Source organism: Streptomyces sp. NPDC001902, assembly GCF_042891295.1.
In the GTDB taxonomy this organism is placed as follows: domain Bacteria; phylum Actinomycetota; class Actinomycetes; order Streptomycetales; family Streptomycetaceae; genus Actinacidiphila.
In genome coordinates, this window is the sequence record NZ_JBIATA010000008.1 from 1 (window position 1) to 57,671 (window position 57,671).

A 57,671-nucleotide genomic window follows, 5' to 3' on the forward strand; every position below is an offset into this window, starting at 1 on the left:
TCGCCCTGCTGCACCAGCAGGTCCAGTCCCTGCAGCGCCTGGACCTCCACGCCCTGGGCGGTGAAGATCCGCACCAGCCGGTCGCAGACGATCAGCGCGTCGTGCCCGTAAGCGGGCCGCTGCCGGCTCTCGGTGACGCGTCGCTCCAGGTCCGCCAGCGTCGCACCGCTCCGTGCCGCCGTCCCCGGTGTGTCCTGACTCATTCCCGTTCCCCCATCCGCAGTTCCGTTCCCTCTCCCCGTCGCCCGGTCAGCCACGCCTGCCCCGCGAGCACCGCGCAGGCCAGCACCACCAGCGCGGCCGAGGGCAGCAGCAGCGACAGCGGGTCCGTGCGCAGCACCGTCCCGGACACGCCGCTCACCGGCGCGGCCGCGGAGAAGGCGAGCGCGGTCAGGTCCACCCCCTGACGCAGCAACGGGACCGTGGCCAGGCTGACCAGGATGCCGCCGAGGGCGCCCAGCAGGACCTGCGGCAGCATCTCCAGCACCGCCAGCCACTGCCGCTGACGGCCCGTCATCCCCATCGTCCGCAGCCGCGCCAGCAACGCCTTGCGCTGCGGCGTGTGCACCATCAGGGAGAGCAGCAGGGCCAGCGCGCTGTAGCCCGCACCCGCCGCCACCGCCGCCAGGTAGACCCGCCGGGCCCCGGTCTGGAGCGCCGAGGAGGTGAACGACGCGCGTTCCTCGGAGCGGAGGACCACCGTCAGGTCCGCCGAGGCGGCGCGCGCCGCGGCGTTCAGCGCCTGCCCGTCCAGTCGCGGCCCCGTCACGTAGAGCGCGGTCGCGGCCTGGACGGGGGAGCGGGCGGTCTCGGGGTGCGTGCGGGCCAGGCCGGCCGCGGAGACGACGACGAACTCGCCGCCCAGGACAGCGGGCGTCACGTCGCGCACCGCGGCCGTGCGCACCGGGGTCGCCCCGGCGAAGGCCTGCACGGACACGGTCGTCCTGCCGAACTCGCGCGCCAGAGCGGGGGAGACGATCGCGGGGAGCGGTCCGCTGCCGTCGCCCTCCAGTGTCGCGGCGGGGAAGGGGGCGCCGACGCCCGTGCTGGCCACCAGGGCGGCGTAGCGTGCCGGATCGACGACGACCAGGTCGTAGGGGGTACCGGCCGGCGCCGTCGACAGACCCGTCTCGATCCTCACGGGCGAGGTGCCGAGCACGCCGTGCACCCGCCGGACCCGCGCGTCCAGGCCGTCCGGGAGCGTGGTGAGGGACTCGATCCGGGCGTCGCCGCCGACCGCGCGCGTGGCGGCGCGGTCGCGGCCGCTCTCGACGCCGGTGAGGACCGAGCCGCCGAACGACGTCACGGCCAGCGCCACCAGCACGGCCACCAGCGGCAGCGCCGTGGCGGAGGGCGTGCGGCCGGCCCGGGCCAGCCCCAGGTACAGCACCGTGCCCCGCATCCGGGCCGCGGGCCGGGACAGCAGCCGCAACGGCAGCGGGTACAGCCTGAGCAGGACCAGCGCCCCGATCACCGCGACCAGCACCGGTGCCGCGGCGGTGAGCAGGTCCGCTCCGCCGTCCGCCGTGCCCCTGCGCCGCAGCGCCACCACCGCACCGGTCACGACGACCGCCACCGTCAGCTCCGCCACCGCCCGGCGGCGTGAGGGCCGGGCCTGCACGAGGTCGTCGCGCCGCTCCGGGCCCACCCGGCGGACGAGCGCCACGGCCCGCAACGGCAGCGCCGGAACGGCGACCGCCGCCACCAGCACCCCGGCGAGCAGGGAGGTGGCGGAGCGTTCGGCCGGCACCAGCAGCAGCGCGAGCAGCACCCCGGCCGCCGTGCACGGGACGACCACGACGGCGCTCTCCGTCAGCAGCCGGGCGCACAGACCTGTCAAGCTGCTCCCGCGCGCCCGCAGCAGCCGCAGTTCGGTACGGCGACGGGTCGCCGACAGGCCGCCCGCCATCAGCAGCACGATCCCTGCCACGGCGCCCACGCCCACCGTCGCGATCAGCACCAGTGGCGCGGCGGCCTCCCGCTCCCGTACGAACGGCCCCAGCAGCGCGGCGAGTCCGTCCTGGCCCACGGTGACCGCCTGGCTTCCGGTCAGTATGCGCAGCTGGGTGGAGTCCGGTCCGCCCGACAGCGACGCCAGCCGGTCGCGCAGCGCGGGCACGTCGTGGGCGCTCAACGCGCCGACGTCGGCGGGGTGGTGCCAGTACAGGCGGGCGCCCTCCGGCAGGTCGAGCACCACGCCGCCGGCGTCCTGGCCGATGAGCGCGGTGAAGTGCCAGTAGTGCTCCGGGTCCTCACCCGGCGGGCCGGGGACGCTCACCAGGGTCGGGGCGAGCAGGTCCTGCTCGGCGTTCCAGAAGGCCTCGCCGGGCGAGTGGGGTTCGACGATCCCGGTGATCCGCACGGTCAGCCCGGCCCCGGTCGTGTCCAGCAGGTGGACCGCGGAACCCGCGCGCAGGCCCATCACCTTCGCGGTCCGTGCGGTGACCACCGCCTCCACCTCACGCTCCCCCGCGGTGGACGCCGGCATGCGCCCGGCGACGAGCCGGGAGCGGGCGGCGAGGCCCGGCTGGGAGACGAGCGTGGCCCGCGGATCGCGGTCCCTGGTCGGCCGGGGCAGGCCGGGATCGGTCGCCGCCGCCGCCTCGGCGTTGCGCACCCCGTACACCGTCTGCGCGGTGTCCAGGGCCAGCGGCGGCCGCACCACACTCCGGAACATGTCCTCGGTCCTGGCGAGTTCCCTCGCCTGGAACGGCGAACCGCCACCGCCTCGCACTCCGGAGAACGACAGGTCCAAGGTGGCGGTGACGCTGCGGTCGGTCAGGGAGGCCCGGCGGAGGGTGTCCCGCAGTGCGGCGTCCTCGTACGCCTCGACGGTGCGGGGCAGCGCCGCCGCGAGGAACGCGGTCACCAGCACCAGGGCGGCCAGCGCCAGCGCCCCACCGGGGGCGGCGCGCAGGCGCGCACCGGTCCACGAGGCCGGCCGGGCGGTACGTACGTCGGTCACGTCACTCCCCTCCCTGCCGGCGCAGCGCGCGGACCGGATCGGCCATACGCAACGCCGCCACCGCCACCGCCAGCAGCGGCAGCACCGCCACCGCGGCCAGCAGTTCCAGCAAGGGCACGGCGGGCAACTCCACCCGCACCTCGGGCACCGGGCTGTCCGCGCGTGCCGTCAGCACGATCAAGGGCACGATCGACCGGGTCAGCGCCCCGCCCAGCAGCGCCCCGACCCCGACCGCCGTCAGCACCAGCAGCCCCTGCTCCGCCGCGATCACCCGGGCCAGCGACTTCCGCGGCGTGCCCAGCGCCCGCAGCAGCGCGAACTCCTCCGAGCGCTCCCGTACCGCTCCTGCCGCCGCGACCGCGAAACCCACCGCCGCCAGCACCGCGGCCGCCACCACCGCAGCCGGCAGGGCCGACAACGGACCCGCGCCCAGCGGGTCCCGCCGCAACTCCGCCCGCGCCTCGTCACGGACCACGATCGTGGCGGCGTCCCCCCGGGCGCGCAGGGCCGAGGCCACACGAGGCGCTCCGGCCGGGCCGGCGGCGAGCCACCACTCGGTGGGCTCCAGCCCGCGCTGGTCCTGGAAGACCAGGGCGCGGTTCAGGCTCGCCAGGTCCAGCAGGACGGCGCCCCCGCCGGTGCCCGTGGAGCCGTCCCGCCCGGTGGTGGGCAGTGCGCGGAGCGACCCCGTGATGCGCAGGGACAGCCGTGTGCCCTCCAGTTCGACCGGGACGGTGCTGCCGGGCCTGGCGTCGACGGCGCTCAGGAAGGCGTCGGTGACGACCGCGGGCAGCACCGTGGGTGGCCACGGCCCCGCCCGCAGGGTGAGGGAGGCGCCGTCGGCGCCGTTGGGGACGCCCTGCTGGAAGGGTTCCTCGCCGGTGTCGTAGCGGACGGTCAGCGGGGTGTCCGCGGCGGAGCGCGGTTCGCCGGTGCGTGAGGGGCGGTAGCCGAGGCCGGGGGCCTCGGGGAAGTCGGGGTTGTCGATCTGCGTGCGGGCGGACCAGGCCGTCGTGGTGGGGGAGGGCACCTCGCGTGTGCCGTCGTCGGCCGTCACCGCGCGGACGTCGGTGACCGTCAGGCTGTGCCGCTCGTTCCGCCGGGGCACGAGGTACTCGGCCCGGAGCCCGGTCAGACGCAGCGGCCCGGCCGGGCCCGCGCCGCGCGCCCGGCCCGTGACGGCCGCGAAGTCGGCCTCCAGCACGTGCCGTTCGCCGTCGGCCCGGACCTCGCCGAGGGAGAGCGTGTACGGGACGCCGTACCGGTCGGTCAGCGTCACGAACAGCTGGTCGGTCACCGTGCCGGCGACGGTGCGGTCCCCGGCCCCCAGCGACCGGAGGCGGACGGTCAGGCGGAGCCGGTCCGTGCCGTCGGGCAGGACGAATCCGGCGCTGCGGGCGGCGGGGCCGCCGTCCGCCCGCAGGGGTCGCACGAGGTCCGCGAGGGGTTCGGCGGACAGGTCGTCACGCAGCCGCAGGACACGGGCGGCAGAGGTGCTGTCCACGGCCAGGACGGTCGCGTCGCGGTCGCGGGGCAGGGACACGGTGGCGCGGCCGGCGGGGGTGACGGCAGCGATGCCGGGTACGTCGTCGTAGACGCCGCCCTGCCCGAACGCGGGCGTGGCGGAACCGGACACGCGCAGGTCGGCGCCGACCGCGAAGTCCGCCTGGTCGTCCTGCGACCGGGTCCAGGTGCCGTTCTCGCCGATCGCGAACATGCTGATCGACACGGCGAAGACCAGCAGCAGGGCGGGCCCCGCCCCGCGGCCCGGGCGGCGTGCCAGCTGCCAGCCCACCAGGGACACCGGCAGCCCGCGGGCCTTCGCCGCGCGGCGCTCGCCGAGCCGGGCCGCCAGCGGCAGCAGCCGCAGCGCCAGCACCGCACCCGCCAGTAGGCACAGCGCGGGCGCCCCCACCAGGACCGGATCCAGACCCAGCCGTCCGGAGGTGTCCGTGCTGAGCGTCCCACTGCCCGCCTCGCGGCGGGACAACTGCCAGAACGCCAGGCCGGCCACGAGCACCAGGCCCGCGTCCGCACCCGCCTGCACGCCGGCGGGCAACGCCCGCCGGCGCCGCCGCGCCGTGTACTCCTGCGTGTACGTCCCCGTGCGCCGCAGTACGGGCCCGACGACGGCGAGACCGCAGGCGAGCGCGGTGAGCGCGGCCACCCACCAGGCGGTCAGCGGCGAGGGCTCCAGCCGTACCCCCGCCCGGGCCAGCGCCCCGTGACCGGCGAGCAGCCGCACCAGCCGGCCGGAGAGCAGCGGGGCCAGCACCACGGCCGGCACGGTCAGCAGCAGGGCCTCGGCCGTGGCGAAACCGGTCATCTGGGCGCGCGAGCCGCCGCGGGCACGCAACTGCGCGGTCTCGGCCGAGCGTTCCTCCGCGAGCAGTCCGGCGACGAGGAGCAGGGAGAGAGCGGCCAGCAGCATCAGCTGCAGAACGCTGATCAGCAGGGTCGACCGGCTCACCAACAGGGTTCTGTGCAACTCCGCCAGCAGATCGGGGAGTTCGCTGCTCGCCACGACGGAGTTCGCGGCCTGCAGGGTGCCCAGCCGCTGCACCGTCCGCTGGACGCTCCCGCTGACGCCGTCGGCGCGGGCCGTGGTCATCGCGGCGAAGTCCCCCTGCGCCTGCCAGGCCATCTCCACGGCGGGGACCCCGCCGGGGCCGAAGGCCCCCGGGGAGGTGACCATCGGCCCGTACGTGGTGAAGGAGAGCGTCCGCACGCCGCGCCCGCCCAGCGGGTCGAGCCGCCAGTACAGGGCATATCGGTCGACCGGCCGGTATGTCCCCGTCACGCGGACCCGCAGCGTGCCGTGGCGCAGCCGGTCGGTCAGGGTGAGCACCTGCCCGGTGCGCACCTTCAGCGCTTCCGCGGCCGCCTCGGGCAGCGCCACCGGGACCGGTCCGCCGGCCGCCGGGGCACCGGGGAAGGTGCCCTCGGCCATGGTCACCCGTGCCCGGTCCAGCGTGGACAGCACCGTCAGGTCCGGGTCGCCGGTGCGCGGGGCACCGCGCGGCCGCAGCGCCATCGGCAGCCCGTACGGGCCGGAACGGGTGACCCCGGTGACGGACACCGGCAGGCCGTCGTAGGCCCCGGCGACCGTGGCGCGCACGGCCCCGTCCGCCACGCCCGGGTCCTTGCCGTCGACGTCGGCGGTGATCCCGACCAGTGTCCGTGCCGCCGACTGCTCCTGCAGCGCGCGCCGCAGACCGGCGTCCCCCACGGCCGAGCTGAACGCGGCGAGCGCGGCGACCGCGCAGGTGGTCAGGAGCACGGAGAGCAGGGCGGCGCCGAGCAGCAGACGGTGCGCGCGCAGACGCAGGAACACGAACCCCGGCACCATGCCCCCCGTTCTCGATGGCCCGTGCAATGAGATTGGCACAGACTACGCCCACCCGGCCCCGGGGCTAAGGGCCCGGCCGTCACCGTTTCCGGTGCAACACACCTGGCCCCGGGCGCCGTTGAGGGGGCAGGCGGGACGGCGCCTCCCGGCCGCGGCCGGGAGGCGCCGGGGTGGGCGTCGCTCAGCGGGCGCTGTGCTGGGCGCGTTGGTAGAGCGGCCAGGTGACGGTGGAGGTGAACTGCGGGCCCACCAGGTGCCGTGTGCAGCCCGGGGCCGGATCCCAGGGGTCGCAGGCGTTGCCCGCGGCGTCGAGCCGGCTGCCCTCGGAGTTGTCGCCGACGACCGTGCCCAGACCGGACTCCGGGTCGAGATCGGCTATCCGCGGGCCCCCGCTGGAGCCACCGCCCATGATGCACTCGGTCCCCCACAGCCCCTTCGCCGCGGGGTACTCGGGGGTGCCGACGACCTGCTCGGCCCGTCCGGTGCAGTAGGCGAGCCGCTCGCCGGTGTACTCGGGAAGGCCCTCACGCTCCGGGTCCGAGACCGCGCGGGGGTATCCGAACTGGTGGACCCTGCGGTCGCCGGGCCGGTCGAAGCCGATCCTCTGCGCCGCGCCGACCGCGGTCCGGACGGTCCGGCCCCGTGCGTCCGTGTTGAGGACCACGAACGCCTGGTCGTAGGCGCCGTAGACCTCACCGTGCTGCTGGTCGTTCTCCAGCCAGGTCGGGGCGACGACCCCCAGCCGGCCGGTGAACTTCCCGTAGGGCGCCCGTCCGTCGCGGTAGCCGGGCACGAACAGCACGTTCCGCGTCCACTGGTTGTCCTCACCGATGAGGTCGGTGTTGTTGACGCAGTGCCCCGCGGTGACCACGGTGCTGCCGTTGGCGCTGTCGACGACGGTGGCGGTGCAACTGGAGTCCTCGCCGTGGTCGGTGAAGAACAGCCGGCCCACCGTACGGCCGAGGGCGCTCCGCCCCGTCCACGGGGCGCCGTCGGGACCGCCCTTGGGCGGGTTGCCCGACGAGGGCTCGGTCAGCGCCGCGATCCGCTCCGGCGTCCAGTAGCCGAGGACCGCCTGCCGCTCGGCCCGGGTGACCGCCTGGTCACGGACGGCCACGGCGGTCGTGGACGGCTGGACGGCGTCGGCGGCCGACGCCTCCGGGCCCGTGACGAGCACGGCCGCGGCGACGAGGGCGGCCGCGGCGACGAGGGCGGCCGCCAGAAGCGGCCGGTGGAGGTGCGCGGAAGGGGGTGCCTGACGTGACGGCATGCTGCTCCTCGGGACGTCGATCGCACTGCCCCGCAGGCCGCGTGCCGGTGACACGGGCCTGCGGGCAGAAGGACGTGCGATACAGACGTCCGGGAGGGGCAGTCGGTTGGGAATGGTCGCGAGCGCCTGCCGGCGGCCGCGGTTCAGGCCTTCGGCTGGGTGAAGCGGATGCTGTTGCCGAAGGGGTCGCGCAGGCCGCAGTCGATCCCGTACGGGCGCTCGGTCGGCTCCTCGGTGAACTCCACGCCCAGGTCCCGGAGCGTCTCGTACGTCTTGCGGCAGTCGTCGGTGCTGAAGATCAGGTGGCCGCCCGTGGCGCCCTTGGCGACCAGCTCGCGGACCTGCTGCGCGGTCTCCTCGGACATCGCCGGCGGGCCCGGCTTCTCCAGCAGGATCTGGCGCTCCGGGTGGCCGGGGACGTTCACCGTGAGCCAGCGCATGAAGCCCAGGTCGACGTCCGCGTTCACCTCCAGGCCGAGCTTGCCGACGTAGAAGTCGAGGGCCTCGTCCTGGTCCAGGACGTAGATCTGCGAGTGCGTGATGGCGTTGAACATGTGCATCACGCTACTGGCCGGGCCGGGCGAAAACTTATCCAAAACTGCTCACCCTGCTCGGCCTGCCCGGCCCGCGATCAGGCACGCGGCCGCATCCACGCCTTCGCGAAGCACGTCGGCACGTCCATGGCGGTCGCCTGCTTGCGGTACGCCCGCGGCGACGTGCCCACGATGTCGCGGAAGGTACGGCTGAAGGTCCCCGGGCTGCCGAAGCCGACCTCGAAGCAGATGTCCGTCACGCTGCGGTCGCTCTCCCGCAGCAGGAACATCGCCCGCTCCACGCGGCGGCGCTGCAGGTAGCGGTGCGGCGTCTCCCCGAAGGTGGCCCGGAAGGTGCGGGTGAAGTGCGCCTGCGACACATGGGCGATCCGGGCCAGCGCCGGCACGTCCAGCGGCTGCGCGTAGGCACGGTCCATCGCGTCCCGTGCCCGGAGCATCCGGCGGTTGGTCTCTTCTGCGGCGCGGCTCACGCCGCCCATGAGACCACAGACCGCCGGCGCCCCGGACCGGGGCGCCGGACGGCGGGTCGGGCAGTGCGGGGAGCCGGGCGGACGACCTTGGCCGTCCCGGCACGGGTCCGTCCCCCAGGCGCAGTCCTCGGCAGGGGTCACCGTGACCGTCGCCATGCCGTGCGAGGCGTAGCAGTTGTCGTTCCCGTTGTACGCGGCCGTGATCGTGTGGGTCCCGGTGGTCGTGAACTTGGCCACGTGGCTGGCAAACCCATTGGCCACCACCGGCTCCGTCGCCAGGGTCGTCCCACCGTCGAAGAACGTCACGCCGAGGCCGTTGCCACCCCTCGGCTCACCGGGGCAGAGCACCTTCGCGGTCAACTGCACGGGTGACCCGGCTTCGGCCGTGAGGGGTGACACCTGGAGCGTCGTCGTCGACTGGTCGGCCGCGGCCGCCGGCGAGGCGAGACCCACGACCGCGGCCATCGCCGCGACGGTGCCGGCCCTCCACGCGGAAAGTCGCCGTTCCGGGACGGCGGGCGGGGTCGTCCAGGGACCCGTGCGGACGCCTCAGTGCCCGCCCGCCGGTGCGCCGCCCATCATCCGCAGCATCCGCCGGCCGCCCGTACCGAGGAAGCGGGCCAGCAGCACGGCCGCCAGCGCGAGGAAGGCGATGTTGAGCCAGGTGGTGTAGTCCCAGTGGACGCCGCCGCCGGGGACGTGGGCGCTCGACCGGTCGGGGATCAGACCGAGCGCGCCGAAGAGCACCTCGACGACGTAGCCGGCGACGGCCATGGCGACGTAGAAGGTCCACAGGACCAGCAGGGCCGTGCGGCGGCCGTAGTACTTCCGGTAGATGGTGAGGATCGGCAGGATCAGCAGGTCGGCGAAGATGAACGACACCACGCCGCCGAAACTGATGCCGCCGGTCCACAGGACCACCGCGAGGGGCACGTTGCCGACCGAGCAGACGAACGAGGCCATGGCGACGAGCGGCCCGATCAGCGGGCCCCACAGCTTCGCGGCGAGCGGATGCCCCTCGAAGAAGAAGGCCTGCCAGAAGGAGTCCGGCACCCAGGCGGCGACGGCGCCGGCGATGAGCAGGCCGAGCACGAGGTCGCGCAGGATCGCCGCCCACTCCATCACGAAGACGTGCGACGTGGCGGTGAAGCCCTCGGGGGACAGCAGGCGCCGCAGGAACGGGCCCTCGCGGCGCACGGACATGTCCATCGCCGCGTGCCCCTCCATGGACCCGGCGAGCCCGCGGTCGGCCTGGGCACGGGCCTCCCGCAGCAGGTCCGGCCGGAGCAGGCGCCGGAAGAGCAGCGCGAGGACGACGATCATGACCGGCCCGCCGACGAACTCCGCCACCGTGAACTGCCAGCCCATGAGCAGGGCCAGCAGGACGCCGAGTTCGACCACGAGGTTGGTGGAGGCGATCTCGAAGGCCATCGCCGCCGTGAAGCTCGCCCCCTTGCGGAAGAGCGAGCGGGCGAGGGCGACGGCGGCGTAGGAGCAGGACGAGGACGCCGCGCCCAGGCCCGCGGCGATCACCAGCGTCCGGGGCCGGTCGTCGCCGAGCAGGCCGACGACGCCCTGCTTGCGGGCCACGGCCTGGACGACCGCGGACAGCGCGAAACCGAGGATCAGCGCCCAGGTGATGTCCCAGGTCATGGCGCCCGTGATGGACAGGGCGTGGAGGACGGCGTCCATGCGGTCAGACCGCGACCGGGGCCGGTTCGCACGCCTCCATCAGGTGCGCCGCGGTGTCCGGGGCGAAGAGCGCGGCGGCGGCCGGGGAGGGGGTGCGGCGCGGGCGGCGTGGACGGGTGAGGCCGTCCAGGACGTCGATCAGCGTCCAGGGATCGGTGGCGAAGCGGGTCAGACCGAGCGCCGCCATCTGGTGCGCCCCGGCCTTGCCGTGGCCCGGGATGGGGCGGTAGCCGACGACGGGCAGTCCCATGGCCAGTGCTTCGAGCGCGGTCTGCCCCGCGGCGTTGTCCACCAGCGCGTCCGCCGCGCTCATCAGCGCGGGCATGTCCCGCTCCCAGCCCAGCGCGAGCGTCCCGGGGACGCGGGAGAGCCGGGCCCGCAGCCGCCGGTTCTCGCCGCACAGCGCCACCGGAAGGAAACCGGCCCGCGCGAGCAGGGCGGCCGTGTCCGCCAGGTGCGTGCCGGCGCCCCAGGCACCCGCGGAGAGCAGGACGACCGGCCGGTCCGGCGCCCGGGAACGGAACACCCGGTGCCAGTGCCCGGCGTCCGGGGCGGGCGCCAGGAAGCGGGACGCGACCAGGGGACCGGTGGCGGCGGCCGGGCGGCCGGTGGCCTCCCGCACCCGGCGGGCGGCGCTTTCGGTGAGGCAGCAGTACAGGTCGTTGCCGGGGTGGAGCCACTGGCTGTGCACGTCGAAGTCCGTGACCACCACCGCGCTGGGCACCGCGAGCGTTCCGCGGGCCCGCATCCCGCCGGTGAGCTGTGCCGCCAGGTGGAACACCGGGACGACCAGCCCGGGCCGCTCGCGCCGGACGAGTTCGGCGAGCCCGCGCTCGGCGAGTCCGGCCAGCCCGGCCGGGCCGGGCGTGCGGCGTGACCCGCCGGGGCGCAGGAACGTCGCGTAGATGCCCGCGTAGAGCACCGGGAGGTGCAGGACCGTGGCGCGGTAGAAGGCGCGCAGCGCCGCGCCGGCGTGCGCGGGGAGGAGTTCCAGCACGTCGGCCCTGCGGGCCTGCCCGCCGCGGGCGGTGAGCCGTGCGACGAGCTCGTCGGCGACGGCGTCGTGACCGGCGCCCATGGCGGCGCTGAGCACGAGGAAGCGCCGGGGCGCACGGCCCGCCCGCCCGGTGTGCGTCACCGCGGCACCACGTCCCGCCGGGAGGGGACGGGCGGCGCTGCTGCGGGCACATCCGGCACGTGATCACCTCGTACACCAGTTGCGGACTACTCGGGTCTAACCGATTTGCCCCGTCTTGAAACGAACCGCCCCGCATCACGGGGCGACCCCCGCCCCCTGCCTCCCGGGAGGGTCGCCCACAGAGCCGGTACGGCGATCGGGCGGTTTACTGAGACCGGAGGGGGACGTGCCCCGGGGGGAGCCGCACCGGCCATCCCGGGCGGCAGCTGCAGCGGCAGGGACGGAAAGCAGCGGCAGGGACAGAAAGCGATGCCATGACCTCTCACCCTCCCCAAGCGGTCTCCGGTGGCAAGGCGGTACGCGGCAAGCCCGTGCGCGGCCCGGCGGACCCGGCCGGTGGACCGGCCCCGGTCGCGCTGGTGACCGGGGCGTCCTCGGGCATCGGGGCCGCGGTCGCCGACCGCCTCGCCGCCGAGGGATGGCGGTTGCTGGTCAGCGGCCGCGACCACCAGCGTCTGCGGGCGGTCGCGGAGCGGACCTCCGGGACCGCGCTCCCCGCGGACCTGGAGGACCCGCAGGGCACCGGGCGGCTGGTGCGCGACGCCGCCCTCGTGACGGGCGGCCGGGTCGACCTGCTGGTGGCAGGGGCGGGCATCGGCTGGGCCGGTCCCTTCGCCTCGATGCCCCAGGGGGTGATCGAGCGGATCTTCATGGTGGACGTCGTCGCGGCGATGGAGCTGGTCCGCCGGGTGCTCCCGGGCATGCTGGCCCGGCGCAGCGGCCACATCGTGCTGATCGGCTCCTTCGCGGGCAGCGTCGGTGTCCGCGACGAGGCCGTGTACTCCGCGGCCAAGGCGGCGCTCGGCGCCTTCGCCGACTCGCTCCGCTACGAGCTGGCCGGCAGCGGGGTGCGCATCACCCATGTCATCCCGGGCGTCGTCGACACCCCGTTCTTCGCGACGCGGGGCGTGGCGTACACCCGCTCCCGGCCCCGCCCGATGCCCGCCGAGCGGGTCGCCCGGGTGGTGACCGACGCGGTCCGCAAGGGACGGGACGAGGTGTACGTCCCCCGCTGGCTGCGGATCCCGGTCGCCGTGCGCGGCGTCCTGCCCTGGGTCTACCGGCGTCTCGCGGGCAAGTACGGATGACGCGGTGCCCGCCCTGACCGTCGTGCTGGCACTGCTGGCGGCCCTCGCCAACGGCGCCGCCTCCGCTTTGCAGCGGCGCGCCGCCCTCCAGCAGCAGGAGGAAGAGGGCGCCGGGCACGGTCTGCGCGGGCGGCTGCGGCACCTGCTGCGACTGGTCCGGCGCCCCTTCTGGGCGGCCGGGATGGCGGCGCTCGTGGTCTCCGGGGTCCTGCAGGCCAGTGCCCTGGGGGTGGGGCAACTGTCGGTGGTGCAGCCGCTCATGGCCACCGAGCTGCTGTTCACCCTGATGGCGGGGAGCCTGGCGTTCTCCCGCCGGCCCGACCCCGGGACCTGGTTGTGGTTCCTGGCGCTGGCCGGGGGACTGGCCCTGTTCCTCGGTGCCGCGACGCCGTCCGGCGGGCAGGCGCAGGCCCTGCCGGGCACCTGGCCGCGCGCCGGTGTGCCGCTGGCGCTGCTGGTGCTCGTCCTGTGGCTCGTCGGGCGGGCGCTGAGCGGCGGTGCGCGGGCCTGCGTCCTGGGGTGCGCCACGGCCTCCTGCTTCGCCTGCACGGCGGCGCTGATCAAGGACGTCACGGGTCGCATCCCCGAGGGCCTGCCGCGGGTGTTCGCCTCCTGGCAGCTGTACGCGGTGGGCGCGGTCGGCCTGCTCAGCCTGCTGCTGCTCCAGGTCACCCTGCGGGCCGGCAGCCTCGCGGCGTCCCAGCCGGCGCTCACCATCGGGGACGCGGTGGTGAGCGTGGCGCTGGGCTGGGTGCTCTTCGGGGAACGGATCGCGCTCGGCGCGCACGTGGTGCCCGAGGCGGCCGGCGTCGCCCTGATGGCCGCCGGAGCCGTCGGCCTGTCGCGCTCGCCCGCCGTGGCCGGCGGCTGGGACGTGCCGCGCGGGAAGCGTCCGGACGCCCCGGAGGGCCGTCACCGTACCGTCCACGGGGGGCCGGGATGAGGCGCGGCGGCGACGTCCGGCGGGCGGCGCTGGCGGGGGGCGTCCTGGTGGCCGGCCACATCGTCCCGGCCGCCACCTGGCTGCCCGGGCTGCGCCGCCGGGCCTTCCCCGCCCTGGCCGGCCTCGGACGCCCCGACCACGTGGCCCTCACCTTCGACGACGGGCCCGATCCGGTCTCCACCCCGCGCTTCCTGGACGCCCTCGACGAACTCTCGGTCCGGGCCACCTTCTTCGTCCTGGGCGCGCGGGTGGGCGGCCACCGCCGGATCGTGCGCGAGGCCGTCCGGCGCGGCCACGAGATCGCCGTCCACGGCTGGACCCACGACCGCCCGTGGCTGCCCGGTCCCGCCCGCGACCGGGCCGACCTGGCCCGCGCCGTCCGGGCGGTCCACGACGCCTGCGGCGCCGCACCGGTCTGGTACCGCCCTCCGTACGGCATCCTCACCGGAGGACGCTGGGCGGCGGCCGCGTGCACCGGCCTGACCCCGGTCCTGTGGAGCGCCTGGGGCCGCGACTGGAGCACCGGCGCCACCGGGGAGTCCGTACTGGCGACCCTCCGGCCCGATCTGCGCGCGGGCGCCACCGTCCTGCTCCACGACAGCGACCACGCCTCCGCCCCGGGTTCCTGGCGCGCCACCCTCGCGGCGCTTCCCGCCCTGGTCACGGCATGCCGGGACGCCGGTCTGACGGTCGGTCCCCTCGTGGAGCACGGCGTCGGCGCGGGCGTTTGACGGTCGACCGGAGCGGACGGACACTCGATTGATAGGTGCCCGATACATATCACCGAGAGTGACAACCGCGCCGCGGAGCCGGCCAGGGCCAACCCGATCCGTGACGTCGCGAACGACGGACGGGCACAGCGATAGCCCGGAGGCATACGCATGTGCGGAATCGCCGGATGGATCTCGTTCCGCAGGGACCTGGGGAACGAGCAGGAAACAGTCGACGCGATGACCGAGACGATGGCCTGCCGTGGGCCTGACGACCGCGGCACGTGGGTCGACGGACCCGCCGCGCTCGGACACCGCAGGCTCGCGATCATCGACCTGCCGGGCGGCCGGCAGCCGATGAGCGCCGAGGCACCCGAGGGCGGCGCGGTGGCGATGGTGTACTCGGGTGAGGCCTACAACTTCACCGAACTGCGCAAGGAACTGACCGTGCGCGGCCACCGCTTCACCACCACCTCCGACACGGAAGTGGTGCTGCGCGGCTACCTGGAGTGGGGGGAGGGCGTGGCGGAACGGCTCAACGGCATGTACGCCTTCGCCATCTGGGACAGCCGCGAGCAGAAGCTCGTCATGATCCGCGACAGGATGGGGATCAAGCCGTTCTACTACTACCCGACCGACGACGGCGTGCTGTTCGGGTCCGAGCCCAAGGCGATCCTGGCCAACCCGCTCGTCCCCCGCCGCGTCACCCTGGACGGGCTGCGGGAGCTCTTCGCCTTCGTCAAGACACCCGGTCACGCGATCTGGGACGGCATGCGCGAGGTCGAGCCCGGCACCGTCGTCACCGTCGGACGGGGCGGCATCCGCACCCACGTCTACTGGGCGCTGCGGACCGAGCCGCACACCGACGACAAGGAGACCTCGATCGCGCGCGTGCGCGAGCTGCTCGAGGACATCGTGCGACGCCAGCTCGTCTCCGACGTGCCGCGCTGCACCCTGCTCTCCGGCGGCCTGGACTCCTCGGCGATGACGGCGATCGCGGCGCGGCAACTCGCCGACCAGGGCGAGAAGGTGCGCAGCTTCGCGGTCGACTTCGTCGGCCAGACCGAGCACTTCGTCCCCGACAGCCTGCGCGGGACGCCCGACACCCCGTTCGTCCACGACGTCGCCGATCTCTGCGGGACCGAGCACCAGGACATCGTCCTCGACTCCGACCAGCTCGCCGATCCGGACGTGCGGGCCAGGGTGATCCGCGCCCGTGACATCCCGGCCGGGCTCGGCGACATGGACTCCTCCCTCTACCTGCTGTTCAAGGCCATCCGGCAGCACTCGACCGTCGCCCTTTCCGGAGAGTCGGCCGACGAGGTCTTCGGCGGCTACCGCCAGTTCTTCGACGAGGAGGCCCGCAGGGCCGACACCTTCCCCTGGCTGGTGCGGTTCACGACGGAGTTCGGCGACGACGGCAACATCCTCACCGAGCAGGTGGCCAAGTCCCTGGACCTGGAGGGCTACGTCCACGACGGCTACCGCCGCGCGGTCGCCGGCGTCGAACGCCTCGACGGCGAGAGCGACTTCGAGTACCGGATGCGCGTCATCAGCCACCTCCACCTCACCCGCTTCGTGCGCATCCTCCTCGACCGCAAGGACCGGGCGAGCATGGCCAACGGCCTGGAGGTCAGGGTCCCGTTCTGCGACCACCGCCTGGTCCAGTACGTCTACAACGCGCCCTGGTCGCTGAAGTCCTTCGACGGCAGGGAGAAGAGCCTGCTGCGCGAGGCCACCGCGGACGTGCTGCCCCGCTCGGTCTACGACCGGGTGAAGAGCCCGTACCCCTCCACCCAGGACCCCAAGTACTTCGTCGCGCTCCAGGAGAACGCCAAGGACCTGCTGGCCAAGCCCACGCACCCGGTGTTCGACCTGGTCAGCCGGACCTGGCTGGAGGACGCGGTCAGGACCGACACCCCGGTCAGCACGCACGCCGCCCGGCACGGCCTGGAACGCGCCCTCGACCTGGCGCTGTGGATGGACCTGTACTCGCCCACGATCGGGATCCCCTGACCCGACGGAGACCACGCGAGGGGGCCGACGATGGCGGCGGTCGGTGAGGAAGACGCCCTGGACTTCGTGGTGTCCCTGCACCGCCTGGTGCGGCTGCTGCGCCGCGCCCGCCCCGAGCCGAGGGTCCAGCCGACCCCGCTCATCGTCCTCGCCCTGCTGAACCAGTACGGTCCCTCGCGCGTCGGCGTCCTCGCCGAGCGGGCCGCCTGCACCCAGCCCACGATCACCGCCGCGGTGACGCAACTGGAGGCGGCCGGGCTGGTCCGCCGCGAACCCGACCCGGCCGACGGCCGTGCCACACGGGTGGTCATGACCGCGCCGGGCCGGCGGGAACTCGTGCGGATGGCCCGCGGCGAGGCCGAGGCCCTCGCCGCGCGCCTGGGCACCCTGCCGCCGGAGGACGTGCGCAAGGTCCTCGAGGCGGGCCGTCTGCTGCGCCGCCTGACGGACCGCGACTGACACCCGGACGGCGCGGACCCCTCCGGACCTGGTTCATCGGCCCTCGCCGACCACAGGGCGTACGCCCCCGTGGTGAGGACCGTCGGCACGCGCCTGCGCGGCGGACGGCAGCGTTCGCCCCGGGCTCGCCCCGCAGGACGTGCTGCTGATGGGCTTCCTCTGGCGCGTCGGCGCCGACACCCGCGGCCACCGCGTCACCGACCTGGTCGTCAACGGCCTTTGCCCCCCACGCACATGGCCGGTCCTTGATCGACCGAGGCTAGTGTGTGCGCGTCCGGATGCCGGGGTGGGGAGCTGGTCGTGGTCGAGATGACGGAGCGTCGCAGACGTGGAGCGGCGGCGGTGTTGGCGGGGGTCGCCGTGGTGCTCGTCCTCGGCGCCTGGGCGGGGCGTCGGGAGAGGCTCCGCTCGGGCGGCCTGCTGGTCGCGGTCCGGCTCCTGGACCAGCCCTTGGTGTTCGGCATCGCGACGGGCGTGGTGCTGACAGCGGCGCTGATCCTCGCGGTGCGCGGCCCCGTCCTGCGCTCCCTGATCCTGGTGGCGGGCGTCTTCGGCACGCTGGCGCTCGGCGCGGCGATCTCCCTGTTCAGTCATGGCGGGGAGGAGACGATGAGCAAGGCGGCGCCCGGCCGCCCCGACCGCGAGCTCGTGGTCGTGGAGGGGGCCGCCATGATCGACCCGCTGTGGTGGGTCTACGTCGACGAGGGGTCGTGGCTCACGGCACGCCGCTGGCGCGTCGGCTTCGTCAACGGCGACAGCTGTGACCTGGTCGCGGTGGAGTGGGACGGGCCGGACCGCGTCCGCGTGACCCTGGACGCCGGCGAGGGCGACGAGGTCCACGTGATCCGGCTCTCCCCGGCCGACGGCAGGCCCGACCGTACGGTGGACCGGGGCTGACGCGCCCGCACCTCAAGCCCGTTGCCGGGTCGCCGTCCCCACGGGGGACAGCGCCGTGCGGAGCTGCCGCCGCCCGGAGACGCCGAGACCTCGTCCACCGCAACCGGCTCCCCGAGGGTGGTCACTTCGCCGCCTGGGAGCAGCCGGAGCTGTTCGTGAACGAGGTCCGCGCGGGCTTCCGCCCGATGCGCCGACCGCGCCCGGGTTGCGGAATCCCACCGTCCTCGCGGACCGTGGGATTCCGGGCCGCACGACCGAGGAGGTGCCGCCATGGACGTCCCGACCCTGGCCGGGCTCCTGCACGAGACCGAGGAGCGCCACGGCGCGTACGAGGCGACCGCCCCGGAGCACCACTGGTGGGACTGGTACGCCGCCTACCTGTTCGCCCGTGAGCAGGGCCGTACCCCCGACGAGGCCGCCCGTGAGGCCGCGGCCCACATGCAGGCGCTGCTGGGCTAGGCCGACTCGCCGGCCGCTCCTCACCGGGCGAGCGCCGCGGCCCAGTCGCGGAACCGCTGCGGGGGCTGCAGTCCGGCGATCCCGTGACGTCGGGAGACCCAGGTGGGTGTGGCGTGGACGCCGTACCGCCAGGCGAGCAACTCCGACGCGGCCAGCGCGTCGGTCATCGCCGCGGAACCCCAGGCCGCGCGCAGCCCCTTCGCGTCGCCCCCGGCCTCCTCGGCGAGGGAGACCAGCAGCTCCCGGGACCCGATGTCGAGGCCGTCGGCGAAGTTGGCCGCGAACACCGCGGCGGCGAAGCGGCCGGCGGCCTCGCGGTCGCTCGCGGCGAGCCATTCGTGAGCCTCCAGCGCGGGGCGCGAGTGGGTGACGCGGTCCGTCCGGCGCAGCGGCAGGCCCGCCGCCTCGGCCTCGTGGGCGAGGAGCGCGTACGCGGGGTCCGTGCGCCGGCCGGGAGGGGTGCCGCTGGGCCCCGTCCAAGGGTGGATCCGCAGCGCGTGCCCGACCACGCGGATGCCGTGCTCGCGGAGGATCCGGGTGCGGTCCTGGGCCACGTAGCAGTAGGGGCAGATGAAGTCGAACCAGTGCTCGGCGGTCGCGGTGCGCGGCGGCGAGCAGGGCCCGGGGGCGGAGGTGACGATCATCTGGGCTCCTCACGGGTTCGCGAGATTCGTTACCACTGATATCTGTAACGTAAGTCGCTTCCGAGGTTCTTCCCGCCCCCGGGCCTCGACCGTTTTCCGGGGCTCAGGAGGCGACGAGTGCCCGCAGGGCCGACGCGACGAGTCCCGGGTCCTCCTCCGCCATGAAGTGGCCGCAACGGACGGTGGTGTGCGTCAGGTCGGGGGCCCAGGCCTGCCAGAGGGCGCGGGCGTCGTAGCCGAGGGCGGCGCCCCAGTCCTGCTGGAGGACCGCGACCGGCATCCGGAGCCGCCGGCCCGCGGCCCGGTCGGCCCGGTCGTGGTCGGCGTCGACGGTCGCCGAGGCACGGTAGTCGGCCACGATCGAGGGGACGGCCGCGCGGCACGCGTCGAGGTAGGCGGCGCGCACGGCGGGCGGGAAGGTCTCCGGGGACCGGTTCCACGCGTCGAGGAAGTGCCCGAAGAAGGCGTCCGGGGCGGCGGCGATCATCTGCTCGGGCAGGCCCGGGGGCTGGGCCATCAGGTACAGGTGGAAGCCCACGGCGGCGTCGGCGCCGCGCAGGACGTCCCACATGTCCAGGGTGGGCAGCACGTCGAGTACGGCCAGCCGGCTGACCGCGTCGGGATGGTCGAGCCCGGCGCGGAAGGCGACCAGCGCACCGCGGTCGTGGCCGGCGAGCGCGAAGCGGTCGTGACCGAGCGCGCGGGCCAGCGCGACGACGTCCGCGGCCATGGTGCGCTTGGCGTACGTGGCGGGTCCCGCGGGGGCCGGTTTGTCGCTGGCACCGTAACCACGCAGGTCGGGGCAGATCACGGTGTGGTCGGCGGCCAGGTCGGCGGCGACGTGGCGCCACATGAGGTGGGTCTGCGGGAAGCCGTGCAGGAGGACGACGGGGCTGCCCGAGCCGCCGACGGCGACGTTGAGGGCGACGTCGTCGGCGACGGGGATGCGGTGGTAGGCGAAGCCGGGGACGACCGGTGTCATGGTGCGCTGCTCTCGTTCGGTGGCGGGGGAGTGACGTGCCCGCCGGTGGCGGACGCCCCGAGCCTCCCGCCCGCGGATCAGCATCCGGTCAGCGCGTACCGTGGCTGCGGGGAGGACGGCCGGAGAGGTGGGCAGGGTGCGGGTCGCTTTCGGTGTGCTCGGGCCGGTCGTCGCCTGGGACGGCGACGGTCGCGCACTGGCGCTCAAGGGCCCCCGGCACCGGGAGGTGCTGGCGCGGCTGGTGGTGGCGCGCCGGCGTGTCGTACCGGTGACCCGCCTGGTGGCGGACCTGTGGGACGAACCCCCGGCCGGCGCCGTCGGGGCCGTGCAGACCTTCGTCGGGGCGCTGCGCCGCGAGCTGGAACCGGAGCGGCCGCCCCGCGCCCCCGCCCGGCTGCTGGTCACCGCGGGCACTGGGTACGCGCTGCGGGCGGACCCGGACAGCGTGGACGCCTGGCGGTTCGAGGCCGCCGTCGACGCCGCCGCGGCACTGCCGCCCGCGGCGGCGCTGACGCGGCTCGAGGAGGCGCTGGACCTGTGGCGCGGTCCCTCGTACGGCGAGTACGCCGACCGGGAGTGGGCCCGCGGCGAGCGTTCCCGCCTCGCCGAACTGCGGCTGCGGGCGGTGGAACGGCGGGCGGAGGCCCGGCTGGAGCTGGGCCTTGCCGCCGAGGCGGTGCCCGACCTGGACGCGCACCTGATCGCGCATCCGTGGCGGGAGGACGCCTGGCGGCTGCTGGCGCTCGCGCTGTACCGGTCGGGCCGTCAGGGGGACGCTCTCGCCGTGCTGCGCCGGGCCCGCGCGATGCTGGCCCGGGGACTGGGGCTCGACCCGGGAGCGGCGCTGCGCCGCCTGGAGGCGGACATGCTCGCCCAGGACCCGCGCCTGGACCCGCCGGCGCCCGCGCCCGCCGGCCCGGGCGACGCGGCCGCCCGGGTGTGGGCCCGGGCGGCCGAGGCGTACGACCGCACGGTCGCCGCCGGGGCCCGCGCACGGCTGGAGTCGACGGTCGGCCTCCTCCGCAATCTCGCGCTGACCGGGGGCGGCGGCCTGGAGGCCACCCGGGAGCACCGCCTGGCGGCCGTCGCCGCGGCGGAGGAGTCCGGCGACCCGGAGCTGACCGCCCGGGTGATCGGTGCCTACGACGTCCCCGCGATCTGGACCCGCAGCGACGACCCGGAGCAGGCCCGCCGTATCGTCGCCGCCGCCGAGCGCACCCTGGCCGCCCTGCCCGCCGACGCCGCGCACGAGACCGCACGCTGCCGCCTGCTGGCCACGATCGCGGTGGAGACGCGCGGCATCCGCTCCGCCCGCGGACCGCTTGCGGCCCGGCAGGCCGAGGAGACGGCCCGCCGGCTCGACGACCCGGCGCTCCTCGCCTTCGCGCTCAACGGGGTGTTCATGCAGACCTGCGCCCGGGCGGGCCTCGCGCCGCGGCGGGACGCGATCGGCGCCGAACTGGTGGCGCTGGCCCGGCGGCACGGGCTGACGACGTACGAGGTGCTCGGTCACCTGATCCGGGTACAGGCCCGCAGCGCGCTCGCCGACCTCCCCGCGGCCGACGTGCACGCCGCCGCGGTCGACGTCCTGGCCGAACGCCACGAACTGCCCCTCGCCGGCGTGTTCACGCAGTGGTACCGGGCCCTGCGGACGGCCGCCTCCGGGGGCGGGCCGCGGGCCGGGGCCGCCTACCGGGCCGCCGCCGCACGCCTGGAGGGCGCCGGGATGCCGGGTGTGGAACGGGGTCTGCTGCCGCTCGCGCTGCTCTGCCTCGACCTGGCCGACGGCAGCGTCCCGGCGGCGCGGATCGCCGAGCGTGTCGACCCCGCGGCGGAGTGGGGGCCGTACCGGCCGTGGGCCGAGCCGTTCGTCCTGCTGCGCGCAAGCCGCCGTGCCGAGGCCCTGGCGGCCCTGCGGGCCCTGCCCGAGCCACCCCCCGACCTGATGTACGAGGCCCTGTGCTGCGTGCAGTCCGTGCTCGCCGTCGAGCTCGGCGACCGCGACGCCCTGGAGGCGCTCCACGCCCGCCTGCTCCCCGCCGCCGGGGAACTCGCGGGCGCGGGCAGCGGTCTGCTCACCGCGGGTCCGGTGGACCGGTACCTGGCCGCCGTCACCGCGGCGCTCGCCCCGTAGACCCGGCGTGCCCGCACGGCCCCGAAAGAGGAAGGGCCGGCACCCCGTGAGGTGCCGGCCCCTTACATCCCCGGTGGGTCAGATGGGGAGGATGTTCTCGGCCTGCGGGCCCTTCTGGCCCTGCGTGACGTCGAAGCTCACCTTCTGGCCCTCCTGGAGCTCACGGAAGCCCTGGGTGGCGATGTTGGAGTAGTGAGCGAAGACGTCGGCGCCGCCGCCGTCCTGCTCGATGAAGCCGAAGCCCTTTTCCGAGTTGAACCACTTCACGGTGCCGGTCGCCATGGGAATCTCCTTCGGGAGCAGTACATGAAGCCCGCACTTTGCGGACCTCCGTCGCCGCAATGACCCCTCCGGGACAACCGGAAAACAAAAAATGCACCTGTCGGTCACATCCCGGCAGGTGCACGTAAAGTTCATGGGTACCAAAACTGCAACGCGATCAACCTAGCACAGGCGTCGTCGGACGACCACGGGGCCGGGTCCGCCACCGGTCGTGGCGGACCCGGCCCCGTAGGTGTCCGGTCAGTAGGTGAACCGCTGGAGGCCGTTGGCCCAGGGGTTCACCAGGAAGACGGTACGAGTGGCGGGGTCGAGGAACAGGCCGCGCCGGCTGGTGAAGTCGAAGTTGGACGTGCTCAGCGTGGAGTTGACGAGGTTGGCGACGGGGTGCCGGGCGAGCACCTTCCCGGTGTCGGGGTCGAGGACGGTGATCTCGCTGAGGGCGTTGTTGTCGCCGGTGGTGGCCTCCTCGTACAGGTGGGCGACGAGGGCGACGTGGTGCCGGGTGTCGAGCACCGGCCACATGACGCCCCGGGTGCCCAGGTCGGCCGGCGCGGAGGTGGCCAGGGACTTCTGGTCGGCCGAACGCCAGGTGCCGGTCGGGAACTCGCCCGTGGTGTAGCTGGGGGTGGCGGGTCCCGCGGCGACGTACACCCGGTCGCCCTTGCCGTCGGGCAGGAGGCCGGCGGTGCAGGCCGGCATGGTGGTCAGCGGCGACACCTCGCGGGTGCCGGGGTCGACCGACACCGCCCAGTAGGGGACGCGCCCGGACAGGCAGGGCCCCATGGTGCCGGTGGTGGCCACGAAGAACGTGCCGGTCGAGGCGTCGACGGAGACGTTGCCGAAGGCCCGCCCCGGGTTGTCCGCGTTGAGCGGGATCGGCGCGGAGACCTTGCCGGTGGCCATGTCGACGGTCCACAGCGAGGCCACGCCCGAGACCCCGTCGAAGGTCGTCACCCCCGCCCGGTGCCGGGCCGGGTCGACGGCTCCGCCCTGGAAGTACACCGACGTCGAGCCGGTGCCCGGGTCGAGGGCGCTGAGCCTCACGCGCGCACCGGTCTTCGTGTCGCGCAGGTCGACCTCGGGGAGCACACCGCCGTCGAACGGCCGGTGGCCGATCAGGGTGTGTCCCGTGCCGGGGTCGGCCCCCAGGACCTCCTGCATCATCGAGGTGCCGGTCTGGCGGGACACCGTGGTGCCGAGGGTTCCCTCGGAGAGCGAGTACGCGGTGGTGGCCGAGCCCTCCAGGTGGATCCAGCCGTCGTCGCCCTCGGCGAAGTCATCGGTGGCGAGCAGCGCCGTGCCCCCGCTGACCTCGATGTTCTCCAGGGTGCCGGAGACCGTGTCGCCGTCGAGGTACTGCACGAACGACGTGGGCGAGGCCTGTCCGACGGGCTTGCCCGCCCGCGTGGGCAGGACCCGGACCGGGTACTGCAGTCCGGTCGGCAGGCCGAGGGCCTTGAGGTCGAGCACGGTCCGGCCCTTCACCGACGGCAGGGCCCGGAAGAGGGTGGAGGCGTGGTCGACGCCGTTGTCGTCGCGGCCGCTGCCGTTCTGGTTGGTGGCGGTGTTGAGAGCCCCGTACAGGGTGGGTGCCGGGGTGAGGAACTCGATGGCCGCGCCGTCGGCGTGCGGAGCCGAGGAGGCGTCCCAGGAGACCGTCAACCGCGGCTCCGCCCGGGTCAGTTCGACGGCGTGCGCCGTGGCGGACTTCCCCTGCCCCAGCAGCGGTGCCTGCGGCCGCTGGTCGGCGCCGGGTCCGACGCGCAGTGCGCGGAAGTCCCCGAAGACCTGGCCGTCGTAGAGCGTGACGCCGATGCCGTAGAGCCCGGCGCCACCCGGTGCGAATGCGGAGGCGGGGATGGTCACCGTGCCCTTGGTGCCGGTGAGCGGGGTGCGCCACTGGGCACGCCACTTGTCGCTGGTGGTGAAGGGCGTCCAGTGGCCGACCGAGGAGAGCACCAGCTCGGGGGCGGTCGCGTCCCGCAGGCCGGTGAGGTCGTAGTGCACGGTGACGGACTTGCCCAGCGGGGACGAGCCGGGCGCGGTCGGAGCCTTCGGCTGCACATAGGTGCCGTCGGCCGCGCCGAAGGTGAGCCGCTGACCGGTCGAGGCCACCACCTTGTGGCCGTCGAGGGCCTCGAACGTCACCTGTACGGTGCGCGCTTCGCCGGAGGCGAGGGGCAGGCCGGCGGCGGCCAGCAGCTCGCGCGGCAGGACGCGCAGGCTCGGGCCGGCGGACGGGATCGTGCCGTGCTCGCCGACGCGTAGACGGTACGTCAGCTTCCGGTGTCCGCCGGTGAGGTCGAGACCGAAGGTGATGGGCGAGACCGCGTTCTGCCCGGACGGGTTGCCCCAGGCGTCGGCGGGGCCCGCCAGGTCGATCGCGGAGGGATCGGTGGCCTCGACGAAGGCGGTGGTCGGGCTCACCGACAGCAGCTGGCGCTCGGCGACGGACAGCCGTACCGCGGCCGGGGTGAGGGAATGGCGCTTGGCGAGCACCTTCTCCACCGCCGCTGTCACGTCCAGCTGCGGGCCCATGCGCAGTTCCCGGTCGGCCTGCGGGGGCTGGGCGATCGGGCGGCCGGTGTCCACCAGCAGCTTCCGGACCTCACGCGGGCTGAGCTGCTGCCCGGTCGCCTCGGCGGCCGCCAGCACGTTGGCCGCCGCAGCGGCGATCATCGGGGCCGAGGCCGAGGTGCCGCCGTTGAGCACCACGCCCGGACCGTCCGGTGTGTGGATCAGCGAGGGCAGGTTGTCGCCGGGCGCCGCCAGGTCGATCCGGGTGCCGAACCCCGAGGAGTAGCCGGCGGAGCCGTTGTAACGGGTGGTCGGGTAGACGGCGGTGCGTACGTCGTCCGAGCTCAGGGTGTCGTCGACGGTGGTGCCGCCGGCGGCGATCACCCCGGTGTCACGGACCAGTGTGGGGGTGGTGGTGGGGGCGACGTCGTCGATCGACGTCTGCGCGCGGCTGCTCGACGTCACGTCGGTCGGGGTGCTGCCGCCGTCGGGGCCGACCGACACCGGCAGGCCCAGGCGGGTGCCGTCGTTGGACGACACGACCACGACGATCCCCGAGTCCACGATGGCGCGCAGGGTGTCCCTGATCTCCGGGTCGTCCTCCAGCCACCGCGAGGGGAAGCCGATCGAGCCGTCCGTGCCGAAGCCGAGGCTCGCGGTGATGACGTCCGGCCGGGGCTTCTGGGCGGCAGCGGCCCGCAGCGCCGCCGCGATGCCGGTGGCCGAGGGCTCCTCGGGGATCACGAGCCGGTACTGCGCGCCGGGCGCGATGCCCAGCAGGTCGGTGGCGCCGCTGCCGGTGGCCTCCGGGCGCTGCCGGTCGTGCGGCAGCGGGGCCATCATCGAGAAGTCGAGCAGCACTTCGGCGAGGTTGGGGTCCTGGCCCTCGATGGCGCCGGCCGGGTCGAGGCGGCCCTTGTTGTCGCTGGTGTAGGTCGGTATGAGCGGCAGGGAGGGGAAGTCGAGGTAGCGCTTGCCGTCGCGGAGCACCGTGGTGGGGCCGTTGAGGCGCACGTACTCGTCGCCCGCGTCGGCCATGCCCTGGTCGGTGAGGTCCCCCAGCGACACGTTGGTGATGACCTGGCCCTGACCGGGCAGCGCGCGGAGGTACGTCGCGGTGTCCCGGAAGGCGCCGACCGCGTTGACGCCGCCCGCGTTGAGGTAGGACTGGAAGGACGTCGTCAGGCCCTCGTTGGTGGGCAGGTCCTTGGCGGCGGAGGGGGCGGCGGTGCGGGCCGCGCTCCGGTCGCCGATGCCGTCGACGGCCTCGCGGACCGCCTTCGGGAGCGGGACGGCGCCTGAGTTCATGGTCCGGGGGCGCACCGCGGAGCCGGCGCCGGTGGCGCCGCCCACGCTGTACGGCGTGAGCGCGGCGGCGTCGGCCCGGCGCTGGAGGATCCCGGCGGACGGCGTCAGGGAGCCGCCGAACGCGCTGCGGCCCTTCGTGCCCGCCACGGGGAAGGCCCGGGTCGTGCCGTCCTTGCGGGTCAGGGTGCCTGACCCGTCGTCGGACCAGTGCAGCACCGAGCCGTCGTCGAGGGTGAGGGTGTGTGCCGCGGGGGCCGCGTGGGCCGCGGCCCGGGACGCCGGGGCGTCCGGATCCGCGGCGTGGGCGACGGAAGGCGCGGCGATCGTGGACAACAGGGCGGCGAGCGCCGTCAAACGCGCTCGTCTGAAGCGGTGGGACATGCAACGCCCTTCGGTGATCGGGTGAGGAACGTGCAGAGGGCCGGCGGGTCTTCGGGACGGGCGGACGGAGCTCACCTTGACGCTGCCACGTCACACCGGACAAGCTCCCGCAGCTGCGGGTTTGTGCAGTTGCCCACATGCGCGGGGTGCGGCACGGCCCGGCGGGACGGTCAGGCGCCCTCGTGCTCCGCGACGCGCACCAGGTGCACCGCCGAACTGGCCCAGTCGCCGGGCGGCAGGTCGAGCACGAGCCCGTACCCGCCGAGCACGGCCGCGTGGTGCACGGTCCCCGTACGCGTGTCGCGGTAGCGGGCCCCGGCGGTGAGGCCGCCCAGCCGCACCGGTCCCCGCGGGCCGCCGTGCCGCTGGACGCGCTGCCAGGCGAGCACCAGCGCCTCGCTGCCGTCGTGCGCGGCGTACTCCACGACGGTGGGGCCGTCGTCCCCGGGACCGCGCAGCCGGTGCAGCGCTCCGTGCTGGACGAGGTGACGGACCCGCTTGTACTCGGCCACCAGCTCCGCCCCGGCGGCCAGTTCCTCCTCGGACCAGCGGGTGAGGTCACCGCCGATGCCGAGCAGCCCGGCCATCGCGACGTGGAAGCGGAAGCGCAGCGGCACCGTGCGGTGCGTGAGCTGGTTCGGGACGTCGGTCACCCAGGCGGCCATGGTGCGCGCGGGGTAGACCTGGCCGTAGCCGTGCTGGATCGCCACGCGGTCGGCGGCGTCGGTGTTGTCGGAGGGCCACGCCTGGTCGGTGCGGGAGAGGATGCCGAGGTCCACCCGGCCGCCGCCGCCGCTGCAGGACTCGATCCGCAACTGCGGATGGTCGGCGCGGAGCCGGTCGATCACGCCGTAGAGGTGGTGCACGTACCGCGTCCACAGCCGGTCCGCGCCGTCGTCGCGGCCGGGCCAGCCGGCCTCGCTGAAGGCGCGGTTCATGTCCCACTTGAGGAAGTCGACGCCGTTCTCCGCGACGAGCCGGGTGAGCCAGCCGTACGCCCAGTCGGCGACGTCCTGCCGTGCGAAGTTGAGGACCAGCTGGTTGCGCAGCTCGGTCCGGTTCCGGTGCGGGACGTGCAGCACCCAGTCGGGGTGCTCGCGGTACAGGTCGCTGTCCGGGTTGACCATCTCCGGTTCCACCCACAGGCCGAAGCGCATCCCGAGCCGGTGCACCCGGTCGGCGAGGGGGGCCAGCCCGGAGGGGAAGCGGTCGGCGGCCGGGGTCCAGTCGCCGAGGCCCGCGCGGTCGTCGCGCCGTGCCCCGAACCACCCGTCGTCGACGACGTACAGTTCCACGCCGAGCGCCGCGGCCCGGGCGGCGAGCGCCGCCTGGCCGGGCTCGTCGACGTCGAAGCCGGTGGCCTCCCAGGAGTTGTAGAGCACCGGAGCCGTCTCCCGCGGGTGCGGCAGGACGTGGGCCAGGGTGTACGCGTGCCAGGCGCGACTGGCCGCGCCGAAGCCCCCACCGGTGTACAGGCCCGCGAAGGTGGGCGTGGTGTACTCCTCGCCCGGGGCCAGCGGCACGTTCGTACCGTCGTGTCCCGCACCCCCCGTGAAGCCGGCGCGCCCGTCCGGGGTGCGCTGCGCGGTGACACGCCAACTGCCGCTCCAGGCCAGGGCGGCGCTCCACACCCGGCCGTGGGTCTCGCCGGCGTCACCCGCGTCGACCATCACCCACGGGTTGGCGTGGTGGCTGGTGATGCCGCGGCGGCTGGTCAGCACGGTCTCGCCGTACGGCAGCCGGTCCCGGCGCAGTTGGCTCTCCGCGGACCACTGGCCGGTGACGTGGCTGAGCCGGTAGTCGGGCAGCGGCGGCAGGCTCCAGGCGGCGGAGTCGGCGCGGAGCACCGTGAGGTCGTGCTCGCCCGCGTTGCGCAGGACGGTGCGCCGCTCGATGACGTCGCTGTCGTCGTGGAGACGGTAGTGGAGGGTGACCTCCAGCGGGTGGACGCGGTCGCGGAACCGCAGCGTCAACTCGTGCACACCGGGCGCGGGTTCCCGCACGTCATGACCCGTCGGCTGCCACTCGAAGCCCCTGCTCCCGTCGGGGAGGCGGACCTGGAGGGACGGTACCCCGAAGCGGGCCCCGCCGTCGACGGGGAGTTCCTCGCCCACCGGCGAACGGCCCTCGAAGCTGCTCGCGTCCGGTCCCGGCGGGACGGCGAGTTCGGCCGCCTCCTGCAGGGTCAGCCGCGGGCCCCACGCGACGTGGCAGGGGGCACCGGTCGCGTCGATGCGCAGCGCGTACGACGTGCGCGGGGTGCTCAGCAGCCAGATCCCGGTGTCCGGGGCATGGGAGATCACGGGCATGGGTCCTCACGTTCGGGTCGCGCCAGGAGACAGGCGGCAGCCAATCCTTACCTTGGATCACATGTCAACACCCACTCTGGTCCGACCTTTTCCAGATGAGGCGCCCTCACTTGGACTACTTCCGAGGAGTCTTGCTTCTTTTATTGACAGCAGAAAAGAACCCACCTAGGTTCCCGGCCATGCCCTCGATCCCGCCGGGGGAGGCGTTCCCGGCCCACACGCCGGCCGCCTCCCAGATCTTCACCACCGTCCTGTGCCACGGTCCGCTCACCCGCACCGAGATCGCCAAGCGTGCCGGGCTGTCAGCGGCCGCGGTCACCAAGGCGGTCCGGCCGCTGATCGAGGCCGGGTACCTGGTCGAGGACGTGGACGAGGAGGCGCGTCCCTCCCTGGGACGGCCGGCCAACCCCGTACGGGTGGACGGCGGCCGGGCGCTGTTCATCGGCCTCAAGATCACCGGCGACGAGATCATCGGTGTGCTCACCGACCTCTGCTGCCGGATCCGCACCTCCCGCCACGTGCCGCTGGCTGCCCCCGACCCCGGGGCCGTCCTGACCTCGGCGGCGGCACTGGTGCACGAACTGCTGGCGGAGGCCGACGGTTTCGGCGTCCCCGTCAGCGGCCTGGGCATCGCGGTCTCCGGTGACGTGGACCGGGCCGGCGGCCTGGTGCGCTACTCGCCCTTCCTCGACTGGCGGGACATCCCGCTGGCCGAGCTGGCGGGGATGACCACCGGCCTGCCCGTCACCGTCGACAACGACGTCAGGGCGCTCACCGTCGCCGAGCAGTGGTTCGGCGCCGGGGTGGGCCTGTCCGACTTCGCCGTGGTGACGGTCGGCGCGGGCATCGGCTGCGGTCTCGTGGTGCACGGGCGGGTGGTCTCGGGCGCGTACGGGGTGGCCGGCGAGATCGGGCACCTGTCCATCGACCCGGAGGGACCGCTGTGCCACTGCGGCAACCGCGGGTGCGTGGAGGCGATCGCCGCGGACCCGGCGATCGTGCGCGCGGTCCGCGAGGCGACGGGAACCCCCGTCGCCGACGCCGCCGAGGCACTGCGACTGGCCCACGGCGGCGACCCGGGGGCCAGGGAGGTGTACGCGCGGGCCGGCGAGGCGATCGGCCGGGCCATCGGCTCGGTGGCCAACCTCTTCGGCCCGGAGCGCGTGATCATCTCGGGCGAGGGCCTGGTGGCCCACGACCTGTTCGCCGACCAGATCCTCGAGGCCTTCGCCGCCTCCGCCTTCGGCACCGCCGGGCAGTGCGACCTGCGGACCCGTCCGCTGCCCTTCGAGGAGTGGGCGCGCGGGGCCGCGGCCACCGCGATCCAGTCCTTCATCAGATCAGACACGTACTAGGAGTAGCGATGACGCTGCAGAGCCGCACCGTCCTGACCGCGCCTCAGCCCAGCCGCCGCACCGTGGTCGGCGGGCTGTTCGGGCTCGGAGCCGCGGCGCTCGCCGCCCCCCTCCTCACCGCCTGCGGCGGGGGAGCGGCGGCCGACCCCAAGACGGTGACCTTCGGGTCCAACGGGGCCGACGCCACGCCCAAGTCCGCCTACGCGGCGGTGACCAAGGCCTTCACCAAGGACAGCGGGCTGACGGTCAAGACCAACACCGTCGACCACGACAGCTTCCAGAAGGGCATCTCCAGCTACCTGCAGGGCACTCCGGACGACGTCTTCACCTGGTTCGCCGGTTACCGCATGCAGTACTTCGCCAAGAAGGGTCTCGCCACCCCCCTCGACGACGTGTGGGAGAAGATAGGCGGCGGCTTCAGCGAGGCCACCAAGCAGCTCTCCCGCGGCGAGGACGGCAAGTTCTACTTCGTCCCGCTCTACAACTACCCCTGGGGCGTCTTCTACCGGAAGAGCCTCTTCCAGGAGCGCGGCTACACCGTCCCGCGCACCTGGTCCGAGTTCACCGCGCTCGCCAAGCGGATGAAGAAGGACGGCCTCTCCCCGATCGCCTCCGGCTACGGGGGCGGCGACGCCTGGAGCATCCTCGGCGCCTTCGACTACCTCAACCTGCGGGCCAACGGCTACGACTTCCACATGTCCCTGATGCGCGGCGAGGTCTCCTGGACCGACAAGCGCGCCGTCGCCACCCTCGACCTGTGGCGCGAGATCAGCCCGTACTACCAGCAGGGCGCCGGCGGACGTTCGTGGCAGGACGCGGCCCAGTCGCTGCTGGACAAGAAGTCCGGCATGGCGGTCATCGGCCTCTTCCTCGGCCAGCAGGTCACCGACGAGGCGCTCCGCTCCGACATCGACTTCTTCCCCTTCCCCGAGATCGACCCGGCCAACGGGCAGGACGCCGTCGAGGCGCCCACGGACGGCTTCATGCTCAGCCGCCGCCCCAAGAACGAGAAGGGCGCCAAGAAGCTCCTGGAGTTCCTCGGCAGCGCCGAGGCCGAGGGCCTCTACATGGGTGTCGACCCCAGCAACGTGGCCGTCCACGCGCAGGCCGACACCGGCTCCTACAACCCGCTGCAGAAGAAGTCCGCCGAACTCATCGCCTCCGCCAAGCACATCACCCAGTTCGCCGACCGCGACAGCGACCCCGGGTTCATCTCCACGGTCGTCCTGCCCGGACTCACCCAGTGGCTCGGCCACCCCGACGACGGCTCGGCCCTGCTGAAGCGCATCGAGTCGCAGCGCTCGCGCTTCTTCACCTCCTGACCGGACCGGGAAGGTTCACCGTGCCCTCCGCGTCCCCCGCCGCACCCCCCGCCCCCACGCCGCAGGCCCCCGCCACCGGGGCGCCCCGTCGCCGCCCCCGCCGGCTCGGCGCCGGTGACCGGCTCTTCCTGGCGGCCGTCGTCGGCGTCCCGCTCCTGGCCCTCCTGGTCTTCGTCTGGCTCCCGGCACTGGCCTCCATGGGCCTGTCCTTCACCAGCTGGGACGGCATCTACCTGTCCGACATCCACTGGGTCGGGCTCGACAACTACCACCAGATCCTCACCAACTACCCGCCGTTCTGGCCCGCGGTGCGGCACAACGTCATCTGGCTGCTCTTCACCGCGCTGCTGCCCACCCCGTTCGGGATCTTCCTCGCCTACCAGCTCGACCGGAAGCTCCGCTTCACCCGGGTCTACCAGACGGCGATCTTCCTGCCGATGGTGCTCTCCCTGGCCGTGGTCGGCCTCATCTGGGAGATCATCTACAACCCCGACACGGGCCTGCTGGACGGCATCCTGGGCGCGGTGGCCCCCGGCCACCACGTCGACTGGCTGGGCGACCCCGACCTCAACCTGTGGGCCGTCCTGGTCGCCTCGGCCTGGCGGCACACCGGCTACATCATGATCCTCTACCTGGCCGGGCTGAAGGGCTTCGACCCGGCCCTGAAGGAGGCCGCCGCGCTCGACGGCGCCAACGGCCGCCAGACCTTCCTGAAGGTGGTCTTCCCCGCCCTCAAGCCGGTCAACGTCATCATCCTGGTCGTCACCGTCATGGAGTCCCTGCGGGCCTTCGACGTCGTCTACGTGCTCGGCGGCGGCGTCGGCAGCAAGCCCGGCATGGAACTGCTGTCGCTGCTGATCACCGACAACATCATCGGCGAGTCCAGCCACATCGGTTACGGCTCCGCCCTCGCGGTCGTCCTGCTCCTGGTCTCCCTCGCCGCCATCGGGACCTTCCTCGTCCAGAACTTCCGCAAGGAGGACCGGTGACCACGACCGCCACCCCGCCCGTCACCCCGGCCCGCCCCCACCGCGAGGCCTCGCGCGGCGGCGGGGCCTCCAAGCCCCCGCGGCAGACCGGCCGGCACCTGATGCTCGCCACGATCGCGCTGCTGTGGCTGCTGCCGCTGCTGTGGGCCGTCTACACCTCGCTGCGCCCCTACGCGGACACCAGCAAGCACGGCTACCTGTCCTGGCCCCGCGGGATCAGCCTGCAGAACTACACCGACGCCTGGAACCAGTCCGGCATGCCGCACTTCTTCTGGAACTCGGTCCTCATCACCGTCCCGTCCGTCCTGGGCACCCTGTTGTTCTCCGCGGCGGTCGCCTTCTTCGTCTCCCGCTTCGACTTCCGCTGGAACATCGCGCTGCTGATGCTCTTCACCGCGGGCAACCTGCTGCCCGCGCAGGTGCTCATCACCCCGCTCTACCGGCTCTACCTGCTGGTACCGCTCCCGGCGTGGATGAGCGACTCGCTGCTGCTGTACAACTCGGCCTGGGGCATCATCGCCATCCACATCGCCTACCAGTGCGGCTTCTGCACCTTCGTGCTGAGCAACTACATGAAGACGATCCCCGGGGAGATCTCCGAGGCCGCCCTCGTCGACGGCGCCCAGGTGTGGCGGCAGTTCTTCCAGATCATCCTGCCGCTGTGCCGGCCGGCCTTCGCCGCGCTCGCCACCCTGGAGTCGATCTGGATCTACAACGACTTCTTCTGGCCGCTCGCCCTCATCGAGACGGGTGACAAGCGCCCCATCACCTCCGCCCTGGCCAACCTGCAGGGCCAGTACTTCACCAACCCCAACCTCATCGCCGCCGGTGCCCTGATGACCGCCGTCCCCAACCTGCTCGTGTACTTCGCGCTCCAGCGGCAGTTCATCAGCGGCCTGACCATCGGCTCCGGCAAGGGCTGACCTCGCCGGGCCCGGCACGCACACCCGCACCGCACCCGCCGTACCCCCCACCCCCAGGAGGCCCGACCCATGCGGTCACCCTCGCGCTCCGCCCTGTCCTCGACCGCCGCCAGGACCCTGCTCGTCCTGGCCCTCACCGCCGGCGTGTCGGCCGCCGTCCCCGCCGCCGGGGCGACCGGCCCCGACGGCGTGCCCGCCGCGACGGCCGGGACCACCGCCGTCACCGCGCACCAGGTCGCCGCCAAGCCCTACATGGGCTGGTCGAGCTGGAGCATGCAGTCCTCGAAGTACCCCGGGCTCAACCCCACGGGCGACTACAGCTACCTGACCGAGGCGAACGTCCTCAAGCAGGCCGACGCCATGGCCGCCAAGCTCAAGAAGTACGGCTACAACTACGTCAACCTCGACGCCGGCTGGTGGCGCGACCAGTCCTGGAAGCCCGAGTTCGACGCGTACGGCCGCCAGACCCCCGACCCCGAGCGCTTCCCGCGCGGCATGAAGGCGGTCGCCGACCACGTCCACGCCAAGGGCCTCAAGGCCGGCATCTACCTGCCGGTCGGCCTGGAGAAGGAGGGGTACGGCGACGGCAAGGTGCCGATCTGGAACACCACCGACTGCACCACCGCCGACATCGTCTACGACGACCTGCGCACCACCAACGGCTGGGACAGCTCCTACAAGATCGACTTCTCGAACCCCTGCGCGCAGAAGTACGTCGACTCCCAGGCGCGGATGATCGCCGACTGGGGATACGACTTCCTGAAGATCGACGGCGTCGGTCCCGGCTCCTTCAAGAGCGGTGACAACTACGACAACCGCGCCGACATCGCCGCCTGGCAGAAGGCCATCGCCGCCACCGGCCGCCCCATCCACCTCGAGCTGTCCTGGTCGCTGGACATCGGCCACGTCGCCGACTGGAAGAAGTACTCCAACGGCTGGCGGATCGACACCGACGTCGAGTGCTACTGCGACACCCTCGTCTCCTGGGAGAACTCCGTCGACGACCGCTTCGCCGACGCGGCCGCCTGGAGCCGGCACGGCGGCCCCGGCGGCTGGAACGACCTCGACTCCCTCGACGTCGGCAACGGCCGGATGGACGGCCTCACCAAGGCCGAGCGGCAGACCTACATGACGCTGTGGGCCATCGCCAAGTCCCCGCTCTACACCGGTGACGACCTCACCCGCCTCGACGACTACGGGCTGTCCCTGCTGACCAACCGCGAGGTCATCGCCCTCGACCAGTCGAGCACCCCGCCGGCCCGCCCGGTCACCCCCGTGGGCGACCAGCAGGTCTGGGCCGCAGAGAACGCCGACGGCAGCTACACCGTCGCCCTGTTCAACCTCGGCGACGCCCCCGCCGCCGTGACCGCCGACTGGACCTCGCTCGGCTTCTCCGGCCGCGCCTCGGTCCGCGACCTGTGGAACCACGAGGACCTCGGCTCCCACCGGGGCAAGGTCACCATGTCCCTTCCCGCGCACGGCTCGCGCCTGTTCACCGTCACCCCGCACGGCCCGGTCCAGCCCATGACCGGCTACGAGGCGGAGGCCCCGGGCAACACCCTGGCCGGCAACGCCTCCCTCGCCGACTGCGGTGCCTGCTCCGGCGGTAGGAAGGCCGGCAACCTCTACCTCGGGGGCTCGCTCCGCTTCAACGACGTCGTGGTGAAGAAGGCCGGCACCTACATGATCAAGGTCGCCTACGTGAGCGGTGACGCCCGCACGGTCCGGGTCTCCGCCAACGGTGGCGGCGCCACCGCCCACACGTTCCCGTCCACGGGCGACTGGGGCACCGTCGAGGCGGTCAGCCTTCCCGTCACGCTGAAGGCGGGCGCCAACACCGTCACCTTCGACAGCGCCGACGGTTACGCCCCGGACATCGACCGGATCGACGTGCCCGAGCTGTCCTGACACCCCGTGGGGCCCGGCACGCGCCGGGCCCCACGGCGGGCCGAAGGCAAGGTGGGCCGGCAGACACGGACGGGGGAGCGCGTATCTGCCGGCCCACGATCACCATAGGGCTCCGAGGGGGGTCGTCGCCCGGGCATCGCCGATGTCCGCCGCTTTCGGCCACGAACCCGGCGCGGAGCGTCCAGCCGCCTTCCGCCGCGCCCCGCGTGCCTCACACGCGGGCGGCGGAGCGCAGGTCGTGGTCGAAGGCGCGGATGTCCTCGGTCGTGAGGGTGGCGCGGGTGCGGGCGACCGCCTGCAGATAGTCCTCGGTGCGGTGCGTCAGGTCCGCCGTGCTGCGCGGGTCCGTCGCCAGGTGCCGTTCGAAGGCGGTCTGCGCGGCGGCCTGCGCCGCGTACTCGATGTCCGCCGGTGTGAAGCGGTCGCTCGCCTCGACCAGCGCGTCCAGGTCGATGCCCGCCACCCGGTCCGGACCGATGTAGCGGATCCAGATCGCCCGGCGGGCGGAGGGGTCGGGCGGGCCGACCGGGATCAGGAAGTCGAAGCGGCCCGGCCGGAGGAAGGCCGGGTCCAGCGAGCGCACGGCGTTGGTCGCGCAGATCAGCAGCCGGCGCTCGCCGCGCCGGAACTGCGGGATGAGCTTGAGGAGCTCGTTGGTCACCCGGTGGGCCAGGGTGGACGGGTCCTGCCGCTCCGAGGCGATCTCCTCCGCCTCGTCGAAGAAGAGCACCACCTGCTCCAGGTGCTCGACCCGGGCGAAGAGCCGCCGCAGCCCGTCGGCCACGCCGTGCGCGTCCTCGGCCAGCTGGTACGGGAGCACCTCGATGAACGGCCACGCCAGCCGGGAGGCCACGGCCTTGGCGAACGTCGTCTTGCCGGTGCCCGGCGGACCGAAGAGGACCACCGCACGCGGCGGCACCAGGTGGTAGCGCTCCGCGACCCCGGGGTTCTCCAGCGGCAGCACCAGCCGCCGCTCGATGAGCGCCTTCTCCGCGGTCATGCCCGCGATGCGGTCCCACAGTCCGTGCTCCGGGACCGCCCCGCCGAGCTGGTCGAGCAGGGTGTCCTGCGCGGAGTCGGCCGACAGCAGCTTCTCGAAGTAACCGAGCCCGGGGCGGAAGGAGTACCCGGAGTTCCGGAACGCCTGCTCACCGACCTCGCCCTCGGGCAGCAGCGCCCCGATCCGGCGCATCCCTGCCTGGCTCAGGCTGTCCTCCAGGGCCGCCAGCAGCGCCGAGCCCATCCCGTGGTGGCGCCACTGCCGGGCGATGGCCAGCCGCAGCACCCAGGCGCGCTCCTGGGCCGTCGAGGACACCGCCGCCCCCACGACCCGTTCACCGACCATCGCCACCACGGCGGGCGCTCCCGCGCGCAGCGCGCCGACCACCTCCGCCAGGGTCACCGCGGGGTCCTCGGTCGTGTCGCGCGACTCCTCCCAGATGCGCACGACCTGGTCCAGGTCGCCTTCCTCCAGATCACGTACCCGCCAAGGCGTCATCGCGCTCACCTCCCGACCATTCTGGCCCAGGTGGCGCCGGAGCGCTCAGCCGGCGGGGTGGCCGACCTGTTCCTGCGCGCGCCCGGGCGGGGCGTCGGCCTGGCGGAGCTCGGCGAGCAGTTCGGTCTGCCCCGCGAGGAGTTCGGTGAGGATGCGGCGGGCCGCGCGCAGGAGTTCGGCGACGTCCCCGCCGGCGAGGGCGTAGCTGACGGTGGAGCCCTCGCGGATCGACACCACGATGCCGGACCGGCGCAGCACCGCGAGCTGCTGGGACAGGTTGGAGGGCTCGATCTCGATCTCGTTCAGCAGGTCCCGTACCGGCACCGGGCCGTTCTGGAGCAGCTCGAGGACCCTGATCCGCACGGGGTGCCCGAGCATGCGGAAGAACTCGGCCTTGGCCTGGTACAGGGGTACCTGCATCGTGTGTCGCTCCTGCCCGGTCTCCGACGGCCCTTCCCGTACGCGCCGGCGGCTGCTCCCGCTGCCGCCGGCGCGACACCACGTCCAATCCTTCCCCTTCCGGGGCCCGTGCACCGCCGTGCTTGTGCGGATCAGGATGTGCCGAATTGAAGGATTCTTCAATTCCCGGGCGCACGGAGCCCCGAGGGAGGAACGGCGGCTACAGCTCGAGGTCGGCCTCGATGCGCCGGAGGCGATGGCGGGCCATCGCGAGGTTCGCGTTGCGACGGTCGAGCACGAGGTAGAGGAACAGGCCGTTGCCGTCGCGGCTCTTGAGCAGCCGGATCAGGTGGTACTGCGTGTTCATGGTGATCAGGACGTCCTCGATCTCCTCCTTGATGCCCAGTTCCTTCATCGTCCGGGCCTTGGCGCGGATCACGTCGGTGTTGCCGGCGGCCGCGACGGTCAGGTCGAGGTCCTTGCCGCCACCGATCGTGCCCAGCGCCATGCCACTGGTGTAGTCGACCAGGGCAGCGCCCACGCTGCCCTCGATCGACGTCATCGTCTCCTTGAGGGAGGTCTCCACATTCGCCATCGGCGTCCGCTCCTTGCCGTCGCTCTCCAGGCGTCCGCGCGTCCGCGCGTCGCCGCCCCGGTTGGTGACGGAGAAGCTACTGAACGTGACGGGCCCCGTGGGGGAATCGGCGATGCCGGGGAGCGGACCGGAGCCCCCGGGTAGGATGCGCCGCCCCCCCCCCCCCCACGTCGACCTCGGCGCGAGCCGCGGCAGCCACTCGTGCCCCTCGTCCACGTCGCTCGCGGTCCCCGCGGTCTGGGCAGCCGTACGACCGTGTCGCTGCCCAGGCGGTACATGACGTCGGAGGTGCCGGCCGACCCGGTGGGGGTGAGCGGGAGGTCCGCCCAGTGGGGGAACCGCGCGTGCAGCAGCCGGCGTACCGGCGCCGCGTCGATCCCGCCCTGGTCGCCGCTCAGGGTGCGCGGGGGCATGTCCGCCTTCCGAAGTGGTCCCGCGTGACCGTGCTCAGCAGCACCGGGGGCGTGCGCGGCACCGGAATTCCGCGGACGCGGGGAGCCCCGGGTGGGGGACGCCGGAGCCATGGGCTTGGATGTGCGCGTGACCGTTCATGACGTTGCCCCCCGACTGCCCTCCATCGCCGAACTGCGCGACCACTGCCGCGCGCTGGCGATGCTCGACGCGATCCTCAGCCCCGAGTGGGAGATGCGGTACCACTCCTTCGACGCCGTGTGGGACACGGGGGAGGAGATGGCCTCCCTGCGCAACGGGTCGGGAGACGAGTACGCGATCGTGTTCTGCGCGGCCGGGGCCTTCATCCGCGGCTTCGACCACGAGTCCCCCGTCAGCCCCTACGGTTCGGAGGACCACGAGCCCTGGCCGGGGGTTGTCGACGAGGTCCCCGAGGCCTTCCGTCCGTACGTCGAGGAGCCGGCGTTCTGCGACGAGGATGGCGTGCCGGTCGCGACCGTCTGCCTGTGGCGCGCAGCCGGGGACGACGCGTGGCGCCACGGGTCCGTCGACCTGCCGGAGGACCGCGAGGACGCCGACGGCGCGTCGTACCTGTTCCGGCTGCTGACCGACCGGTCCCCCGAGGCGTTCCGCGCCTTCGCCGAGGAGTACTACGAGGTGCCGGTCGACCTGGACGCCGTGCGCCATGTCCACGCGCTGCGCCCGCTCACCCCGGAGGTCGTCGCGAGGCTGAACACGGAGGTGACGCTCGACGGTCTGGCCGAGGACATCGCGGGCATCGGCTATCCGCGGGGCGCCGCCTGACGGCAGGTCAAGGGCGCGCGGGCCGGGCAGTGCCCGCCGTGCCCCGGGCGACGTCGCGCAGCGCGTCGAGCAGCCCCCGCAGTGCCGGCTGCCGCAGCGACGTCTCCCGGACCGCGGCGTGGACCGCCCGGACGGGTTCCGGGCCGCGCACCTTCCGTACGACGACCCCGGGGTGGTGGTGCGCCAGCGCGGCCAGCGGCAGCAGGCTCACCCCCAGCCCGGCGGCCACGAACCCCTGCGCGGTGGCGTAGTCCTCGCTCTGCACCACGACGGCGGGGCTGAAGCCGGCCGCGGCGCACGCCCGGAGGATCAGCTCCAGGCACGAGCCGTCCGGGGACTCGCTGCCCACCCACGGCTCACCCGCGAGGTCGGTGAGATCGAGCACCCGCTTCGCGGCGAGGCGGTGGCCCTTGTGGAGGACCGCACGGTAGGGGTCGTCCCGCAGGTGCACCAGGCGCAGCCCCTCACGGCCCTGCCCGCGCGGCCGCACCACGATCGCGAGGTCCGCGCGGCCCTTCTCCACCTCCGGCAGCGGATCGCCGGGGTCGACCAGGCCGAGGTCGATCCGCACCCCGGGGTGCTCGCGGCGCAGCCGCGCGACGGCCGGGGCCACCAGGTCGGCGCCCGCCGTCGGGAAGTAACGCACCGTCAGACTGCCGGTGCGGCCCGCGCGCAGATCGGCCAGCGCCGTCTCGGCCTCGGCCACCTCCCTGCCGATGCGGGCGGCGTACTCGGTGAGCAGCAGCCCGGCGGGCGTCGGCTGCACCCCGCGCCCCACCCGTTCGAGCAGCGGGACCCCGGCCTGCCTCTCCAGGACGGCGATCTGCTGGCTGACGGCCGAGGGTGTGTAACCGAGGTGAGTGGCGGCCGCGGTGACCGACCCGCTGGTCACCACCGCCCGGAGGACCTGCATGCGGCGCACGTCGAGCATGTAGCTCAGCTTAACGGTACGTGCGTGAACCTTCGCTTGTGCCACCAGGACGGGTGGGGGAGCGTCGTGGGTGACGGTGACGCGAGACGACGGGAGGCCGGCGTGTCCGGTGGCGGAGGCGGCGTGAGGGCGCTGCTGCGGATGGCGGTGCTGGCCCTGTTGTGGGGGTCGACCTTCCTGTGGATCAAGATCGCGCTGGAGGGACTGCCGCCCGCCTGGGTCACCTTCCTGCGCTGTGCCTGCGGCGCGGCCCTGCTGCTCGTGCTCTGCCGCCGCGCGGGCCTGCGCCTGCCGCGGGGGAGGCTCCTCTGGAGCCGTCTCACGGTGGCGGCCCTCCTCTGCAACGCGCTGCCGTTCCTCCTCTTCAGCGTCGGCGAGCAGAGCGTCGACTCCGGGGTGGCGGGCGTCCTCAACGCCACGACGCCGCTGTGGTCCCTGCTCATCGGTCTCGCCCTGGGTGCGGGACGACGCGCCGTTCGCGGACCCCGGCTCGGTGGCCTCCTCGCCGGGTTCGCGGGTGTCCTCCTGATCTTCGCCCCCTGGCACCGGTCGGGCCTCGCGAGCTGGGGCGCCCTGGCCCTGCTGGGTGCGGCCGCGAGCTACGCGCTCGCCTTCGCCTACATGGGGCGCAGGCTCATCCCCACGGGTGCGGGCGCACTCCCGCTCGCCGCGGGCCAGTTGACCGCCGCGACCGTGCTGAGTGTGCCGGCCCTGCTCGTCACCGGCACCACCGGGACCGCGGTGACCGTGCGCTCGACCGTCGCGGTGCTCGCCCTCGGCGTCCTGTGCACGGGCGTCACCTTCCACCTGACGGTGCGCATCATCGCCGACGAGGGCGCGACGGACGCGGCAACCGTCGGCTACCTCCTCCCCGTCGTGTCGGTGGGGCTCGGCGCGCTCGTCCTCGACGAGCCGGTGGGCGCCCGGGTGGTGGCCGGCATGCTGGTCGTCCTCGTCGGGGTCGGGCTCACGCGGTCGCGAGGGTTGCGCCTACGCCCGTGGCGGCGGCATGCCGACGCCACGGGCGAGGGCGGCGACGACCGCGCAGGCGTGCACGGGCAGACGCACGGCCGCCCAGTCGGCAGCGGCACGGAGGAAGCCCGCCAGGTCCCGCTCGGCGTCCGCGACCCCGCGCCGCAGCACGTCGACGTCGACCTCGAACGCCGGGCTGTCGTCCCGCCCCGCGTCGACGGTCAACCGGATGACGTCTCCGCGCCGTTCGGCGAGCGGTGAGGGGTCGTGGCCGAGCCACGCGTCGCCGGTGCCGTCGAGGACGTCCAGCCACTCGCGCCAGTCCTCCAGCCCGCTGCAGCAGCCCGGGCGTACCACCTCCAGGTCGCCGGCGGTGCCGGTCACCTGCAGTCCGCCCGGTGCCTGGACGTCCTCCCCGGTCAGCAGCCCCCGCAGGAAGCCCTCGACCGGGTCGCCGGGCCGGGCGGGCGGGGCCTCGTCGTCCCTCCGGGCATCGTTGTACGCGGCGATGGTCATCACGGCCGCGCCGACCTCGGGGGGTGCCAACGCGCCGTGGAGCGGCATGAAGGTGAACGGCTCCCGCTCGGCCACCGGCCAGAGGGCGAAGCCGTCCGCGGTCCCCAGTTCCAGCACGGGCTGCACGACGATCACCGCCCGAGTCTGCCCCGGCCCCCGACCGGGCCGCCTCCCGTTTTCCGGCGGCCGGGACGCCGCGGTGGTGGTCGGCAGCCCGGTCCAGCGCATCCCGCCTGACTGCTGCCGTCGCGATCGCCGACCCTGGGGGGTACCGCGCGATGCGGGCCCACGGCGGCGGGTTCGGGCGCTGCGGGCGAGGCGTTCCGACGGGTGAGGCCGGGTGTCGGCGGTGAGCCGTGTCGAACGGCGGGAATCGCGCCGCAGGTTGAGGTGGCTTGCGGGCGCTCGGCCGGCGCCGTGGCCGGTGCGAGGCCACGCCGGTGGGATCGTGCCGACCGGCTGCGGTGAGGGTGGGGCCGGGTGTCGCAGGTACGGCCGGCCGAACGGCCGCGCTCGCCCGAGGCCGTGGCCGGTTCCGGTACCGGGACGGCACTGCCGGTGCGGGGCCGTGCGGGCGGGCGGCGGCGACGGGTGACACCGTAGGTGAGCCGGGCCGGACGCAGCCTCGGCCGGCGCTTTCGGAAGCCCGGCCCGGTCACACCACCCGCAGGGCCTCGATGGCGTCCTCGTCCCAGTCGATGCCGAGCCCCGGGGTCTCGGGCGGCACGACGTGGCCGTCGACGACCGTCAGGGGGGTGCGGGTGATGGCGTCGAGCTGCGGGATGTGCTCGACGTACGTGCCCGGGGGCACCGCGCAGGCCAGGCTCGTGTGGAGTTCCATCAGGAAGTGCGGGGCCACCTGGACGTTGAAGGCCTCCGCGGTGTGCGCCGCCTTCAGCCACGGGGTGATCCCGCCGACGCGCGCCACGTCGACCTGGACGATGCCCGCCGCGCCCGCGGCCAGGTACTCGGCGAACCGGCCCACGCCGTAGAGCGACTCGCCGACCGCGACCGGGATCGAGGTCGACGCGGCCAGCCGGACGTGCCCGGACAGGTCGTCCGCGGGCAGCGGTTCCTCGAACCAGGCGAGGTCGTACGGCTCGTAGGCGCGGGCCCGGCGGATCGCCTCGGCGCCCGTCATCGACTGGTTCGCGTCCACCATGAGCACCCAGTCCGGCCCGACCGCGGCGCGGACCGCCGCCAGCCGTTCCACGTCCTCGCCCACGGTGGGCTTGCCGACCTTGACCTTCGCGCCGCGCAGCCCGCGCTCCTTCGCCCGCAGCGCGCCGGCGGCGAGTTCGTCGGGCGTCAGGTGCAGCCAGCCGCCCTCGGTGTCGTACAGCGGCAGCCGCTCGTGCGCGCCGCCCGCGAGCCGCCAGAGGGGTTCGCCGGCGCGCAGGCACCGCAGGTCCCACAGGGCGGTGTCGACCGCGGCCAGCGCGAGGGAGGTGATGGCCCCGACCGAGGTGGCCCGGGTGACCGACAGCAGCCGCTGCCACAGCGCCTCGACGGAGCGGGCGTCCGCGCCCGTGAGCAGCGGCACCAGGTGGTCGCGGAGCAGGGCGAGCACCGAACTGCCGCCCGTGCCGATGGTGTACGCGTACCCCGTGCCCGTGAGGCCGTCGTCCGTGGTGAGAGAGACCAGGACCGTCTCCTGGCGGACGAAGGTCTGCAGGGCGTCGGTGCGCAGCACCTCGGGTTCGAGGAAGACCATCCGGCACTCGGCCTTCGTGATCCGGCTCATGACGGCGACCAGCCTTCCGGGGGAGGGGGGTTCACACAGGGGGAGGTCACTTCACGGGGGCGAAGACCCGCTGCGCGGCGACGGCCGCGCCGCCGCGCGCCCACTCCTCGAAGGGCAGCGGACGCACGACGAGGTCGCAGTCGGCCGCGGCCCCGAAGGCGTGGTCGGCGAAGGTCTGCCGGATCTGGTCGGCGAACAGGTCGTACGAGGCCACGCCCTCGCCGGAGATGATGATGCGTTCCGGGCCGATGAGGTTGGCCACCGACGCCATCGCCAGACCCATCACGTGCCCGGCGCGGGAGAAGACCGCGCGGACGGCGGCGTTGTCGGTGTGCGCCAGCCGTACGGCCTCCTCCATCGTCAGCGCGGGGTCGCCGGTGGCCTGCCGGGCCTGCTCGGTGATGGCGTGCGTAGAGGCCACCGTCTCCACGCACCCGGTGTTGCCGCAGGTGCAGGTGCGGTCGGTGCCGCCGACGGGAAGGTGCCCCACCTCGCCGGACACCCCGTGGGCCCCCGACACCACCCGGCCGCCGATGGACAGCCCGCAGCCGATGCCCGCGCCCACCGTGACCAGGGCGAACGAGGACAGCCCCACCCCGGCGCCGAACCACTGCTCGGCGACGGTCAACGCGCGCACGTCGTTCTCGATCACCGTCGGGATGCCGGACGCCGACTCGACCAGCTGCGCGAGCGGCACACGGCGCCAGTCGAGGAACGGCGAGTACTGCACGGTGCCGGTCTGCCCGTCCACGTCGCCGGAGATCGTGACGCCGACGCTGTGGACGGCGTCGTCCCCCTCCGCACCCGCGGCGGCGCGCAACTGCCCGATGAGCCGGGAGATCACCAGCACCACGGTCCCCACGTCGCGGGAGTCCAGCGCGGCGCGCCGGGAGGCCAGCGGCCGGGCGGTCAGGTCGGTGAGTACGCCGATGAGTTCGTCGCCGGTCACCTTCACGCCGACGAACCGCGCGCGGTCGGCGCGGACGGCCATCGGCGTCGCGGGGCGGCCGCTGGCCCGCTCCCCGGCCGGCCTGCCGAGTTCGGTGATCCAGCCGTCCGCCAGCAGGGGAGTGGCGGCCTTGGTCACCGCGCCCGCCGACAGGCCCGTGCGCCGCCCGATCTCGGCCCGGGTGAGGGGGCCGTGGACGAGCAGGGTCTGGAAGACCAGGACGGCGGCGGGGGGCTGGTCGGCAAGGCTCATGGCCGGACCATACCTTTCCAAGGGAAAGTAAGGAAGGGGCCCACTCATCCCATCTTTGGGTGGGGAGGTTGGGATTCTGGTGAAGATTTTCCGGCGAAGACCGCAGCTTGGCGCTGCAGACATCGGATTTTTGTCGCCGAATATGTTGACGCTGGAAGGAAACCCTGGCTACATTCGCCGCACTCCTCGCCCGGAGCGGACGAAGCGCCCCCCGCCGAGGAGCGCGACCGGAGCCTCCCCCCGGTCGCAGCACGCCCGCCCTCGGTGGTGTTCCGGGACGACCGCCACCGAGGACGCCCCCTGCCTGCCGTACCCCCTGCCCACTCGAAGCGGACGCCGTCGCGCCGGGATGGAGTGCCCCCATGGCTCGTTCAGCTGTACTCGCACGTCTCAGATGGCCCGTGCCGCGTCGGCCCGGCGGCATGCGCAGGGCCGCCCTGCCCGCGCTCGCCGCCACCGCGCTCGCCACGGCCCTCGCCGTACCCGCCGCCGCGTCGCCCGCCGCGCCCGCGTCCTCCGCCTCCTCCGCGTCCCAGGCGGAGGCCCCCGGTTCCCAGGCCGCCCCCGTGGTGGCCGCCAAGCCCTACATGGGGTGGAGCAGCTGGAGCCTGGAGTCGACCAACTTCCCCGGCTACGGCGGGTCCTGGCTCACCGAGCCCCATGTGCTGCAGCAGGCCGACATCCTGGCCTCCAAGCTGAAGCGGCACGGCTACGAGTACGTCAACGTCGACGCCGGCTGGAACGTCGGCAGCGAGACGAACAAGAGTCTCTCCGACGAGTACGGCCGCCCCGTCGCGGACCCCGTGAAGTTCCCGCACGGCATGAAGTGGCTCGGCGACCAACTGCACGCCAAGGGCCTGAAGTTCGGGCTCTACCTGGCGGTCGGCCTGTACATCGACACGTACAACGACGGCAAGACGCCGATCCACGGTGCGCCGGGGTGCACGACCAAGGACATCGTCTACCCCGACCTGCGCAAGACCAGCGGCTGGGACAACGTCTCCTACCAGCTGAACTTCGCCAGCCCGTGCACCGAGAAGTACATCCAGTCCGTCGCCGACCAACTGGCGGGCTGGGGCGTGGACTTCCTGAAGATGGACGGTGTCGGCCCCGGCTCCAACCAGGGCGACGCGGCGCACGACAACGTGCCCGACGTCAAGACCTGGCACGCCGCGCTGCAGCGGACCGGCCGCCCCATCCAGTTCATCCTCTCCTGGTCGCTCAGCCACGACAAGGCCGACGTCTGGAAGGAGAACTCCAACGGCTGGCGCGTGGACACCGACGTCGAGTGCTACTGCGACACCCTCGTGACCTGGAACAACTCGGTCAAGCAGCGGTGGAACGACGTCGTCCCCTGGATCGACGACGCCGGGCCGGGGCACTGGAACAACCTCGACTCCCTCGACGTCGGCGCCGGCCCGCTCGACGGCCTCAACGAGGTCGAGCGGCAGAGCCACATGACGCTCTGGGCCATCGAGAGCGCCCCGCTCTACATCGGCGACGACCTCACCAAGCTCGACCCGTACGGCCTGTCGCTGCTCACCAACGACGAGGTCATCGCCGTCGACCAGGCCGGCAACCCGGCCAAGCCGCTCAGCCAGGACAGCCCGCAGCAGGTCTGGTACGCCCGCAACGCCGACGGCAGCTACACGGTGGCCCTGTTCAACCTCGGCAAGGGCTACTCCGACGTGACCGCCGACTGGAGCGAGCTGGGCATCAGCGGCAAGCCCGCCGTCCGTGACCTGTGGAGCCGCAAGAACCTCGGCAAGGTCGCCGACGGCTTCACCGACAACCTGCCGCCGCACGGCTCCCGGCTGCTGCGCGTCACCCCGGCGAACGTCACCGGAAAGCCCGGTGTCCCGCTCGGCGTGCGCGCCACCGCGTCCACGGCCGGCAGCGTCTCGCTCACCTGGGATGCGGTGAACACCGGCACCGCCACCACCGGTTACGACGTGTACGCGGGCGCCGCCAAGGTCGCCACGGTGGACGGCACCTCCGCCACCGTCACCGGGCTGCAGGCCGCCACCGGGTACGCCTTCACCGTGGTCGCCCGCGACGGCCGCGGCCGTACGTCCGCGCCGAGCAACGCCGTCCCCCTCACCACCCCCGCGGCCGACGGGCCCACCTCCTACGAGGCCGAGGCGTCCGGCAACCCCCGCACCGGCAACGCGAGCGTCGGTGACTGCTCCCGGTGCTCCGGCGGCAAGAAGGTCGGCAACCTGGGCGGCGACGCCTCCGTGACGATCAAGGACGTGACGGCGCCGAAGGACGGCACCTACCTGATGGAGGTGGACTTCACCGACGGCTCCTCGGGGCGCACGGCCGTGGTCACCGTCAACGGCACCGCCTTCCAGCTCCCGTTGCACGGCGGCAACGACAACGACTGGGGCCGCCCGCGGTCGGTCACCGTGCCCGTCCACCTGAAGGCCGGGGCCAACACGATCGCCTTCGGCAACCCGTCCGACTACGTCTCCGACGTCGACCGGATCACCGTCTGACCGACGGCCGGTCCGGCATCGGGCACCGTCCCATCCACCCGTCCGACCCGACGCACGCAAAGGAGAGTGCCGTGGTGGTCACATCGCAGGACAACCACACGACGCCGGTGGCACCACCGTCCGGCGCAGCCGGCGCGGGGGCCACCACGGCCTCTTCCACCCCCGGGACCCGCGGGCCGCTGAAGGCCCGCAAGCACACCGGCGGCCGCAGGCCCGGGCGCGCGACCGCGACCCGGTCCGCGGCGGCCAGGCGGCGTGACCTGCCGGTCGCGCTGCTGCTGATCCTCCCCGCCGTGGTGGGGTTCACGATCTTCTACGCCTACCCGACCCTGCGCGGCATCTACCTCGGCTTCACCGAGTTCCACGTCCTCACACCGCCGCGCTGGGTGGGACTGGCCAACTTCCACGAGATGTTCGGCGACGGGGTCTTCTGGCACTCCCTCCTCGTCACCCTCTGGTTCGTGGTCCTGTCCGTCGTCTTCGGCACCCTGATCTCCCTGGTGACCGCGGTCGTGCTGCACCGCGTCACCGACTCCTCGATGCTGCGCGGCGTGATGCTGCTGCCCTTCCTCATCTCCAACGTCATCGCCGCCCTGGTGTGGCAGTGGATGCTCGACCCGCACCTCGGCGTCATCAACATCGTGCTCGACCACGTCATCGGCCACCCGGTCCTCTTCTTCGGCAGCGGTCCGTGGGCCATCCCCTCGCTCGCCGCCATCAGCGTCTGGAAGTGGATGGGCTACTACTCCCTGCTGATCTTCGCGGGGCTGCAGACCATCCCGTCCACCATCTACGAGGCCGGCCGGGTGGACGGCGCGAGCGAGTTCCAGATGTTCCGCCGGCTGACCGTGCCGCTGCTGCGGCCGATCCTCGTGATGGTGGTGGTCCTGACGGTGATCAACGCCTTCCAGGTCTTCGACATCGTCGCCGTCACGACCAGGGGCGGCCCCGCCAACGCCTCGAACGTGCTGCAGATGTACATCTACGACAAGGCCTTCCGCCAGTTCGACTTCGGCTACGCCGCGACCATGTCGCTGGCCCTGTTCGTCCTGCTCATCACGGTCACCTTCACCCAGCTCCGGCTCGCGCGGGCCGACGAATCCGACCTGAACTGAAGGAGGCCCCGATGACGGTCACCCTGGCACCCCGTACGAAGACCGTGCGGCGCCCCCGCACCCGCAAGGCGACCCCCGGCCGGATCGTGGCCTGGGCCTACCTCGGCCTCGTGTCGCTGATCACCCTCTTCCCCTTCTACTGGATCGTGCGCACCGCGCTGTCCAACAACTACCGGCTGGCCACCGACCCCTCCTCGCCGCTGCCCGTCGGCTTCACCTTCGGCGCCTTCAAACGGGCGCTGGGCCTGGCCTCCATCGCCGAGGCACAGGCCCAGGGCGGCTCGGGCGCGTCCCTCGACATCGCCCTGTACCTGCGCAACTCGCTGATCTACGCCTCGGTGCAGACCGTGCTCATCGTGCTGTTCTCCTCCTGCGCGGCCTACGCCTTCTCCCGGCTGCACTGGCGCGGCCGCAACCTGGTGTTCGGCATCCTCATCAGCGCGCTGATGGTGCCGAGCGTCTTCACGCTGCTGCCGAACTTCGTGTTCATCAAGGACGTCGGCCTCACCAACACCTTCGCCGGTCTCATCCTCCCCGGCGGGCTCTTCCAGGCGTTCACGGTGTTCTTCCTGCGGCAGTTCATGCTCGGCCTGAGCAGCGAGATCGAAGAGGCCGCGATCATCGACGGCGCGGGACCGCTGCGGATCCTCTACCGCATCATCCTGCCGATGTCGGCGGCGCCGATCGCCACCGTGTCGCTGCTGATGTTCGTCAACGCCTGGAACGACTACATGTGGCCGCTCCTGGTCACCAACGACGCCAGTGTGCAGCCGCTGACGCTCGCCCTCGGCGTCTTCAAGCAGTCCTCGCCGCAGGCCGCCCCCGACTGGGCCGGGTTGATGGCCGCCTCCCTGATCGCGGCGCTGCCGATGCTGCTGCTCTTCCTCGCCTTCGGCAAACGGATCGTCAACTCCATCGGCTTCTCCGGGCTCAAGTGACCGCGCACGCGCACCAGGACGGCACCCCATGAACCCCACTGACCTGCTGCTCGGCTGGCCCGCGCCCGCGGCCGAGTGGAACGAGGCCGCCCCGGTCGGCAACGGCCGGCTCGGCGCGATGGTCTTCGGCGGCACCCACCGTGCCCGGATCCAGATCAACGACTCCACCGTGTGGTCCGGCACCCCCGGCGGACCGGCGCAGGCGCTCGCCGACGTCGTCGCCGCCGGCGCCGGCCCGCGGCGCCTCGCGGAGGTCCGCGAGGCGCTCCGCGCCGGCGACCCGCACCGCGCCGAGGAACTCCTGATGGCCTTCGAGGGCCCGTACAGCCAGGAGTACCTGCCCTACGCCGACCTGTGGCTGACGGTGTCCGGGGCGCGGGACGCGACGTACCGGGGCCGCACCCTCAACCTCGACAGCGGGATCGCCGAGGACGCCTTCGACCTGCCCTCCGGGACCTCGGTCCGCCGCCGGACCTGGGCCGACGCCGCCGACGGGACCCTGTGCACCGATCTGGCCGCGCGCGGCGGGACCGTGGACCTGCGCCTGGAACTGACCACCCCCCTGCGGGAGGTGCACCGCACCGCCGGCGCCGAAGGGGTCGTCCTCGGGGTGGAGATCCCCGTCGACGGGGCACCCGCCCACGAACCGGACGTCCCGGAGCCGCTGCGGTACGCGGACGGCCCCGTCGCCGGCTACGACCCCTTCGGCGCGGTCGCCCTGCGCGTGGCCACCGACGGGGAGGTCACCGCCGACGGCGCAGCCCTCCGCGTCACCGGCGCCACCCGGCTCCTCGCGGTGGTGGCGAGCTCCACCGAGGCGCTGCGTCACTGGCGGGGCCTCGACGCCCCCGCCGACCGCGCCGCCCACCTCGGCTCCGCCGCGGACAGCGCCGCCCGGGCCGCCGGACGCGGCACCGAGGACCTGCTCAAGGCCCACGAGAGCGAGCTGCGCGCACTCCTCGGCGGCACCTCGCTGCGCATCGGACCGCGCCGCTCGGGCACCTACGACGTCGCCCGCGACATCCTCTCCGGCGACGACGAACTCCTCACCGCGACCGTGCTGTTCCAGCTCGGCCGCTACCTCCTGGCCTCCGCCTCCCGGCCGCACGCCGGCCCGCCCGCCAACCTCCAGGGCATCTGGAACGCCGACCTTCGCCCGGCCTGGTCGTCGAACTACACCATCAACATCAACACCCAGATGAACTACTGGGGCGCTGAGGCCGCCGGCCTCGGCCCCTGCCACGAGCCGCTGTTCGACCTCCTGGACCGCGTCGCCGGACACGGCCGGGACGTCGCCGAGCAGCTGTACGGCGCCCGCGGCTGGGTCGCCCACCACAACACCGACATGTGGGGCTGGGCCCTGCCCGTCGGCATGGGCCACGGCGCCGCGTCCTGGGCGATCTGGCAGATGGGCGGCGCCTGGCTGGCCCAGCACCTGTGGGACCACTGGGAGTTCACCCAGGACACCGCCTTCCTGCGCGAACGCGCCTGGCCGCTGCTCAGCGGCTGCGCCGAGTTCCTGCTCGACTGGCTGGTGGACGACGGCACCGGCCGGCTGGACACCCTCCCCTCCACCTCGCCCGAGAACCACTACCTCACCCCCGACGGCTCCATGGCCTCGCTCACCCGCTCCTCCGCGATGGACATGGCCCTCACCCGGGCCGTCCTCGAGCGCACCGCGCGCACCGCCGCGCTCCTCGGCATCGACACCCCGCTGGACGGCCGCATCGCCGACGCGCTGCCGAAGCTGCACCCGCCGCGGACCGCCGCGGGCGGCTGGCTGCAGGAGTGGGCCGACGACCTCCCCGAACAGGACCCCCGGCACCGCCACCTGTCCCAGATGGTCACCGTCCACCCGCTCGGCCAGGTCGACCCGGACCGCACCCCGGAACTCGCCGCCGCCGCGACGGCCCTGCTGGACCGCCGCGGACCCGGCGCGATGGGCTGGTCCTGGGCGTGGAAGATCGCCCTGCGCGCCCGGCTGCGCGACGCCGCCACGGCCCGCTCGCTCCTCCTCGAGGCGACCCGCCCGTTCGACGGCGACCCGGACACCGACGCGCCCGTCGACGGCTCGGAGTGGGGCGGCCTGCTCCCCAACCTCTTCTCCACCCACCCGCCGTTCCAGATCGACGGCAACTACGGCTTCATGGCCGCGCTCACCGAGATGGTGCTGCAGAGCCACGACGGCACCGTCCACCTGCTCCCCGCGCTCCCGGCGCAGTGGCCCGACGGCGAGGCCGCCGACCTGCGCTGCCGCGGCGGCCTGGCCGCCGGCTTCGCCTGGCGCGACGGCGCCCTCACGTCCGTGACGCTGCGCCGGCACGCCGGGGACGACGCCGAACCGGTGACGGTCCGCCACCGCGACCGCGCCGTCCGGGTGCACGTCGCCACCGGCACCGCCGTCACCCTCGACGCCGACCTCACCTCGTGCGGGGAGGCCCGGCCGTGCTGACCGAGAACGACGTCCCCGAGCTGTGGGCCTACCGCAGCAGCTACCGCGAGCCCGCCGACCTGCGCTGCCGCGGCGGCCTGGCCGCCGGCTTCGCCTGGCGCGACGGCGCCCTCACCTCCGTGACGCTGCGCCGGCACGCCGGGGACGACGCCGAACCGGTGACGGTCCGCCACCGCGACCGCGCCGTCCGGGTGCACGTCGCCACCGGCACCGCCGTCACCCTCGACGCCGACCTCACCTCGTGCGGGGAGGCCCGGCCGTGCTGACCGAGAACGACGTCCCCGAGCTGTGGGCCTACCGCAGCAGCTACCGCGAGCCCGCCGACTTCGACGCCTTCTGGAAGGACACCCTGGACGCCGCCCGCGTCCACGAGCCCCGGCTGGAGCTCACCCCGGTCGAGACCGACCTGGAGACCGTGGACGTCTACGACGCGGTGTTCCCCGGCTTCGGGGGCTACCCGGTGCACGGCTGGCTGCGGCTGCCGCGCCACCGCAGCGGCCCCCTGCCCGCGGTTGTGCAGTTCCACGGCTACGGCAGCGGACGCGGCGCCCCCGTCGAGGACCTGCTGTGGGCCTCCGCGGGGTACGCCCACCTGCTGGTGGACACCCGCGGCCAGGGCGGTGCCTGGGCGGGCGGCGGCGCCACCGGCGACCCGGTCGGCAGCGGCCCCTCGCACCCCGGGTTCCTCACCCGCGGCATCGAGGACAAGGACACCTACGTCTACCGCCGCGTCTTCACCGACGCCGTCCGCGCCGTGGAGGCCCTGCGCACCTCGCCGCACGCCGACCCCGACCGCGTCGCGGTGACCGGACCCAGCCAGGGCGGCGGCATCGCCCTGGCGGTCGCGGGACTCGTCCCCGGACTGCGCGCCGCGCACTTCCAGGCGCCGTTCCTGTGCGACGTCCGGCAGGCCACCCGGCTCAGCGGCGAGCAGCCGTACGCGGAGCTCATCGGCTACCTCGGCGCCCGCCGGGACCGGGTCGAGCAGACCTTCCGGACCCTCGGCTACTTCGACGGCCTCGCCTTCGCCCGCCGTGCCACCGCGCCCGCCTGGTTCTCCGCCGGACTGCGCGACGAGGTGTGCCCGCCGGCCACCACCCTCGCCGCCTACCACCTCTACGGCGGGCCGCGGCAGATGCGGCTGTGGGAGTTCAACGGCCACGACGCCGGCGGACCCGAGGACCTGGTCCTCGCCCTGAGCGCGTTCCGCGCACTCCTCAAGACGTCGTCCCACCACCCTCACCAGGAACCGTCCCGAAAGAAGGAATCATGAGAATTCGCAGAGTCGTCGCGCTCGGGGCCACGCTCACCCTCGCCGCGGTGCTGTCCGCCTGCTCCTCCGGCTCGGACTCCGCGGGCGGCGGTTCGCAGACCGTCAACTGGTGGACCTGGGACGACAAGCAGGCCGCCGCGTACAAGACCTGCGCCGCGGACTTCGAGAAGGCCAACCCCGGCACGACCGTCAAGATCTCGCAGTACAACGTCGACGACTACTTCACCAAGCTGACCGCCGGCTTCGTCGCGGGCAACGCCCCCGACGCCTTCCAGAACAGCGTCCAGTTCTTCCAGGCCTACGCCGGCCAGCACCAGCTGCTGGCGATGGACGACTTCATCGCCAAGGACAAGTTCGACCTGTCCCGCTTCTCCGTCGGGGTGAACGCCTGGAAGTTCACCGACGGCAAGCAGTACGCGCTGCCGCTGGACTGGGCCGCGGCCGGCCTCTACTACGACCAGGACGCCCTGGCCAAGGCCGGCTACAGCAAGAGCGACGTCGACTCCGTGACGTGGAACCCCGACGACGGCGGCGAGTTCGGCAAGATGATCGCCCACCTCACCGTCGACGAGAAGGGGCGCCGCGGCGACCAGCCCGGTTTCGACAAGGGCCACGTCAAGACCTTCGGCTTCGGCCAGATCGCGGCCAAGGACTTCATCGGCCAGACCTCCTGGAGCCCGTTCGCCTCCAGCACCGGGTGGCGGCTCGGCGACAAGGAGAGCTGGCCCACGGTCTTCAACTACGGCGACCCGCGTCTGGTGAAGACGCTCAACTGGGCCCGCTCCCTGACGGAGAAGGGGTACGCGCCGAAGATCGGCGAGTTCACCTCAAGCGTCAGCGACGTCGACCTGCTGTCCTCCCACAAGGTGGCGATGGAGATGGGCGGTTCCTGGTCCGCCTCCACCTTCGCCAAGATCCCCGGCGTCAAGACCGGCGTCGCGGCGCCCCCGTACGGCCCCGACGGCAAGACCCGCGCGGTGATGAGCAACTCCAACGGCAACAACATCTGGGCGGGCACCAAGAACCCCGAGCTGGCCTGGAAGTGGGTGTCCTACATGGGCTCCGAGGACTGCCAGTCCAAGGCCGCCCGCACCGGCACGTTCTTCCCGTCCATCCCCGCCTCCATGGACGCCGCGACGAAGGCCCTGGCCGGTGACGGCGTCGACCTGTCGGTCTTCACCAGCATGCTGAAGGACAAGGTCCTCTACCCGTCCCCGGTCTACGGCAACGGCGCCGCGGTGCAGGACGCCCTGAACCCGCTCTTCGAGGCCTACTTCGCCGGGCAGAAGGACGACTCCGTCTTCGCGGACATGCAGGACCAGAGCAAGACCCTCCTCGCGAAGAACTGAGCCACCGGCAGCGAACCGAGCCCCCGCCGCCGGACGGCCCCGACCCCAAGGCCGTCCGGCGGCGGGGCACACCGAAAGGACTCCCCCCTCATGGCAGACACCACCGCGCGGATCGTCCCGCTGCGCGCGGCCGGCACCGCGTTCGTCGTCGAACTCACCGAGCCGGTGCCCAGGGTCCTCCACTGGGGGGCCGACCTCGGCCCGCTGTCCGCCGACGACCTCGCCGCCCTCAGCCTGACCGCCGAGCCCGCCGTCCTCAACAACTCCCCCGACGTCCCGCGCCGTTTCACCGTCTGGCCCACCGAGGCGGACGGCTGGGCCGGCACCCCCGCGCACCACGGGCACCTCGACGGCGGTGCCGCCGCCCCCCGCCTGACCACGACGGGCACCGCCGTCCGCCAGGACGCCGAGGGCGGCGAACTGGCCGTCTCCCTCACCGACGCGGTGGCGGGGCTCGACATCACGATCACCTACCGGCTGGAGCCCTCCGGAGTGCTCGCCGTCCACAGCGAGATCACCCGGCAGCGGACGGCGGACCCGGCCCCGTACGACCTCGCGCAGGTCACCGCGCTGCTCCCGCTGCCCCGCCGGGCCGGCGAGATCCTCGACTTCACCGGCAAGTGGAGCCGCGAACGCTCCCCGCAGCGCCGCCCCCTCGCCCACGGCACCTACGCCCGTGAGGTCCGGCGCGGCAAGCCCGGCCTGGACTCGCCCTACCTCGTGGCCGTCGGCGTGCCCGGTTTCGGCTTCCGCGAGGGCGAGGTGTGGGGCCTGCACGTCGCGTGGAGCGGCGACCAGCGCTACCTCGTCGAGCAACTGCCCGAGGGCGCCGGCGTCCACGCCGCCGTGCTCGGCGGCGGCGAACTGCTGCGCGCCGGCGAGGTCCGGCTCGCACCCGGCGACACCCACCGCACGCCCGTCTGCCACTACGCCTGGTCCGGCACCGGGCTCGACGGCCTCGCCGACCGCTTCCACACCCTGCTCCGGGACCGCCCGGGTCACCCGCGCCGCCCGCGCCCCGTCATCCTCAACAGCTGGGAGGCGGTCTACTTCGACCACGACCCGGAACGCCTCCTGCGGCTCGCCGACCGCGCGGCCGAGGTCGGCGTGGAGCGCTTCGTCCTGGACGACGGCTGGTTCCGCGGCCGCCGCTGCGACCGCGCGGGGCTCGGCGACTGGACGGTCGACCGGGAGGTGTGGCCCGCCGGGCTGGCGCCGCTCGCCGACCACGTGCGTTCCCTGGGCATGGAGTTCGGCCTGTGGGTCGAGCCCGAGATGGTCAACCTCGACTCGGACCTGGCCCGCGAGCACCCCGACTGGGTCCTCGCCCCCGCGCGCGGCGCCGGCCCACCGGCCCGCCACCAGCACGTCCTCGACCTCTCCCACCCCGGCGTCGTCACCCACCTGCTGGGAGCGCTGGACGCCCTGATCGGGGAGTACGGCATCGCCTACCTCAAGTGGGACCACAACCGCGAGGTGCACGAGGCGGTGAGCGGCCCGGCCGACCGCCCGGTGGCGCACGCCCAGGTCGAGGCGCTCTACCGACTGCTGGACACCCTCAGGCAGCGCCACCCGGCCCTGGAGATCGAGAGCTGTGCCAGCGGCGGCGGCCGCGTCGACCTGGGCGTCCTCGCCCGGACCGACCGGGTGTGGGCCTCCGACTGCAACGACCCCGTGGAACGGCAGTCCATCCAGCGCTGGACGGGCCAACTGCTGCCCCCCGAACTGGTCGGCGCCCACGTGGGCCCCACCCCCAGCCACACCACCGCACGCGTCGGCTCCGACACCTTCCGCCTGGCCACCGCGCTCTTCGGCCACCCCGGCATCGAACAGGACATCACCCGCTGCACCCCGGAGGAACGGGCCCGGCTCACGGCGTGGACGGCCCTGTACCGGGAACTGCGCCCGCTGCTGCACGGCGGGCGCACCGTCCGCGCCGACCTCCCGGGGGACGCGACGCTGCTGCACGGCGTCGTCGCCCACGACGGTACGGCCGCGCTCTACTGCTGGGCCCGCGTGGCGACCTCCCCCGAGGGCCAGTCCGGCCGGGTGCCGTTGCCCGGCCTCGCCCCCGCCCGCCGCTACCGCGTACGTGTCCGCACCGACATCGGCCTGCCGTCCTTCCACCAGACGGGCGGCCCGGCCTGGCTCACCGAGGCGATCGACGACCGCCTCACCCTCCCCGGCACGCTGCTCACCGCCGCCGGACTGCCGATGCCGCAACTCAACCCCGAGCAGGCCCTCCTGATCGAGGTACGGCAGGCCGACTGACCGGGCCTGCGCCCCGCCCCGGCCCGCCGTGCCGGCCCGGTGCCGTCGGCCGGCCTACAGCGTTCCGGCGTCGGGCCAGTGGGACCAGTGGGTGTTGGGGGGAAGCGTCGGCCGGTAGCGGGACGGGTCGCCGGAGTCCAGGACCTCGGCCATCATCCGGAACGCCTCGCACCCTCCGGGCGTGACGTCCCCCAAGTCCTCCGGCTGGTGCCATTCGTCCAGCCGCAGCAGCACCGGCAGGTCGTCGGGAACACCGGCGCGCAGTTCGGCGTCGTCGGCCAGGAAGAGCGCGCGGTGCGCGGGCGCCAGCAGCCGGAACACCTCCTCCAGTGGTGTTCCGGCGGGGGCGGCGACCGCAAGTGCCTGCCCGCGCACCATCACCGGAACCCCTCCGGCGTACACCTCGTCGTCGCCGAGGGCGATTTCCTCCATGTTGTCCACCCGGTCGAGGAACTCGCCGAACCCCGGCTCGCCACGCGTCAGGCAGTTGCCGAACCGGTGCACGACGTCGGTGACGTTGCCGGCCCGCGGGCAGTACCCCAGCAGTTCGGCCACCATCGCCCAGCGAGTCGAGTCGCCGAACAGGTGGATCCGGGCGTCGACCGGGTAGTAGTAGCCGTTCGACAGGTCGGGGAACGTGGACTGATCCGAGCACAGGTCGAACTGCCCGACGACGGACGAGGTGGTCATCACCCGGTACACCGTAGGGCCGGGCGCCGACAGGGGAGCGTGGTGCACTGCCGGGCGCGGCGCTCCCGGTGAACACGCGAGGGGGCCGGCCGAGGCGAGCGACGCGCCGCCGCGCCGGTCCGCCTACCCCTCCTCGGGGTCCCCGGGGGCCGTGGCCTGACGGCCGAGCCAGTACAGGGCCGTGTCCACGTCGCGGGCGGTCCAGCCGTCCGCGTCGGGGCCGGAGCGGACGAGGAGGTCGTCGAGGAGGTCCATGTAGCGGCCGTAACGGCCCGGCGCCGGCGTCAGCTGGTAGCCCAGCTGCTCCAGGCCGAACTGCGCGCGGCGGTCGTAGACGGCCATCCGGTCCGGCGCGGCGGCCGTGAGCAGCGCCGAGGCCAGTGCGTCGCCGTGGCGGCAGCCGGGCAGGCCGAGCAGGGCCTTGCGGCCGCGGCGGGCGGCCGCGCCGCGCGGGGCGTCCTGGTCGCGGACCGCGTGCACGGCCTCGGCGGTGACGGCCCGGACCTCCGCGTCGCGCAGGTTCATCAGCTCGACGACCCACGCGGTGCTCGCCTGCAGCCGCTTCCACACCACCAGCGCGGCGATGTCGGTCTTGCCCAGGCTGCCGGTGTCCCGGGCGCGCTCCGCGACCTCCGTCAGCACCTCGTCGTACGCGGCCGGGACCGCGGCGCGGTACGCCTCGCGGGCGGTGGACAGGGTGGACCAGACTCCGTCGGGGAGCGGGGTGAGGGCGGCGGTCGCGGATGCGTTCATGGACCGATGGTGACCCGACTCGGCCCGCTCCGCGTGCACTTGGCCGCTTGTGATCGGTTCGGTGCGATGTGTCGCCAGGAAGGATCAGATCCAGCCACGGGCGCCGGCTTCCACCCCGGCCTGGAAACGCGTCGTCG

44 protein-coding genes and 2 pseudogenes (1 of these 46 running past the window's edge) are annotated in these 57,671 nt (G+C 73.7%); 23 read left to right on the forward strand and 23 right to left on the reverse strand.

Annotation, left to right across the window (positions count from 1 at the left end):
* The 9 genes and pseudogenes from ACFYYN_RS15385 to ACFYYN_RS15425 form a co-directional block, all read right to left on the reverse strand.
* Positions 1-203 (reverse strand): annotated as a pseudogene (locus ACFYYN_RS15385) (ABC transporter ATP-binding protein); the annotation flags it as partial.
* Complete coding sequence (locus ACFYYN_RS15390) at positions 200-2,965, reverse strand: hypothetical protein (protein ID WP_500546187.1); 2,766 nt, start codon at positions 2,963-2,965, stop codon at positions 200-202. The gene ACFYYN_RS15390 and the pseudogene ACFYYN_RS15385, both read right to left, overlap by 4 nt.
* A gap of 1 nt (position 2,966) precedes the next feature.
* Complete coding sequence (locus ACFYYN_RS15395; protein WP_500546188.1) at positions 2,967-6,299, reverse strand: ABC transporter permease; 3,333 nt, start codon at positions 6,297-6,299, stop codon at positions 2,967-2,969.
* Positions 6,300-6,495: 196 nt separating this feature from the next.
* Positions 6,496-7,584 carry a trypsin-like serine peptidase gene (locus ACFYYN_RS15400; RefSeq protein ID WP_500546189.1) on the reverse strand — a complete coding sequence of 363 codons (1,089 nt, stop codon included), beginning with the start codon at positions 7,582-7,584 and terminating at the stop codon, positions 6,496-6,498.
* Positions 7,585-7,727: 143 nt separating this feature from the next.
* The gene (locus ACFYYN_RS15405; RefSeq protein ID WP_499515758.1) at positions 7,728-8,138 is read right to left on the reverse strand and encodes a VOC family protein; all 411 of its coding nucleotides are present in this window, start codon (positions 8,136-8,138) and stop codon (positions 7,728-7,730) included.
* A 77-nt stretch (positions 8,139-8,215) separates the two neighbouring features.
* Positions 8,216-8,617, reverse strand: a complete 402-nt coding sequence (locus ACFYYN_RS15410) for a helix-turn-helix domain-containing protein (protein WP_500324514.1) — start codon at positions 8,615-8,617, stop codon at positions 8,216-8,218.
* 138 nt (positions 8,618-8,755) lie between these two features.
* Positions 8,756-9,073 (reverse strand): annotated as a pseudogene (locus tag ACFYYN_RS15415) (Ig-like domain repeat protein); the annotation flags it as partial.
* Between the two features lie 84 nt (positions 9,074-9,157).
* The gene (locus ACFYYN_RS15420) at positions 9,158-10,300 is read right to left on the reverse strand and encodes a permease (RefSeq protein ID WP_500546190.1); all 1,143 of its coding nucleotides are present in this window, start codon (positions 10,298-10,300) and stop codon (positions 9,158-9,160) included.
* 4 nt (positions 10,301-10,304) lie between these two features.
* The gene (locus tag ACFYYN_RS15425; RefSeq protein ID WP_500546191.1) at positions 10,305-11,438 is read right to left on the reverse strand and encodes an MGDG synthase family glycosyltransferase; all 1,134 of its coding nucleotides are present in this window, start codon (positions 11,436-11,438) and stop codon (positions 10,305-10,307) included.
* Positions 11,439-11,752: 314 nt separating this feature from the next.
* Here ACFYYN_RS15425 and ACFYYN_RS15430 point away from each other — a divergent pair, with 314 nt between their 5' ends.
* The 7 genes from ACFYYN_RS15430 (at position 11,753) to ACFYYN_RS15460 (ending at position 18,070) form a co-directional block, all read left to right on the forward strand.
* Positions 11,753-12,586, forward strand: a complete 834-nt coding sequence (locus ACFYYN_RS15430) for an SDR family NAD(P)-dependent oxidoreductase (RefSeq protein ID WP_500546192.1) — start codon at positions 11,753-11,755, stop codon at positions 12,584-12,586.
* 4 nt (positions 12,587-12,590) lie between these two features.
* Positions 12,591-13,529: a DMT family transporter gene (locus tag ACFYYN_RS15435; RefSeq protein ID WP_500546193.1), complete on the forward strand. Its 939-nt coding sequence runs from the start codon at positions 12,591-12,593 to the stop codon at positions 13,527-13,529.
* Positions 13,526-14,260: a polysaccharide deacetylase family protein gene (locus ACFYYN_RS15440; protein ID WP_500546194.1), complete on the forward strand. Its 735-nt coding sequence runs from the start codon at positions 13,526-13,528 to the stop codon at positions 14,258-14,260. Before ACFYYN_RS15435 ends, ACFYYN_RS15440 begins: the two co-directional genes overlap by 4 nt.
* A gap of 150 nt (positions 14,261-14,410) precedes the next feature.
* Positions 14,411-16,255, forward strand: a complete 1,845-nt coding sequence (gene asnB, locus ACFYYN_RS15445) for an asparagine synthase (glutamine-hydrolyzing) (protein WP_500546195.1) — start codon at positions 14,411-14,413, stop codon at positions 16,253-16,255.
* Positions 16,256-16,285: 30 nt separating this feature from the next.
* Positions 16,286-16,714: a MarR family winged helix-turn-helix transcriptional regulator gene (locus tag ACFYYN_RS15450; protein WP_500324528.1), complete on the forward strand. Its 429-nt coding sequence runs from the start codon at positions 16,286-16,288 to the stop codon at positions 16,712-16,714.
* A gap of 300 nt (positions 16,715-17,014) precedes the next feature.
* The gene (locus tag ACFYYN_RS15455) at positions 17,015-17,611 is read left to right on the forward strand and encodes a hypothetical protein (RefSeq protein WP_500546196.1); all 597 of its coding nucleotides are present in this window, start codon (positions 17,015-17,017) and stop codon (positions 17,609-17,611) included.
* 270 nt (positions 17,612-17,881) lie between these two features.
* Positions 17,882-18,070, forward strand: coding sequence for a bleomycin resistance protein (locus tag ACFYYN_RS15460; protein WP_500324530.1), 189 nt, complete (start codon positions 17,882-17,884; stop codon positions 18,068-18,070).
* A gap of 20 nt (positions 18,071-18,090) precedes the next feature.
* Here the strand turns inward: ACFYYN_RS15460 and ACFYYN_RS15465 are convergent, their stop codons facing one another.
* Entirely contained in the window at positions 18,091-18,714 is a 624-nt protein-coding gene (locus ACFYYN_RS15465; protein ID WP_500546197.1) for a DsbA family oxidoreductase, read from the reverse strand.
* 103 nt (positions 18,715-18,817) lie between these two features.
* Entirely contained in the window at positions 18,818-19,696 is an 879-nt protein-coding gene (locus ACFYYN_RS15470) for an alpha/beta fold hydrolase (protein WP_500546198.1), read from the reverse strand.
* Between the two features lie 136 nt (positions 19,697-19,832).
* Between ACFYYN_RS15470 and ACFYYN_RS15475 the strand changes: the two genes are divergently transcribed.
* Positions 19,833-21,830 (forward strand): AfsR/SARP family transcriptional regulator, encoded by a 1,998-nt coding sequence (locus ACFYYN_RS15475; RefSeq protein ID WP_500546199.1) that lies wholly within the window; start codon positions 19,833-19,835, stop codon positions 21,828-21,830.
* Positions 21,831-21,908: 78 nt separating this feature from the next.
* Here the strand turns inward: ACFYYN_RS15475 and ACFYYN_RS15480 are convergent, their stop codons facing one another.
* The 3 genes from ACFYYN_RS15480 to ACFYYN_RS15490 form a co-directional block, all read right to left on the reverse strand.
* Positions 21,909-22,112 carry a cold-shock protein gene (locus ACFYYN_RS15480; protein WP_326570877.1) on the reverse strand — a complete coding sequence of 68 codons (204 nt, stop codon included), beginning with the start codon at positions 22,110-22,112 and terminating at the stop codon, positions 21,909-21,911.
* A gap of 240 nt (positions 22,113-22,352) precedes the next feature.
* The gene (locus ACFYYN_RS15485; RefSeq protein WP_500546200.1) at positions 22,353-26,291 is read right to left on the reverse strand and encodes a S8 family serine peptidase; all 3,939 of its coding nucleotides are present in this window, start codon (positions 26,289-26,291) and stop codon (positions 22,353-22,355) included.
* Between the two features lie 197 nt (positions 26,292-26,488).
* Positions 26,489-28,627, reverse strand: coding sequence for an alpha-galactosidase (locus ACFYYN_RS15490; protein ID WP_500546201.1), 2,139 nt, complete (start codon positions 28,625-28,627; stop codon positions 26,489-26,491).
* Positions 28,628-28,806: 179 nt separating this feature from the next.
* Between ACFYYN_RS15490 and ACFYYN_RS15495 the strand changes: the two genes are divergently transcribed.
* The 5 genes from ACFYYN_RS15495 to ACFYYN_RS15515 all read left to right on the forward strand — a co-directional run bounded on the left by ACFYYN_RS15495 (position 28,807) and on the right by ACFYYN_RS15515 (position 35,124).
* The gene (locus ACFYYN_RS15495; RefSeq protein ID WP_500546203.1) at positions 28,807-29,982 is read left to right on the forward strand and encodes an ROK family transcriptional regulator; all 1,176 of its coding nucleotides are present in this window, start codon (positions 28,807-28,809) and stop codon (positions 29,980-29,982) included.
* 8 nt (positions 29,983-29,990) lie between these two features.
* On the forward strand, positions 29,991-31,304 hold the full coding sequence (locus ACFYYN_RS15500; protein WP_500546205.1) for an ABC transporter substrate-binding protein: 1,314 nt from the start codon (positions 29,991-29,993) through the stop codon (positions 31,302-31,304).
* A gap of 20 nt (positions 31,305-31,324) precedes the next feature.
* Positions 31,325-32,293: a carbohydrate ABC transporter permease gene (locus ACFYYN_RS15505; RefSeq protein ID WP_500546206.1), complete on the forward strand. Its 969-nt coding sequence runs from the start codon at positions 31,325-31,327 to the stop codon at positions 32,291-32,293.
* Positions 32,290-33,216 carry a carbohydrate ABC transporter permease gene (locus tag ACFYYN_RS15510; RefSeq protein ID WP_500546207.1) on the forward strand — a complete coding sequence of 309 codons (927 nt, stop codon included), beginning with the start codon at positions 32,290-32,292 and terminating at the stop codon, positions 33,214-33,216. The genes ACFYYN_RS15505 and ACFYYN_RS15510 overlap by 4 nt, the downstream gene beginning before the upstream one ends.
* Before the next feature lie 69 nt (positions 33,217-33,285).
* Positions 33,286-35,124, forward strand: coding sequence for an alpha-galactosidase D (locus ACFYYN_RS15515; protein ID WP_500546208.1), 1,839 nt, complete (start codon positions 33,286-33,288; stop codon positions 35,122-35,124).
* A 211-nt stretch (positions 35,125-35,335) separates the two neighbouring features.
* Here the strand turns inward: ACFYYN_RS15515 and ACFYYN_RS15520 are convergent, their stop codons facing one another.
* The 3 genes from ACFYYN_RS15520 to ACFYYN_RS15530 all read right to left on the reverse strand — a co-directional run bounded on the left by ACFYYN_RS15520 (position 35,336) and on the right by ACFYYN_RS15530 (position 37,616).
* Positions 35,336-36,622, reverse strand: a complete 1,287-nt coding sequence (locus ACFYYN_RS15520; protein ID WP_500363238.1) for an ATP-binding protein — start codon at positions 36,620-36,622, stop codon at positions 35,336-35,338.
* Positions 36,623-36,667: 45 nt separating this feature from the next.
* Positions 36,668-37,042, reverse strand: a complete 375-nt coding sequence (locus ACFYYN_RS15525; RefSeq protein WP_500324553.1) for an ArsR/SmtB family transcription factor — start codon at positions 37,040-37,042, stop codon at positions 36,668-36,670.
* Between the two features lie 199 nt (positions 37,043-37,241).
* Entirely contained in the window at positions 37,242-37,616 is a 375-nt protein-coding gene (locus ACFYYN_RS15530; RefSeq protein ID WP_499515781.1) for a roadblock/LC7 domain-containing protein, read from the reverse strand.
* A 522-nt stretch (positions 37,617-38,138) separates the two neighbouring features.
* Here ACFYYN_RS15530 and ACFYYN_RS15535 point away from each other — a divergent pair.
* Positions 38,139-38,831, forward strand: coding sequence for a hypothetical protein (locus ACFYYN_RS15535; RefSeq protein WP_500546395.1), 693 nt, complete (start codon positions 38,139-38,141; stop codon positions 38,829-38,831).
* A 7-nt stretch (positions 38,832-38,838) separates the two neighbouring features.
* On the opposite strand, the gene ACFYYN_RS15540 is transcribed toward ACFYYN_RS15535, so the two are convergent.
* A complete protein-coding gene (locus ACFYYN_RS15540; protein WP_500546209.1) occupies positions 38,839-39,762 on the reverse strand; it encodes a LysR family transcriptional regulator in 924 nt (307 codons plus the stop codon).
* A 102-nt stretch (positions 39,763-39,864) separates the two neighbouring features.
* On the opposite strand from ACFYYN_RS15540, the gene ACFYYN_RS15545 reads away from it, so the two are divergent.
* Positions 39,865-40,995, forward strand: coding sequence for a DMT family transporter (locus tag ACFYYN_RS15545; RefSeq protein ID WP_500546210.1), 1,131 nt, complete (start codon positions 39,865-39,867; stop codon positions 40,993-40,995).
* Positions 40,996-41,905: 910 nt separating this feature from the next.
* On the opposite strand, the gene ACFYYN_RS15550 is transcribed toward ACFYYN_RS15545, so the two are convergent.
* Positions 41,906-42,994 carry a mandelate racemase/muconate lactonizing enzyme family protein gene (locus ACFYYN_RS15550; RefSeq protein ID WP_500546211.1) on the reverse strand — a complete coding sequence of 363 codons (1,089 nt, stop codon included), beginning with the start codon at positions 42,992-42,994 and terminating at the stop codon, positions 41,906-41,908.
* Between the two features lie 46 nt (positions 42,995-43,040).
* Entirely contained in the window at positions 43,041-44,195 is a 1,155-nt protein-coding gene (locus ACFYYN_RS15555) for an ROK family protein (protein ID WP_500546212.1), read from the reverse strand.
* A 422-nt stretch (positions 44,196-44,617) separates the two neighbouring features.
* On the opposite strand from ACFYYN_RS15555, the gene ACFYYN_RS15560 reads away from it, so the two are divergent.
* The 8 genes from ACFYYN_RS15560 to ACFYYN_RS15595 all read left to right on the forward strand — a co-directional run bounded on the left by ACFYYN_RS15560 (position 44,618) and on the right by ACFYYN_RS15595 (position 56,091).
* Positions 44,618-46,693 (forward strand): alpha-galactosidase D, encoded by a 2,076-nt coding sequence (locus ACFYYN_RS15560; RefSeq protein ID WP_500546213.1) that lies wholly within the window; start codon positions 44,618-44,620, stop codon positions 46,691-46,693.
* A gap of 71 nt (positions 46,694-46,764) precedes the next feature.
* A complete protein-coding gene (locus tag ACFYYN_RS15565; protein ID WP_500546214.1) occupies positions 46,765-47,808 on the forward strand; it encodes a carbohydrate ABC transporter permease in 1,044 nt (347 codons plus the stop codon).
* A gap of 11 nt (positions 47,809-47,819) precedes the next feature.
* Positions 47,820-48,746: a carbohydrate ABC transporter permease gene (locus ACFYYN_RS15570; protein ID WP_499515789.1), complete on the forward strand. Its 927-nt coding sequence runs from the start codon at positions 47,820-47,822 to the stop codon at positions 48,744-48,746.
* A gap of 28 nt (positions 48,747-48,774) precedes the next feature.
* Complete coding sequence (locus ACFYYN_RS15575; RefSeq protein ID WP_500546215.1) at positions 48,775-51,198, forward strand: glycosyl hydrolase family 95 catalytic domain-containing protein; 2,424 nt, start codon at positions 48,775-48,777, stop codon at positions 51,196-51,198.
* Positions 51,192-51,464 (forward strand): hypothetical protein, encoded by a 273-nt coding sequence (locus ACFYYN_RS15580; protein WP_500546216.1) that lies wholly within the window; start codon positions 51,192-51,194, stop codon positions 51,462-51,464. Before ACFYYN_RS15575 ends, ACFYYN_RS15580 begins: the two co-directional genes overlap by 7 nt.
* Entirely contained in the window at positions 51,458-52,471 is a 1,014-nt protein-coding gene (locus tag ACFYYN_RS15585) for an acetylxylan esterase (protein ID WP_500546218.1), read from the forward strand. The genes ACFYYN_RS15580 and ACFYYN_RS15585 overlap by 7 nt, the downstream gene beginning before the upstream one ends.
* The gene (locus ACFYYN_RS15590) at positions 52,468-53,820 is read left to right on the forward strand and encodes an ABC transporter substrate-binding protein (RefSeq protein WP_500546219.1); all 1,353 of its coding nucleotides are present in this window, start codon (positions 52,468-52,470) and stop codon (positions 53,818-53,820) included. The genes ACFYYN_RS15585 and ACFYYN_RS15590 overlap by 4 nt, the downstream gene beginning before the upstream one ends.
* Before the next feature lie 90 nt (positions 53,821-53,910).
* Positions 53,911-56,091, forward strand: a complete 2,181-nt coding sequence (locus tag ACFYYN_RS15595; RefSeq protein ID WP_500546220.1) for an alpha-galactosidase — start codon at positions 53,911-53,913, stop codon at positions 56,089-56,091.
* Between the two features lie 54 nt (positions 56,092-56,145).
* Here ACFYYN_RS15595 and ACFYYN_RS15600 read toward each other — a convergent pair whose 3' ends face one another.
* The 3 genes from ACFYYN_RS15600 to ACFYYN_RS15610 all read right to left on the reverse strand — a co-directional run.
* Positions 56,146-56,781 carry a DUF7003 family protein gene (locus tag ACFYYN_RS15600; RefSeq protein WP_500546221.1) on the reverse strand — a complete coding sequence of 212 codons (636 nt, stop codon included), beginning with the start codon at positions 56,779-56,781 and terminating at the stop codon, positions 56,146-56,148.
* A 123-nt stretch (positions 56,782-56,904) separates the two neighbouring features.
* Positions 56,905-57,534: a hypothetical protein gene (locus ACFYYN_RS15605; protein ID WP_500546222.1), complete on the reverse strand. Its 630-nt coding sequence runs from the start codon at positions 57,532-57,534 to the stop codon at positions 56,905-56,907.
* Positions 57,535-57,618: 84 nt separating this feature from the next.
* A protein-coding gene (locus ACFYYN_RS15610) for a LuxR C-terminal-related transcriptional regulator (protein WP_500546223.1) crosses the window boundary here: on the reverse strand, positions 57,619-57,671 show its 3' portion. Its footprint extends 934 nt past the window's final position; the window shows 53 of its 987 coding nt (coding positions 935-987); its start codon lies beyond the right edge, outside the window — the gene reads right to left on this strand; its stop codon occupies positions 57,619-57,621.

Excerpts from the sequence above, each read along its gene's own strand:
- ACFYYN_RS15540 (WP_500546209.1), bottom strand. The coding sequence starts at position 39,762 with ATGCTCGACGTGCGCCGCATGCAGGTCCTCCGGGCGGTGGTGACCAGC.
- ACFYYN_RS15560 (WP_500546213.1), top strand. The coding sequence starts at position 44,618 with ATGCGCAGGGCCGCCCTGCCCGCGCTCGCCGCCACCGCGCTCGCCACG.
- ACFYYN_RS15400 (WP_500546189.1), bottom strand. The coding sequence starts at position 7,584 with ATGCCGTCACGTCAGGCACCCCCTTCCGCGCACCTCCACCGGCCGCTT.
- ACFYYN_RS15525 (WP_500324553.1), bottom strand. The coding sequence starts at position 37,042 with ATGCAGGTACCCCTGTACCAGGCCAAGGCCGAGTTCTTCCGCATGCTC.
- ACFYYN_RS15490 (WP_500546201.1), bottom strand. The coding sequence starts at position 28,627 with ATGCCCGTGATCTCCCATGCCCCGGACACCGGGATCTGGCTGCTGAGC.
- ACFYYN_RS15495 (WP_500546203.1), top strand. The coding sequence starts at position 28,807 with ATGCCCTCGATCCCGCCGGGGGAGGCGTTCCCGGCCCACACGCCGGCC.
- ACFYYN_RS15555 (WP_500546212.1), bottom strand. The coding sequence starts at position 44,195 with ATGAGCCTTGCCGACCAGCCCCCCGCCGCCGTCCTGGTCTTCCAGACC.
- ACFYYN_RS15460 (WP_500324530.1), top strand. The coding sequence starts at position 17,882 with ATGGACGTCCCGACCCTGGCCGGGCTCCTGCACGAGACCGAGGAGCGC.
- ACFYYN_RS15470 (WP_500546198.1), bottom strand. The coding sequence starts at position 19,696 with ATGACACCGGTCGTCCCCGGCTTCGCCTACCACCGCATCCCCGTCGCC.
- ACFYYN_RS15535 (WP_500546395.1), top strand. The coding sequence starts at position 38,139 with ATGGGCTTGGATGTGCGCGTGACCGTTCATGACGTTGCCCCCCGACTG.
- ACFYYN_RS15575 (WP_500546215.1), top strand. The coding sequence starts at position 48,775 with ATGAACCCCACTGACCTGCTGCTCGGCTGGCCCGCGCCCGCGGCCGAG.
- ACFYYN_RS15515 (WP_500546208.1), top strand. The coding sequence starts at position 33,286 with ATGCGGTCACCCTCGCGCTCCGCCCTGTCCTCGACCGCCGCCAGGACC.
- ACFYYN_RS15595 (WP_500546220.1), top strand. The coding sequence starts at position 53,911 with ATGGCAGACACCACCGCGCGGATCGTCCCGCTGCGCGCGGCCGGCACC.
- ACFYYN_RS15530 (WP_499515781.1), bottom strand. The coding sequence starts at position 37,616 with ATGGCGAATGTGGAGACCTCCCTCAAGGAGACGATGACGTCGATCGAG.
- ACFYYN_RS15465 (WP_500546197.1), bottom strand. The coding sequence starts at position 18,714 with ATGATCGTCACCTCCGCCCCCGGGCCCTGCTCGCCGCCGCGCACCGCG.
- ACFYYN_RS15600 (WP_500546221.1), bottom strand. The coding sequence starts at position 56,781 with ATGACCACCTCGTCCGTCGTCGGGCAGTTCGACCTGTGCTCGGATCAG.
- ACFYYN_RS15440 (WP_500546194.1), top strand. The coding sequence starts at position 13,526 with ATGAGGCGCGGCGGCGACGTCCGGCGGGCGGCGCTGGCGGGGGGCGTC.
- ACFYYN_RS15430 (WP_500546192.1), top strand. The coding sequence starts at position 11,753 with ATGACCTCTCACCCTCCCCAAGCGGTCTCCGGTGGCAAGGCGGTACGC.
- ACFYYN_RS15550 (WP_500546211.1), bottom strand. The coding sequence starts at position 42,994 with ATGAGCCGGATCACGAAGGCCGAGTGCCGGATGGTCTTCCTCGAACCC.
- ACFYYN_RS15420 (WP_500546190.1), bottom strand. The coding sequence starts at position 10,300 with ATGGACGCCGTCCTCCACGCCCTGTCCATCACGGGCGCCATGACCTGG.
- ACFYYN_RS15405 (WP_499515758.1), bottom strand. The coding sequence starts at position 8,138 with ATGTTCAACGCCATCACGCACTCGCAGATCTACGTCCTGGACCAGGAC.
- ACFYYN_RS15605 (WP_500546222.1), bottom strand. The coding sequence starts at position 57,534 with ATGAACGCATCCGCGACCGCCGCCCTCACCCCGCTCCCCGACGGAGTC.
- ACFYYN_RS15570 (WP_499515789.1), top strand. The coding sequence starts at position 47,820 with ATGACGGTCACCCTGGCACCCCGTACGAAGACCGTGCGGCGCCCCCGC.
- ACFYYN_RS15500 (WP_500546205.1), top strand. The coding sequence starts at position 29,991 with ATGACGCTGCAGAGCCGCACCGTCCTGACCGCGCCTCAGCCCAGCCGC.
- ACFYYN_RS15480 (WP_326570877.1), bottom strand. The coding sequence starts at position 22,112 with ATGGCGACCGGCACCGTGAAGTGGTTCAACTCGGAAAAGGGCTTCGGC.
- ACFYYN_RS15520 (WP_500363238.1), bottom strand. The coding sequence starts at position 36,622 with ATGACGCCTTGGCGGGTACGTGATCTGGAGGAAGGCGACCTGGACCAG.
- ACFYYN_RS15590 (WP_500546219.1), top strand. The coding sequence starts at position 52,468 with ATGAGAATTCGCAGAGTCGTCGCGCTCGGGGCCACGCTCACCCTCGCC.
- ACFYYN_RS15450 (WP_500324528.1), top strand. The coding sequence starts at position 16,286 with ATGGCGGCGGTCGGTGAGGAAGACGCCCTGGACTTCGTGGTGTCCCTG.
- ACFYYN_RS15410 (WP_500324514.1), bottom strand. The coding sequence starts at position 8,617 with ATGGGCGGCGTGAGCCGCGCCGCAGAAGAGACCAACCGCCGGATGCTC.
- asnB (WP_500546195.1), top strand. The coding sequence starts at position 14,411 with ATGTGCGGAATCGCCGGATGGATCTCGTTCCGCAGGGACCTGGGGAAC.